This window comes from Dyadobacter sandarakinus (genome assembly GCF_016894445.1).
Taxonomy (GTDB): domain Bacteria; phylum Bacteroidota; class Bacteroidia; order Cytophagales; family Spirosomataceae; genus Dyadobacter; species Dyadobacter sandarakinus.
This window is the reverse complement of sequence record NZ_CP056775.1, coordinates 5,553,358-5,611,028: the sequence shown is the minus strand read 5'-3', so window position 1 is coordinate 5,611,028 and position 57,671 is coordinate 5,553,358. Positions and strand designations below refer to the sequence as shown.

Here is a 57,671-nt window from a genome sequence, read left to right as displayed (position 1 = left end):
TCATACGGTACAGTCTGGCGATACGTACTTTGGCATTGCCGCCAAGTACAATCTTTCACTGAAAGAGCTGCTTGCATTGAATGACCGCGATAGCCGCAGCCGCCTGGCTCCGGGGCAAAAACTTATTGTCAGCAAGGATGCTGCCGCAGATCCTGTAAATGAGACCTCAGCGTCGACCAGTGCAGCGCCTGAGCGTGTGGTGGTAAACCGGCCGGTACCGGCTTCTACATTTAAGACACCTCAGGAAGAACGGGAAGAAAGCCGCAGTACGGCAGCAGGCGAAGGCACGGGATACCACGTGGTACAAGGTGGACAGACTTATTACAGTGTCGCCAGAATGTACGGCATCTCGGTACGCGAGCTGATGAGCCTGAACAATCTGACCGACAGTGACAGGCTTAAAAGCGGCCAAAAACTGCGTGTACGGAAAGGATCAGACGATCAGGCGGGTACATCGGAAGTAGCATCAGGCAGTCAGACGCATACGGTGGCTCCCGGCGAAACATTGTTCCGCATTGCGCAGACTTACAATACCAATGTGGCGGACATAAAAAAATTAAACAATATGTCGGGAAACAGTGTTATGGTAGGACAAAAACTTAAAATCCCGCAACAATAGTCTGTCAGACCCATGATACTGATTGAGAATACCTGCATTAGTGACGATATTGAAGACCAGCTCTTTGTTTGCAATCTTGAAAAATGCAAAGGTGCCTGCTGTGTGGAAGGAGATTCAGGTGCGCCGCTCGATGAGTCGGAACTGGCCATACTGGACGAAATTTACCCGCAGGTAGCCCCTTACCTTACAGAAGCCGGAAAACAGGTAATAGCCAGAGAAGGTACCTACACGAAAGACCTGGACGGTGATTATGTGACGCCGATCATTGACGGAAAAGAATGCGTTTACGCGATTTACGATGAGCGCGGCATTCTGAAATGTGCGATTGAGGAAGCGTATAATGACGGCAAGATCAGCTACAAAAAACCGATTTCCTGCCATCTGTACCCGATCCGGGTTACCAAATACGAAGAATTTCATGCATTGAATTACGACCGGTGGGAAATATGCAGCCCGGCCTGCTCGCTCGGCAGTGAACTTGGCGTGCCTGTTTATAAATTCCTGAAGGCACCGCTGATCCGGGCGTATGGCGAACATTGGTATGAGCAGCTGACGCATGAAATCGACGAACGCCAGCAAGCCAGGATCAATGCATAAGCCGGCTTCTGAAAACAACTTTTTCAATGACGTATACGACGTGGTCAGGCAGATACCCGCGGGCCGCGCTACATCTTATGGTGCGATTGCCGCGTACCTTGGCTCTAAAAGAGGTGCCCGCATGGTAGGCTGGGCCATGAGCAGCAGCTACAATTATCACGATATCCCTGCGCATAGGGTGGTGAACAAGGCGGGTGTTCTGAGTGCAAAAAATCTGTTTGAAACACCTACTATCATGCAGGAACGGCTGGAAAGCGAAGGCATAGTAGTCAGGGACGATCAGATTCAAGACTGGGAAACATGTTTCTGGGATCCCGAAAAAGAACTTGGCTGAAACAAAAAGGACTTCTCACGTGAAATGAGAAGTCCTTTTTTTGTTTCAGTTCAATCCTTATTGCAGGGAGATCAAACGCTCCATGTTGCTCTCAATTTTTACTTCTTTTACCAGCTTTTGCTGTTTGTTATAAAGCTCAAAGTAGTACTTGCCGTCTTTCATATCTTCCAGGTCGAAAACGCGGCGGTACTTGTCGGCTTTTTGCGAGAACATCTCCGAGTAGTAGACTTTTCCAGTGCGGTCTTTCAGCAAAATTCTCAGTTTGGTATCCGGATTTTTATCGACAGACAATTTCACTTTACTGGTGTTGGCAACTTTGTAAATGGCTGCATCCAGCTTGTAAGTGACCGCATCGGCCTCGTTGTTTTTCTTTTTGTCAGCGGCTAATGCATTGAGCGACAAGGAAAGCGCAGCAGCGCAGAGCAGGTTTGAAATGATTGAAGTTTTCATGGCTAATATATTTTCTGGTTGACACTACACAATTGCATAGATGACCTTAAACCAGAAAAGGATATGCCAAATGCTTTGGTCTGTATTCTAAATCAGAAAAATAGACACTATAAACTGCTCATAATCAACTGTTCATGAAAAATACAGGACTGATTCAGATGTAACCGGATAAGCTGAGAAGTTGTTCGGAACCGAACAGAGTAAGCCTGAAACCGAACGCCGGATCAGGACCGGGCGGCATAGCGGGAGGCATGATCCGGCGCTTTCAGGAGGTACAATCCGATGAAGGTAATCAGACCATTGATAATAAGACGCTCGAAACCAAAACGGTAACCATTGAACCACTCGGCAGAGTGAGCATTGATAACGTACGTAAGAATGGGCGCAATAATGCAGACAAGCGGCACCCAGCGATCGTTCACCGGCCTTTTCAGAAAAGCTCCGAAAGAAAAAAGCCCAAGCAGGGGACCGTACGTGTAACCGGCCAGGTCGAACACGGCTGTGATTACTTCCTTGTTATTGAGCTTATTGAAAACGAGGATCACCAGGTAAAAAAGCACAGAAAAACCCACATGAACCCAGAACTTAATGGTAGCACGTTTGTCTTCGGGCTGCTTTTCAATGTTCATAAAATCAATGCAGAACGCAGTTGTAAGCGCGGTAAGCGCGGAGTCGGAACTGGCGTAGGTAGCCGCGGTTATCCCGAGAAGGAATGTAACCCCCACCAGCAGGCCCAGATGGTTTAGTGCCAGCATCGGATAAAAATCATCGGTACGCTCGGTAAACGGAATGCCTTCCGCCTGGGCATATACATACAGCAGCGCGCCCAGCGAAAGAAACAGAAAATTAACGATCACCAGCACGATCGTAAACCAGAACATGTTCTTCTGTGCTTCACCTATATTCTTGCAGGTCAGGTTTTTCTGCATTAGATCCTGATCGAGGCCGGTCATAACAATGGCAATGAAAACACCCGCAAAAAATTGCTTGAAGAAGTTTTTGGGATCATTGGTATCCCAAAAGAAAACCTGAGCATATCCGCTTCCTTTTACGGTACTCCATATTTCGCCTATACCATCCAGGCGCAGTTCCTTTGAAACCAGGATTATTGTCAGGATGACTGCCGTAATCAGGAAAAAGGTTTGAAGGGTATCGGTAACAATAATGGTTTTGACGCCTCCTTTGAAGGTATAGATCCAGATCAGGAAAATTGTAATGGCCACGGCCACCTCAAATGGAACACCCAGCGGCTTGAACAATGCAAGCTGTAATACCTGTGCCGCCACATACAGCCTGACGGCCGAGCCCACGGTACGCGAAAGCAGGAAAAAGCCGGAACCGGTTTTGTAAGACCAAAAGCCAAAACGCTGTTCGAGGTACGAGTAAATGGAGATAAGATTGAGCCGGTAGTAAAGTGGCATCAAAATTGTACCTATCACGAGGTAACCCAATATATACCCGATCACTACCTGAAAGTAGGAAAACTGGATATTGGCCACTGCACCCGGTACTGACACAAACGTGACTCCCGATAGGGAAGTACCGATCATGCCGAAAGCAACGAGGTACCAGGGAGACTGCCTGTTGGCCGTAAAAAACGTGTTCGTGTCGGCTCCCCGTGATGTGTAAATGGATATGGTAATCAGTGTTCCAAAGTAAACAACCAGGATCAGTAACGAAACGTATGGATTCATCAAAAAGTGGGTTTGAACGATACCAGGGAGAGATTAGATGCCTCCTGAGCACTAAAATGTGCGTTTTTAATTAGATTTGCTAATCAAAGAGAAATTTGGCTGTTATGCAAGCGCTTACGGAAACGGAAGAGGAGGTACTGGAGGAAACGATTGAGGTCGATGTCAGGCGGCTTATTGTGTACAACGATGATGTCAATACATTTGACTGGGTTATTGATACACTGATGGAGGTTTGCGGACATTCCAGTGAGCAGGCTGAACAATGCACATTAATCATTCACTACAAAGGCAAATGCTCCGTTAAGGAAGGATCTTTTGAGGAACTGGCAGGAATGCGCAACGAGATCTGCAGAAGAGGCATTTCCGCAGAAATCCATTAATCCATGAATTATCCTTCACGCCTTATTGAGGATGCCGTCACCGAGATTTCCCGGTTGCCGGGTATCGGTAAGAAAACCGCATTGCGGCTGGCATTGCATTTGCTGAAAAGAGACGAGGAGCAAACCCTGATGCTCTCCGAAGCACTCCTGAAAATGCGTACCCAGACCACCTACTGCAGAAAATGCCATAATATTGCCGATAACGAACTGTGCAACATCTGCAGCAATTCCAAACGGGATACCAGCATTATATGCGTTGTGGTGGATACCCGGGATGTACTTGCCATTGAATCAACCAATCAATACCGGGGACTGTACCATGTACTGGGCGGGATTATTTCGCCCCTGGAAGGTGTAGGACCTGCCGATCTTCAGATCGATTCCCTGCTGACCAGGGTGGAGCAAAGCGGTGAAGATCCTGTGAAGGAAATTATACTTGCGCTTAGTCCTACCATGGAAGGAGACACCACTGCATTTTATCTTCAAAAGAAACTAAAAGCGACAGGAGTTAAAATCAGTACCATTGCCCGGGGCATCCCCATCGGGGGCGACCTCGAATATGCGGATGAAATCACCCTCGGCAGAAGCATTGTAAGCCGGGTGGCTTACGATTGATCACTAACCATTTTTCTATTCCTGAGTTATGAACAGAACAGATTTCTTGCGGACTTTGGCAGGCGGAACTTTCGCTGCCAGCAGCCTGACAAACTATTCATTTGCTTCTTCATCAATAACCGAAGCTGCGGCTGAAATGGCACCATTCAAACAGGCTCCGCTGCCTTACGACTTTGCTGCACTTGAACCCAGCATTGATAAGATGACCATGGAAATCCACTATACCAAGCATCATGCTACTTACGTCAAAAACCTGAACGATGCGGTAAAAGGGACTGATCTGGAAAAGAAAACACTGGAAGAAATTATCAAGAACATCGGCAAAGCGCCTGTGGCTATACGCAACAACGGAGGCGGTCACTGGAACCATACGTTTTTCTGGGAGGTACTTGGTCCCAAGAAGACCGCAGCTCCTACCGGCGCAGTAGCCGATGCAATCAATGGTCAGTTCGGATCAATGGACAAGTTCAAAGAAGAGTTCGGCAAAGCTGCAACCACACGCTTTGGCTCCGGCTGGGCATGGCTGGTGGCTCAAAACGGCAAACTGGCAATCGGATCCACACCCAATCAGGACAACCCGCTGATGGATGTTTCCGATTTTAAAGGTACGCCCATCCTGGGCCTTGATGTCTGGGAACATGCCTATTACCTCAAATACCAAAACAAACGTCCTGACTACATCAAAGCATTCTGGGAAGTTGTGAACTGGGATAAGGTAGCAGAAAACCTGAAGAAGGCTTAGAAGGAGCCCTTCGACTGCGCTCAGGGTGACAAAATTGGGAGGAAGGAGGATGGAGGACGGAGCTAAATTAAAGTTTACTCTCCTCCTTCCTCCCTTTTCTCCTTTCTTTCCTTCCTCCTTTCTTCCTAATTACAATAACTCGAAATCACCTTATAAGCCTGCTGATAGCCCAGTTCTCCGGCTTTACTCAGGTCGAGGCAGCCGTCATTGACTTCTCCCAGGCTGTTTTTCAGGATTCCCCGCAGGTAGTACGCCTCCGGATAGTCGGAGCGGAGTTTGATGGCACTTGTAAAATCAAGTACAGCACCCATCTGGTCGCCGCTGGCGGAGCGGATCATTGCGCGTGAAAAGTATGCATTGGAATAGGTCGGATTAAGCTCTACGGCAGTGGTCAGGTCCTGAATGGCCGCTTTTACCTCTCCTACCTTGGACTTGCTGATACCCCGTATGTAGTAGGCCTCGGCACGTTCACCGGTCAAATTGTCCATCCGTATGTTTTCCTTGACCTGATCACGTAAACCGTCCAAGGTTTCCTTGTTGAGCTTTCCGCTGTAGGTAATCTTTTTAGGATCGCCTACGTAGCTGTTTTTCAATTCGATGGACCGGTTAAGGTCTTCAATCGCACCACGCTGGTCATTAAGCTTGTTTTTAGCGAACCCTCTTCCATAATATGCCTGAAAATGCTCCGGATTTAGCTGAATGGTTTTATCAAAATCAATCACTGCTCCTGTAAAGTCCCCGACTTTGCTTTTAGCGAAACCCCGGCTTGCATAAAACTCGGCATCATTAGGGCTCAGTTCGATGGCTTTGGTAAAATCGGCAGCAGCCCCCTGGTAGTCGCCCAGTTCTAGCTTGGCCATGCCGCGCCCTGCATACGCACCTGTACGCTTGGGACTAAGTTCGATTACTCTTGTAAAATCCGCAAGGCTGCCGGCGTACTCCTGTAAATCCTGCTTGCAGTTGCCGCGTGCATACAATGCTGCCAGCTCGTCGGGATTAATGGATAATGCTTTATCCAGATCGGTGAGGGCACTCCGGTGACTTTTCAGTTTGGCATAACTTACGCCCCGGTTGTAGTAAGCTTTGGGATCTTCGGGATTGAGCTCGATGGCTTTGGTATAATCTTCAATGGCAGCCCTGAAATCGTCCTGCATGCTCTTGCTCACGCCCCGGCTTTGATAGTAGAGCGGTTCACGCGCATTCAGCTCAATGGCTTTGTCGTAATCCAGCACCGCCCCGCGGTAATCTTTGAGGTTGGCTTTGGCAAGTCCCCGGTTGAAATAGCTGGGGGCATGCTCCGGATTCATGGAAATGACGGTGGTATATGCCTGCAATGCACCGGTAAAGTCGCCGGTACCTGCTTTGGTATTACCTTCTTCAAAATATTCAGCTGCTGAACGCTGGGCAAAGGTGACTGATGGGGAAGAGAGAAGAACAAGGCCCAAAATGCCTGACAATAAAACCTTCATGAAAGTAAACCTTTTCCTCAAATCAAATGATCGTTGAATTATTTCATAAAAGTATTCAAATTCCTACTTGGTTTCAATACGCATCGGGGCGGGAATTTCAGGCAAAATGCAAGTTAAGGCAGCCGACAGGCAAGGCAGGCTGCGGATTATGCGCGGCTCAGGATTGGCATAAACAAAAAAACCGGCATAAAGCCGGTTTTCAGTATTCGCAAGCGTCTTGATTATTCAACGATAAAGCTGCCTTTCATCAGAGCGTAGTGGCCCGGGAAGCTGCAGATGTAAGTGTAAGTTCCTTTTGCAGGAGCTGTAAACTCAACGGTATCACTTTCACCACCGCCTACCAGCTTGGTATGTGCGATAATGTTTCCTTCTTCTGATTTAGGGATGTATTCGCTTTCACGGGCAGCTGCTGCCTTGGAACCAAATGCAGCAATGTCAACACCCGGTTTCAGTAACACCCAGTTATGGCCCATAGCCGCTTTTGCGAGTTTACCTGCATGCGTCAGGGTAAGCTTTACTTTTTGTCCGGCTTTTACCTTGATCTCTTTCAGGTCAAACTGCATCGCATCCGTACCTTTGATAACGATGGTTTTAGTTTGCTTTACATCGTTCACAACTCCGGTTGCAGGGGAGATTTTTGCATCAACAGCATTCATTGTAAGCGCTCCGAAAGCAATCACCGAGGCGAGAAGAAACTTGGTTCTTTTCATATTAAGAGTATTAGTAAACTTTTGATTTTAAATTAACCCCTGCAAGTTACTACACGGGTTTATAAAAATATAATCCATTAACAATTGTTTGAAAACTAATACCTAGAAGAGGATTTTGTACTGATCACGGACTGCCCTGCCCACACAGATGACCGAAAGTACCATCATATAATGGTTGATATCCACAGGGTCCATAGGGATCGGCAGCTTGCCCGATTTGGTGGACAGTGCCAGCAGCATCATCGAAAAAACAACCCATAATGCGCTTTTCTGACGGCTTGCCAGGCCTACGCAGGAGATCAGCAGCGCGATGAGAATACAGAGAGACTTGATGATGAGTCCGACATACTCTACCCGGAACCATATAATGCAGTAAAAGAGCAGCAAGCCGACACATACCGTGGAAACAAACAGGAAATCGCCGCCTTTGTACCGCATGATCAGGCACCACGAGGCAGAGACCAGGCACAGCGAGCCCAGTGTCATCTCGCCTGCCATCAGGATTTCACTGGCGCTTTCCAGGCTCTGCAGCCCGGCGTATACCAGCAGATCTGCCAGCGCAACCAGTGCGATGTTGAACAAAAACACGCCCCAGAGCCACTTTGCGATCTTTGGCTGACCCTTGAAGTGCCGGAAAAAAATGAACAAACTGGTGAAGCTTAAAACGATGTTCGAAAATATATGCGGATTGGTCAGCAGGTGCATAAAAAGGCGTAGGAATGTCAGAAAAAGCAATTTACAAATTCCGGCTACATTTTGCTACTTCGTGCTTTTCGTTCTACTTTTACCGAAAAAACTGATTTACCAACATGAGCGTTTTAGTAAATAAGGATTCCAAAATTATAGTTCAGGGATTTACCGGATCGGAAGGGTCGTTCCATGCCCAGCAGATGATTGAATACGCTACTAAAGTGGTAGGTGGTGTAACTCCTGGAAAAGGCGGTCTGTCTCATCTTGAAAGGCCCGTTTTCAACACTGTTGACCAGGCTGTAAGAGCAACCGGCGCTGATGTTTCGATCATTTTTGTTCCGCCGGCATTTGCTGCTGATGCTATTATGGAATCTGCTGACGCTGGTATCGGTGTGATTGTTTGTATCACGGAAGGTATTCCTACCAAAGATATGATGCAGGCAAAAGAATATATCAAATCTAAAAACTGCCGCCTGATCGGCCCCAACTGTCCGGGTGTTATCACCGCGGAAGAATGTAAGGTGGGGATCATGCCGGGATTCATATTCAAGAAAGGTACGATCGGCCTGGTTTCAAAATCGGGTACGCTTACCTACGAAGCTGTAGATCAGCTGACACGCGCCGGATTGGGACAAACTACTGCAATCGGTATCGGCGGTGACCCTATCATCGGCACCACAACCAAACAGGCGGTTGAACTTCTGATGGAAGATCCTGAAACTGAAGCTATCGTAATGATCGGGGAAATCGGCGGAAGCATGGAAGCTGAGGCTGCGGAATATGTTAAATCGACCGGAAACAAGAAACCTGTCGTCGGCTTTATTGCCGGTCAGACTGCACCAAAAGGACGTCGTATGGGCCATGCGGGCGCAATCATCGGCGGCGCTGATGATACAGCAGAAGCCAAAATCAGAATCATGAAAGAATCAGGTATTTATGTGGCAGAGTCGCCGGCACTCATCGGAGAGACCATGCTGGTTGCACTTGGCAAAAAATAATACGGCATACCTTCTAAATACAAAAGGGCTGGGGAAACCCCGCCCTTTTTCATACCGGATGAAATCTGTTTTCCGATCTATTTCCTGGGCTTTCCTTTCCCTGATGCTCAGCCTGGGAGCATTGGCGCAAAACGTTTCGAAGGTATCCCCTCCTGCCCGGTTCTTCCCGGTTTACGACTTCAAAAATGATTGGCTGGTATATAATAGTCAGTACAAAAACTATGTCCCCTTTTCACAGGAAATCAATGAGGCGGCTCCTTACATAAGCCTTCATATTGATCTGCTGAAAAACCGCCGCTACGCACTGCTGCTGAAAACCGAGAGCGAGTGCTACCTGTTTCTCGAAGGTGCATTACAGAACAAGATTGAAGCCGGCAAATGGCAGGAAATGAGTATAGACAGTCTTTTCCGGATTTATAAGAAAGACGAGCTCCTGTTTACCTTTTACGGCAGGCCGGGCATTGCTGACAAAACGGTATTGCTGTGCAATAAAAAAGCGCGGGGTGATGTGGGCCTGGCAGAAAATTCGCGATCAGGTTTTATTAATATGAAACCTGTTTCATTCTCCCCATTCGGGAATTTTGCCGCGGTCGTGTTGCTGATTGTACTCGTTCTGAATGCATGGCTTTACAACACCAATACACCTTCTTTTGTCCGCTTGATCAGTCCTATTGACTTTTTCAACAACGATCCGCGTGATCAGCTTTCCAAAAATCACAAACCTTTAAGCAATACCGTTATCACCTTTGTGGTAGCGCTGGCGATGCTGATGGCATTTGCTGCGACATTCCTGCTTGTGAACAGATTTAACCTGTTTTCATTCAGTACGTTATTTTCCGGGAAGTCGGGTACGGCCGAGTTGCTGGGCGACTTCTCCGTCCTGACCATTGTATTCTTTTTGCTGATTTATGCCAAATACATTTGCATGGTGATGGCAGGAAATATGCTCAACCTGGACAAGCAGGTCGACCTTATTTTTATCAAAATTATACAGTCATCTTACCTGTTTTACGCATTTTGCTTTCTGATGGTTTTCTTCCTGAACTTCAATCATGTGAACCTTACAGCCGAAATGCGACCCTACCTTGCACTGCCATTTGTATTGTTTTACTTCTCACGTTTTATCTCCCTGTACATTGTCACGCGGCCTTCGGGTTCGTTGATTAATCTGTATTTATTTTCTTACCTTTGCGTCATAGAAATTATCCCGCTCATTATAGGTATAAAGTTTGCCTTGTAGCCGGTAACAAATGAATCGGGAATAAAACCACTGCGCATTATACATGAGTGATACCATCAATTTTGATCAGGAGCGGCTTAAAAAAGTGACAAGCCTTTTGGTAAGCCAGTCCAGACCAGCAGACGAGAATTCACCTTATTACGAACTGGCCAAGAAGTATAATATCAAAGTTGATTTTCGGCCGTTTATTCATATTGAAGGGGTTTCCTACAAAGATTTCCGCAAACAAAAAGTCAACATCCTGGATCATACGGCAGTAATCTTCACGAGTCGTAATGCCATTGACCACTTTTTCCGGATTTGCAATGAAGGTCGCCTTGAGGTACCTGCTACAATGAAATACTTTTGTATTTCGGAACAAACAGCCAATTATCTCCAGAAATACATTGTTATCCGCAAGCGCAAAATCTTTACAGGGACCAAAACTGCTGCCGAGCTGATCGAGCTCATGCGCAAGCACAAAAAGGAGAAGTTCCTTTATCCTTGTTCTGACGTCAGAAGGAATGATATTCCCGAGTTTGCGGATACTGAGGAATTTCACCTGACGGAGGCTACCATGTACCAGACGGTATCCTCTGACCTCTCGGATCTCGGGGAAGTGTACTACGATATCATTGCATTCTTCAGTCCTTCCGGTATCAAGTCACTGTTCGAGAATTTTCCGGATTTCAAACAAAACAATACGCGTATTGCCGCATTTGGCCCCACAACAGCCAAAGCTGTGGAAGATGCGGGCTTAATACTTGATATTCAGGCGCCTCTCCCCAATGCACCGTCTATGACAGGTGCGCTTGAAGTTTACATTAAAAAAGCCAATAACGCCTGATATTCAGACAGCCATTCAGCCCCGGAATTTTTCGGGGCTTTTTTGTGGTCATATCAATTTTTTTGAGCAATATGCGTTTATAAAATGTCCGTCAAATGACCCTTGGTGCTATTTCATTAAACTTGCAGGCATGACCTTGACTTTTATTTTTCGTAATGGCAGATACCGAAAGTTACTGGCTATTTTCCTGCTGGCATCGCCTGGCGTGTTCGCTCAGAAGGATGCCCAGTTCAGCCTGTTTTCTCTTAACCAGCTTTACCTGAACCCAGCCGCAGCAGGCGCTGACGGCCTTACCAAATTCCATGTCATTCACAGGACTCAATATGCAGGATATCAGGGTACTAATGTAGATGATGCGGGTGGAGCGTTATCCACGCAGCTGTTCTCATTCAGTATGCCCCTGAAGAATTTTGGTATCGGGTTTTATGCATTAAATGATAAAAGCGGTCCCCGCAACGACCAGGACTTCAAGATATCTGCTGCCTACAAGATTCCTATGGCAGGCGGGAACCTGCAGGTAGGTGCGAGCGGAGGATTATTTCGCCAATCGATTGACTATGGAAAACTCCGCGCCCGTGATCCGGACGATCCTTTGATTCAGACGGGTGTTATTTCCCAGATCAATCCTGACTTTGCAGTAGGGGCCCGGTATGAAAATGACGCATTCTATGCCGGCGTCTCACTTAACCACTTATTGAAGCCCAAGTACCAGTTGGGCTCAGAAACTGCTACAAATCCATTACCAAGAACATTATATTTCAATGCCGGTGTGAACATTGAGCTCGGCTACCTTCTCGACGTTCAGCCGATTGTACTGGTAAAATCGGATATCAGCACCATTTCAGCGGAAGGCGGCGCGACGATTACGTACAACAAGCGCTACTGGATCGGAGGAACATACAGGCAACAAGATACCTACTTCATCATCATGGGTGGTGTTTACCTGCTTCCTGACCAATCGCTGAGATTGTCGGGCGCCTATGATCTCGTACTGGGTGGCAATCGTACCAAGGCACCCTCTTCATTTGAGGTGCTTCTGTCATATGCCCTTCCTTCGCCTCAATTTGGAAAGAAAGCGATCATCAGAACACCACGCTTCCGATTCTGACAGGAAATTTGTTAAAAGGTTTTATCCTGAGGCTCAGCAAAAAATAGTAAAATATATAGATTTTACAACATTTACCTGGCTCTTTTCAGATCAGGCAAAAACAGTTGTGAGTCAGTTTGAGAAACTTTAATTTATATTTGTAAAATAGTGGCGTGCAATAACATTTATGATTTTCCTGCGTTAGAACGATGGTCGAGAAAGCCCGCTGTAAACGTGGAAAGCACGCCTTCAAATCCTTTGCAAAAGCCTGCATTGGATTTGGCTTATGTTTGTAATACCAGTATACTATAGATTATCAACTGACGTTTTTAGGCTAACATTTTATAATTCAAATTTTACAAACCACTATGGATGTGAACGTGTTCTATCGGGATGGGGTCAAAAGCCTGCTTTTGGTTGCCGCTCTAATGCTGATGCAGAGCTGCGGTTTTATCAAAAGCAAGTTTGGCAAGGGAGGAAAAGAAGAAAGCGGTATATCAAACGGAGAGATCACAGCTACCGCCCGCAAAGGATACAAGCAGACCACTCCTGCAGGAATGGTGGTAATTCCTTCCGGATCATTTGTGATGGGACAAGCCGATGAGGATATTGCATCTTCCATGAATAACATGAACCGGCGTGTAACAATCAGTTCATTCTTTATGGATGATACTGAAATTACAAATAATGAGTACCGCCAGTTTGTGAATGCTTTGATGGTTGACTCTGTTTCAGTGCTGGGCGAGGAAGAAATTATGTCCAAGTACTACCCGGATACCACTGTTTGGAAAAAAGATTTTGCATACTCCAATGGTGATCCTTTTGTGGAATATTACTATCAGCACCCGGGCTTTGATACTTATCCGGTGGTAGGTGTGAGCTGGACTGCGGCGGAGTACTTCTCAAAATGGCGTACCAATCTGCTACATGATTATCAAAACAAGGAAGGCCAGTTTAACTCAACCGGTTTCCGCTTGCCGACAGAGGCAGAATGGGAATGGGCAGCAAGAGGTGGTCGTGCCGTAGCGAAATACCCCTGGGGTAATCCATATACCATGAATGCAAAAGGTTGCTTCCTGGCTAACTTCAAACCGCAGCGCGGAAACTACGATGCTGATGGTTATCCATACACTGCCCCAGCCAATGCATACAACCCGAATGACTTTGGCTTGTACAATATGGCCGGAAACGTTGCGGAATGGACTTCCGATGCTTACACAGACAATGCGACTGCCATTGTATGGGATATGAACCCGGAGTACAACAACCCGGATGAACCCCGGAAGGTTATCAAAGGCGGCTCCTGGAAAGACATTGCATACTACCTGCAAACAGGTACAAGATCCTACGAATATGAGACTGAGCGCCGTGCATTTATCGGTTTCCGGTGTGTCATGGACAATGTAAATGACCGTGGCGGTGCCCGAGCCCGTCGTCGCTAAAAAATCTTACTTATCTGAAAGAAGCAGCGTTCACAACCCTGCTTCTTTTTTACAATCACGTTGAACCAACGATCATTTCTAACAACCTTTTATTTTTCACTGTAACCGATTTTAATTTGTATGGCTAAGAATAGCGGACCTAGTTTTTTTTGGGATAAACTGGTACCAACCATATACAGCGCTGGTGCTGCCGTTGTTATTTTGGGAGCTTTATTTAAAATTCAGCACTGGGATGGAGGAGGCCCGATGCTTACTGCAGGGCTAGGTACTGAGGTAATTATCTTTATTTTGTACGCACTACAAACTTTGACCCAATCATCAGACAGAGATCCGGACTGGACACGTGTTTACCCTGAATTGGCTGACGACTATAACGGACCTGCGATTAGCCGGATGTCTACAAGTGCAAGCGGCACAACTGCGAAGCTTGACAACATGCTGGACAATGCGAAGATCTCACCTGAAATCTTTGATAATCTGGGTAAAGGATTCAGAAACCTTTCTGATACTGTGAGCAAGATCAGCGATCTTACAGATGCCACTGTTGCTACCAACGATTATGCGCGTAATGTAAAATCCGCATCAACGGCCATCAACGATATGAATAAATCCTACGGTGTGGCGATCAACGCAATGTCTTCCATGGCGGATGCTACCAAGGATGCACAATCCTATCGCGAGCAGTTTCAGCAGATTACCAAGAATATGGGTGCACTTAATGCAGTGTACGAGCTTGAATTGCAGGATACAACCAAGCACTTGAAAGCAATGAATGCATTCTATGGCAATTTGACAGCTGCGATGGAAAACATGGCTGATGCTACCAAGGAGTCACAGGTGTTTAAAGGTGAGATGACCAAGCTTACTACCAACATTTCATCGCTGAACAACATCTACGGTAACATGCTTACCGCGATGAGAGGAAATGCCTGATTATCGGATTGAAACGATCGTCATTCCTGGGATTTTGCATGAACAGGCTTGACGATTGTTGTTTTTAAACTATTCATTCACAGAAAAACCGATTACAGAATAATATGGCAGGTGGAAAAGAAACACCCCGTCAAAAGATGATTGGCATGATGTATCTGGTACTTACCGCGATGCTTGCATTGCAGGTGAGTTCAGCCATTATTGAAAAATTCATTCTTCTGAATAATTCTTTGGAACTATCCTCCGGAGCAGCAAATAAGCTTAATCAGGAAATTGCACTCAAGATTAAGGCAGCTGTTGAAAAGTCCGGAAACCGTTCTGCTGATGTAGCTGTCATGAAGGACGCTGATCAGGTTCGCAAAGTTACCTCTGACATTACCAACGAACTGAATGCACTGAAACAGGAAATCATCACCAAAGCAGGTGGAGGATTGAATGAAGAAGGTGGTATCAAAAATCCGCAGGAAGAAACTAAAGTCGGCGAGATGATGATTGGCGTAGGCAAAAATGGAAAAGCTTACAAATTGCAGCAAACCTTGAACTCGTACGTAGCTGAACTAAACAGGGTATCTCCTAACAAATTCCAAATGCTTGCATTGGATGGAAAGGAAGATCCTGTGGCGAAAAGCAACAAAGAACAGCGTAACAAGGATTTTGCTGAGCTAAATTTTGAATCGACTCCCGTTGCTGCTGCACTTGCTGTACTAAGCCAGAAACAAACTGATATCCGCCGGATGGAAGGTGAAGTACTAACGTATCTGGCCAGCAAGGTAGGAGCCGCTGACATTAAGTTTGACCGCGTGCTTGCAATGGTAAGTGCTGATGCAAAAACTGTTGTTGCCGGTACTAAATTTAAAGGACAGATGTTTATCGCAGCATCGGCCTCGGGTATTACACCCCGCATGAGTCTGAACGGAGCGCCGGTCAAAGTTGAAAATGGTGTAGGTCTCATTGAATTTACGGCTCAGGGTGGCGGCTATAATGCAGAAGGTCTTGCGCGTCGTGAGTTGCAGGGACGGATTACAATTCCTACTCCGTCGGGCAGGGATACCACTTACACGATGAACCAGGAGTACTTTGTTGTGAAACCCTCGTATCAGATTGAAACAGGAACACTTCCTCCGTTATACCTGGGTTGTGCCAACAAGCTGAGCATTCAGAGCCCGGCACTCGGCCCGCTGTGGGCCCCTAACTTTACTACGGACGGCGGTGAGATTATTCCAAGTGGCCAGAAAGGTAAGTTTACCATTGTGCCTAATAAAGCTCAATTGAACATCAACGTGTTCAATGCAGGTAACCAGCTTGGAAGTGAGCCTTTCCGGGTAAACCGCGTTCCGAAACCATCGCTGGAAGTACGTGTAAATGGTGCCGTTTTCGACGAGCGCCGTGGTGCACCTGCTGCCGGAGCAAGAAGTATCCAGATTGTTGCAGTACCTGACGAAAGCTTTAAGAACTTCTCTCCCGAAGATGCGAAATTCAGGGTATCACAGGTGGAGATATCACTGGCGAGAGGTTCAAGAAGGATCAATGGTGTTACGCTGAATGGCGGAGGAGGATCTATCTCTTCCCTTGCACAGCAGGCACAGCCCGGCGACCGCTACGTAATTTCAATTCTGAAAGTTGAACGTCAGAACTTCAAAGGTGCTGTTAGCGACGTAGAAATGGGAAATCAGACCCGTTCCGTTACACTATACTAATTTCCTAAGCCGCTCGTTTGATAGACAATAGAACACTTGCATGATATGAGAAGACTGACCGGAAAAACGATTGCATGCTCACTCCTGACACTTTCCCTGGCATCCGGCACTGCCTTTGCTCAGGAAAAGGAAGACTCTACAGCCAACTTGTTTTCAGCCCGCCCAATCGGTGACGAGGATGTGATGATGAAGCGGACTTTGTGGAGAAGAGTAGACCTGAAAGAGAAGCAAAATATCTCGATGTTTTCCAAAAACAATGAGATAACACGATACCTGCTGGATGCTGCAAAAGCGGGATTAATCGATGCATATACGAATGATTCCTGCGCAACCAAGATCAGCGCAGGTGATATCCACAAACGTATCCTGATCCCGAATCAGACTGCCGGCTTGTCCGCAGATGAAATTGCGGCAGGGTTTGGTACACCTGCCAGCACAGATGAAGGCTGGGGAGCTGCCAAAAAGCCAGATGCTGCTAAGGCTGAACCTGCTGCGGCTGATGATGGATGGGGTGCCAAAAAACCAGCAAAAGAAGCCGTAGTAGAAGATGACGGTTGGGGTCCTCCTAAAAAGAAAGCAAAGAAAAGTACCAAGAACACGGAAGTTGCCAAGCAAGAGCCTGCAGTAGAAGAAAAGCCAAAGGTGGATTCTACTTTCTCGACTCAGGTGGCAGTAACCGAAGAGGAATACTTTCCTGACCAGCTTAGCATTATCGAGCTGAAAGAGGATTGGGTTTTTGATAAGAAAAGATCACGTCAGTATAACGACATCCAGACGATCACGATCGTGTTGCCGGCAGAGCAAACAGCGACAGGTTTGGAACTTCCGGTAGCATCTTTCCGCTACAAGGATGTGGAGCGGTTGTTTAGAAGTGATCCTAAAAAATACATCTGGTATAATACCCATAATACTGCGCAAAACAAGAACCTTGCGGATGCAATGGACTTGCGCTTGTTCTATGGTCGGATTACCAAGTATTCCAATGCAAATGACCGGGCCTTTCTTGACATTTACAATGGAGAAAAAGAAGCTTTGATCAAGTCGCTGAACTACGAGCAGGAGCTTATGGAGCTTGAACACGGCTTGTGGGAATACTAATCAGAATATAAGAGCATAAAAAAAGAGGTCGCCAAAACGACCTCTTTTTTTATGCATTGATACTACTTCTTCAAAGCTTTTAGATTCAGCTTTTTGCTGGATATAATATCTTTATCAGTAATGCCGAGTGCAGCAATTGTCTTCTCATAACTTTTAAGAACTTCTGCATTCATCCTGAGCAAGTTACCTGGCACAATCACTACCTTCACATCCTCGAACTTGCGTACAGGCGCAGTGTCCTGATCCTCGGACCAGTTGGTCTGAAGAAGCTGTATGAAGAAGTTAGTTCCATCCATTCCATTTACGAAGGTAAAATTGCTGACAGTAGAGCCATCATCAAACAGAACAACACCCGGCAAAGGCCAGTATACACCGCCTGATTTGATATAAACCAAAACTGCCGAAGCTTGTAACACGCTATCCTGCGCCGGGGTAATACCCGTAAGACCCGTTACATAGCCTCCTTCTTCATTTGTTGAATCTGCACCAGAAGAAATAACGATTGCACCGGAACCTGTATTCTCACCAGCTGGTCCCTGAGGACCGGCGGCTCCTGTATCACCTTTTGGCCCGGCTGGTCCCACATCACCCTCAGGCCCCTTGCAACTAACAGCAAAAACTACCAGGCTTACCCAGGCAAGAAGCAATAATTTTTTGAACATAACTGTAATGTTTAAATTGATTGGAAAAATAGGAATACAAGTAGCAAGTACGCACAAAAGCATTAAACTGATGAAAATGCCTGTCTTAGCGCTATAAATTATAGAAAAAAAGTCAGAATCCTTCTACTGGCACAGATTCGCCTGATCCGAAATCAGCAAAGACCAACCGGATTTAAGGAGCAGAAACAACAGGGATAGTTACTTTTGCGCCAGTTTAAAATCTAAGATGCAATTTTCGACCCCTAAATACCTGATTATCCTGGCCGGCCCTACTGCTGTGGGCAAGACAAGTTTGTCTGTTCAGCTTGCGAGGGAGCTTGGTACAGAGATCATATCCGCCGACTCACGCCAGATTTTCAGAGAACTTAATATCGGTACTGCAAAACCGGACGCAGTGGAACTGGCAGCTGTGCCGCACCATTTTATTAACTCCCACACTATTTCTGAATCTTACAGTGCCGGTGATTTCGAGCGGGATGTACTCAGGTTACTTGAGAAATTGTTTCTCAAATACGATTATGTAGTGCTTACAGGCGGATCTGGCTTCTACATCAAGGCTGTTTCGGAAGGTCTGGATGATCTCCCCTCCCCGCTCCCAAGGTTGCGGCAACAACTGACGGGCAGGCTGCATCACGAAGGTCTAAGTGTGCTGCAAAACGAAATCAGCCAATTTGATCCTGTTTTTGCAGCCTCAACAGAATTCCTGAATGCTCAGCGTGTGATTCGTGCATTGGAAGTATATCACACCACCGGCATGCCGATCAGCAGTTTTCAGCGACAGAAACAATCAGCACGTCCATTTCACCAGATTCAGATCGCGCTGGACAGAGACCGTGCCGAGCTTTACCGCAGAATTGATGACAGGATGGACACCATGCTCAAAGCCGGGCTTGTGCAGGAAGCGCGCGACCTCATCAGCTTCCGGTCACATCACGCGCTGCAAACAGTTGGGTACAAAGAAGTATATGGATACCTCGACGGTGAGTATGATGAGGCCGAGATGGAGAAGCTGTTAAAACAAAACTCACGCAGGTATGCAAAGCGGCAGCTGACGTGGTTCCGGCACCAGGGAAACTTCCATTGGTTTCATGCAGACAACCTTGACGGGGTACTCCGGTACATTCAGGATGAAATTAATAGCCATAAAAAAAAGTAACTACCGTCACGATAGTTACCTCCTGTATGCTGTCTAATGCTCTTCTACGCTTCTTCTTCCAGCTGGCGGTAAGCCAGTATTCCTCCCAGTACATTGCGTACGTTGGTATAACCTTGTGATTCCAGAAACTTAGCAGCTTTTCCGCTTCTCGCACCGGACCGGCAGTGAATGATGATTTCCTCATCTTTAAGGGGCGCAAGTTCGTCGAGATGATCCGGCAATTCACCCAGAGGGATCAGCTTGGCCCCCAGGTTATCCTCTTCATACTCATATTCTTCCCGGACGTCATAAAAGTGCAGGTCCTCACCCTTGTCAAGGCGTTCTTTGAGTTCTTCAACAGTAATGTCCATATCTCTGAATTTTATATTACTTGTAAATTAAAATCTGCTGTGACATAGTCCGCTTGCCTGAGCTTCCGCGAAAATAATAAAGCCCTGTCGGCAAATCCGGAATTGCGGCCGAGCGGTCATGCTTTTCAGGGGTAATAGTATGCATATGTTTACCATCTGCACCATAAACATCAATGCGGGAAAAATCATTTTTATCCCAATGAATACTTCCCTTTGCAGGATTGGGATAAAAGACACTTTCTACTGAAGGCTCCACGCCGGTCACAAGACCATCTGCCTGAGACCCCAGATACGGGTGAACCATAATGCTTCCCTTAAACCGGTCTTCCTTCACCCACTCGGTGCCGAGATTGTAAAAAATATGACCAGCTCCCAGCTGCGAATTACGGTCAAATCCCACAATCACGGGATCATCATTGAACTGCATCCAGCCTATATAAAACGTGTCTTTCACCGCCACCGGCACTGCAAAGGAATAGTCAACAAAACCATTCCGCTCGGCGGAGTAGCGGACGGCTACGGATCGCTGGGTGATCACCTGGTCGGGCTTTCCGTTTTTGTTGCTCAGCAGCTGTACCACAAATCCCTGCCCCGCAATGTTCTTGTTAAAGGAAACCATCGACATCCGTACGCCGCCCAATGTATCAGGCTTTGTCAGAACAAACCTTACTGCCGCCCTGGCCAGTTTCTGGTTTACCTGCATACCATACTCGGCGGTACCGTCATCATAGGCATAATAGTCGCTCAGGTTCGTGACCGATGTGATCGTGTCATTGTATTTGAGGTTCACACCGGGGATCGTGTCCGTAGTAGTAATGTAAAAACGGTTGATCAGCCGAATGCTGTCACGGGTACTTGCCGGCACAATGCCAGCAGCCAGCTTAATGCCCAGTGACTTCGATTTCAGCGATTCAATGTATAATGATCGCTGCACATTCCGGGCAAGTTCTTTGCCGCTTCTGGCATCGGAAATGGTTACGGTACCTGTCAGTACATTGAAGTTGTTGAAATTATTGGCAATATCCGTCGTCATCGAGTCCGCTATGACGGCAGCCGGACCGTACAGGTACTGTCGCAAAGGCATGGCGGTAAACCGTTTCAAAAAAGGTGTAACCTGCCTGCGCATAGCCACATCGAAAATATAGGGCTGCCGGGAGCTGCGTTTGGTATTAAGATAAACATAGTCCAGGTGCCAGGTATCGTACGGACCCGAACTCCGGCCGTAAGTCCGGAAGCGGAACTGAAATGCGCCGTGATAGAAAGCCGCATCGCTTACACCGACAAATTGCTGGTGAAAACCAGCCGGAACATTATATCCGATCTTTTTCCAGGCTACTACCCATTCATTGCTGCTGTTCAGGAATTCCAGCTGCATAAAATCACTTGAATCCGGCAACTCACCCAGACCTTTCGCCGACCAGTAAAAACTGATATACAAAGAATCCGCCCGTGTACGGTTAGCAAGGTTAATAGGTTGTGAGGTGAGCGTATCGGTAAAGCCCTGGGTTAATGGATTAACAATATTATACGGCAGGCCGCCGGCATTTAAACCGTCGAAGGTTGCGACATTTACAGACGGGTGATCGGTTGTGAGTGAATTGTTGATGTAAACCCCGCTGCCTGCAACCCAGCGGGCTGTGGCAGGCCGGGTATCTTTAGTGGAAGAAAAATCATCAAAAAACGGGAGCGCCAGCGAAGCCGCTGTGCGCATATTTTCATCAGGCTGGCTTTGCTGCTCCGGATCGCTGCCCAGCGGCACCAGGCTGAGCTGCCCGAAAGTAATGTGGCCTGTCATTACAAAGAGCAGGCACGCAAGTGCGGCAAACTTTTGTTTTACAAAAAAATTATTGTGGAATATCTTCATTCTCAGCAGGTTCACCTGTGTGCGGGGTTATCCAAAGATCAATTACATCGCCAATCCTGACATTACTGCCTGCATCGGGGTTTTGCCGTACGACGGAGCCGGGTGCCTGATCTTCCTGGGCTGCTACTTCCATTTGCTGCCCTACTTTCAGGCCGGCACCAATAATGGCGATTTTGGCTTCATCCAGCGGCATTCCGATGACAGAGGGAGCCGCAAACTGCGCAGTACCCAAACCTTCACCCAGTTCAAGGTCTATCTTTGATCCTTTCGCAATCGGCTGTCCCGGTAGTATTTCCTTGCCATTATACATCTGACGAAGTACCGCATTTTGTGCCATATCAGGCACATAGGAGATATTTCCCTCCGCCAGACCCACACTTTTCAGCAGCATTTGCGCACTCCGGTGTGTCATATCGGTCAGTTTAGGCATTTTGATGAGCGGCGCAGTACGGGAAACCACCGTCACGTATATTTTCCGGCCCTCTTTCACCTTCGCACCCGGAAGCGGGTATTGTGAAATAATGGTTAGCGGAGGCACATTGGCGACAAAAGTACAATCCACTTCATAGTTCAGGTCTTTGGTGTCCAGAAAATCTTCCAGCGCCTCTACATTCATCTTTTTCAGGTCAGGAACTGTAATCGCCTCCCCGTGATTGGTTGTAAATGGGAGGTAAACAAAGAAAAATCCTAAAAAAAGAACCAGCAGGAGTGAAACGATAATGCCAATATGGATAAGAAGGTCCGTTCTGGATTGCGTACTTATTTTCGCCATGAATGAACTTGGTGCAATGATGATGTTCGGGTAAAAATAAAAGTTATATTCCAAGAAGCCAATATACTACACCCCTGCCTGCCCCAGAATTCTCCGGATGTATTTACCCAGAATATCAAATTCGAGGTTTACCGAATGACCGGACTGCAATGCGTGAAAGTTGGTAAAGGAATAAGTATAAGGAATTATAGCCACCCGGAATGAATTTTCAGCCGAGTTAAAAACGGTGAGACTTACTCCGTTTATACAGATCGAACCTTTTTCGACCGTAATATTGCCGGTACCTGCATCATACTCAAAATCAAAAAGCCAGCTTCCATCCCGCTCCTCCCGGCGAATACAGGTTGCAGTCTGATCCACATGCCCCTGCACAATGTGTCCGTCAAAGCGGCCGTTTGCAGGCATGCAACGTTCCAGATTTACTTTGTCGCCCTGTGCCAATTGACCGAGATTGGTTTTCAGCAGGGTTTCCTCAATGGCCGTCACCTGGTAGGTATCATGCTCCACGGCTACCACTGTGAGGCAAACTCCATTGTGGCTGACACTCTGGTCGATCTTGAATTCCTTTGCAATGTCAGACTTAAACGTGAAGGTCTTGTTGGTGCCTTCGGAGGTGATGCCCAGGATTTCACCCGTAGCTTCGACAATTCCCGTAAACATGGTGTAAATATCTGTTTTTGTACCAAAGGTACGTGTTCTCACTGCGGATAGTAACAATTTGTAAACGCATATCATCACTATTCTCACGCATAACTTTTCAAATCCATATACTTTACGAACTTTGCAGCCAACCAGAGGCTGGTACATTTCCGGTCCTATCTACCCATTTGCTGAATGAAAAAAGTCCTGTTCATTGATCGCGACGGAACGATCATTGTTGAACCTCCTACCGATTTCCAGGTTGACTCGCTGGAAAAGCTTGAATTTCTTCCGAAAGCCATCTCTGCATTACGGAAGATTGCAGAAGAAACCGACTATGAGCTGGTGATGGTTACCAACCAGGACGGGCTGGGTACCGGCTCTTTCCTGGAAGATACTTTCTGGCCCGCTCATGAAAAGATGCTGAAAACGCTGGAAGGTGAGAATGTCCGGTTTAAAGCAATTTACATCGACAGGAGTTTTCCCGAAGATAACCTTCCAACCCGCAAGCCCGGAGTAGGAATGCTTTCAGACTATTTTTCCGACCAATATGACCTGGCCGGCAGCTATGTGATCGGCGACCGTATGACCGATGTGCAGCTGGCTGTCAACCTGGGCGCAAAGGCTGTATTGTTTAGGGAACAACTCACGGAGAATGATATTTCGCAGGAATTATCATCGGCCGTAAGCCTGATAAGCACAGACTGGGACCAGATTTATGAATTTCTGAAAATGCCTGCGCGCAAAGCTTCTGTTGTGCGCAATACCAAAGAAACGCAGATCAGCGTGGCGCTGAACCTGGATGGCACTGGTCACTCGGACATCCATACCGGGTTGGGCTTTTTTGACCATATGCTCGATCAGCTCGCGCGGCATTCCGGCGCCGACCTGAGCATTCAGGTAGCAGGCGATCTGCATATAGACGAACACCATACCATTGAAGATACAGCCCTGGCCCTCGGCGAAGCTTACCGGCAGGCATTGGGCGACAAGCGGGGAATCAGCCGCTACGGATTTCTGCTACCGATGGACGAAGCCCTGGCCCAGGTTGCCATTGATTTTTCAGGCAGGCCGTGGCTGATCTGGGAAGCTGAGTTCAGGAGGGAAAAAATTGGTGAAATGCCGACAGAGATGTTTTACCACTTTTTCAAGTCCTTCTCCGACACTTCATTATCCAACCTGAACATCAAAGTAGAAGGCCAGAATGAGCATCACAAGATCGAGTCGATCTTCAAGGCATTTGCCAAGGCTATTAAAATGGCGGTAAAAAGAGATGTTAAAGCATTGGATTTCATGCCATCTACAAAAGGTGTGCTGTAATTTTTTGCATGCCGGGCGTCGACCAAGCCATATTTTGCATATTTTTGTTTAAGTCAAATTAAAAACTAGCATCAGAGATTATTATGCAAATGACCATTATTATGATCATTTTTTATGTGCTTCTCCTGGGGTCTGCCTTCGTAGTAGGCCGCTGGCTGGAAAATCATGAAAAAGGATGGAAGTCTAAATAAGGGTTGTTTTTAACAGCCTTTTTTTATGTCCGGGAACCTACGGGTTCCTTCGAATTCGCTTTAAGCCGCAATAAAACCTGGCGTGCCGAACGTTTAAGGCAGGTACCATGTTCCGAAAAGGTCTTAATAACTTTTAAAGTGTTCAGAAAACTTTGTCTTATACTGCTTACGACCTTTCTCATCTGTAAGGCCACAGATGTGATCAGTCTTTTCCAATTCAGGGAAAAGGCTTCTGTGGTCTGTGAAAGCGGTACATGCGACAATGAAGAATCTGCAGAAGCTGAAAAAATGGGCGACGACCAGATGATCACTTCTGTATCTGTGCACTTCGGCAGGTCATGCCTCACCATCCTGCTGAGAAATACCTTCTCACACCCGGTAACGTTTCACAGCGAGATTTACCGGAACCTCTACTCCCCCCCGCCCGAACGGGCCTGATTCCAGTTTGTAAGTAATTTTTTTTCCAGGAATGGTATGTCACGACCCGCTATGGGCTTACGTCGTTATATGCCACTCTCTTATTACTATTTATCATAACTTATCTGAAATCATGATCCGCTCGTATAACGAACTTTTTGAGAATAATAAAAAATGGGTTGACAGTGTAAATCAGGAAGACCCCGAATTTTTTAACAAACTGGCTGCCGGCCAAAGTCCTGAATACCTCTGGATCGGCTGCTCCGACAGCCGGGTACCTGCCAACGAAATTACCGGCACCATGCCGGGCGACATCTTTGTTCACCGCAATATTGCCAATATGGTCATACACACGGACATGAGCATGCTCAGCGTGCTCGACTACTCCGTGAATGTACTGGGTGTGAAACACATAATCGTTTGCGGGCATTATGGCTGCGGAGGCGTGCTTACAGCCATGAGCAACAAGCAGGTAGGACTGATTGACAACTGGCTCCGCCACATCAAAGACGTATACCGTCTTTACCAAAACGAACTGAATGCCATTGCGGACCCGCATGAGCGCGCCAACCGGTTTGTGGAGCTCAATGTGAAGGAGCAGGTGCGGGATCTTGCAAAAACCTCGATTGTACAGAATGCGTGGTCTAACGGAAAGGAAGTGCACGTGCATGGACTGGTGTACGACGTCAAAAATGGCAGGCTTGTCGACCTGAATGTGTCGATCGACGACATGAGCGAGGTGGAAGACGTGTATCGTCTGCAGGCACCGGAACTGGTGTAAAACCTGAATGTATAGCCGGTAATTGGTCCATCCCAGATTCTCATCCGAACCTCATTTATGTCAGTCGATAAAAACAAATTGTTTTCAAACCTGAAATACGACTTGCCGTCCGGCCTGGTCGTATACCTGGTGGCATTGCCGCTATGCCTCGGTATAGCACTTGCCTCAACCGGAAGGTCGGACCTGCTTTTTTCCGGCATCATCGCCGGCATTGTCGGCGGGATCGTGGTTGGAGCACTCAGCGGCTCGGCCCTGGGTGTGGCCGGGCCTGCTGCCGGACTGGTAGTCATCGTGCTCAATGCACTGGATACTCTGGGCAGCTTTGAGGCTTTCCTGCTAGCGGTTGTTATGGCAGGAATCCTGCAGGTACTGGCGGGCCTGCTCAAAGCCGGGGTCATCGGGTACTATTTTCCTTCAGCTGTGATTAAAGGAATGCTCGCTGCCATCGGCATTACGTTGATCCTCAAAGAAATACCACATGCATTCGGGTACGATGCCGACTTTATGGGCGACGAGGCATTTAATCAGAAAGATGGGCAAAATACCATTACCGAGCTTTACAATGCCGTAAGATACAGCAGCACCGGCGCTATCATCATTTCGGCGATTTCGCTGGTACTGCTCATTCTTTTTGATAAACCATTTATGAAAAGAATGCAGCTGTTCAGGTTCATTCCCGGCGCCTTGTTTGTGGTGCTGCTCGGTGTGCTGCTCAACCTGTTTTTCGGTGCGTTTATGCCTGAATGGACACTGAAAAACGACCACCTCGTACAGTTGCCCGTTGCGGGTAGTGTGAACGAGTTTTTCGGTTTCTTCAAGTCGCCGGATTTCTCTGCCATCACCAATACCAACGTGTACACGGTTGCGGTAACACTGGCCATCGTAGCCAGCCTGGAAACTCTGCTCTCCGTGGAAGCGACCGATAAGCTGGATCCATTTAAAAGAAGCACTCCCACCAACCGGGAACTGGTTGCGCAGGGAATCGGAAATATTACGTCGGGCTTGCTGGGAGGTTTGCCGGTTACGCAGGTAATCGTCCGGAGCTCGGCCAATATTGACTCCGGCGGACGAACAAGGATGAGTACGATATTTCATGGTACCATACTGCTGCTTTCGGCGATGTTTATTCCATGGTACCTCAACTTCATCCCGCTGGCGTCACTCGCGGCGATCTTGTTGATGGTAGGATACAAGCTGTCCAAAGTGTCTCTGTACACCGGAATGTACAAGCTTGGTAAAGAGCAATTTATACCATTCATTATTACCATTGTCGCGATCCTCAGCACAGATCTGCTCAAAGGGATAGGGATCGGAATGGTGGTGGCTATTTATTTTATCCTGAGCAAAAACTCACGGCACTCCTACCATTATGTAAAAGAGACGCACCGGGATGGCGATGTGATCAGGCTGATTTTATCAGAAGAAGTTACATTTCTGAACAAAGGCAGCATCAGTGCAACGCTGGATAACCTGCCCGATGGATGTACCGTGATCATCGATGGCAGCAGGTCCATTGACATCGACTACGATGTGCTTGAAATCATCCAGGAATTCAGACGACATGCTGCCCCGCTCCGGAATATTGCTGTTGAAACACGGGGCATTGGCGAAACGGAGGCCGTAGCAATGCATTAGAATAGTTTTTCCATTTGAGTATAAATAATAAATCCCACGTTTGAATCAGACGTGGGATTATCATTTTCTAATCAATGCAGCCGGTCAGCGATCAGTTTTTCTGTTTCAACCTTTGCAGGAGCATATCGTTGAAAGTTCGCTCGGCTTTATATAGCTCAATGACCTGGGCTGCGGTAATTACTTTGAGAAATTTGTTTTGGTATTCTTTTTCAAGATCCAGCTCCTCCTGCCGCAATGCCTGCACTTCTTTCAGGTTGCCTAGTACCTGATCATCCGTCTTGCCATCAGCCTTGCGGTCACTCATAATCTTGCGCTGCTCCCGGTGAATTTCACGTCTCTTCTGGGCATATTCGTTATACACCGGCCAAAAACCCGCGGATTGCTCCTGCGTCAGATTCAGGCGGTTGGTAATAATAGCCACCTTGGCATCCTGAATTCTCTTGATCTCTTCCTCGGAGCGCCGCTGTGCAAAAGTACAGGTAACTGAAAGCAGGAGTGCGACGATCAACAGTACTGCAGTCCGGTGCCGGTAAATGGTATTCGATTTCATTTCGGTTAAATGTTAGGGTCAGATGGTCTCTGATAATGGGATTGTTTCCTGTAATTGCTGGCGAAGCACTTCGTCGTCCAGGTCATCCAGGTAATAAAGCATGGTTGAGTCCGTATCAAATGCTTTCTGTACTACTTTATGCTCACTCAGATCATAGTAGCTGATGTTCTGATCTTCCAGATAGTCCACAATTGATGCATCGCTGATGCCGCTCAGGGGCTCCTGCCCCAGCGAACCCTGGCGCTCCGGTACCGTTACCCAAATCAGCACAAGGATCAATGCCATGGCTGATACAAGCCCCAATGACCGCTGCCACGACCAGCCCATAACGGGTTTACGGGCAGGCTCCGCGGGAATTCTTGATTGAATGAGCTGAGGCAGGGATTCAAAATATCCCTCAGGAACCGAAAACGGCACCTCTTTTTTCAGATCATCCAACCTTATACGTTTCTTATCCATTGATATGTGTATCCTTAACTTTCAGGTATTTGACTTTGCTGCGTACAAATAGTTTAATCCGTTTCATTTAAAAAGTCCTCTATTTTTTTGGTCGCCCAGTGGTAGGAAGCTTTGAGCGCACCCACAGAAGTCCCGGTAATTTCGGATATTTCCTCATACGGCAGTTCTTCAAAATATTTGAGGTTAAAAACAAGCCGCTGTTTTTCGGGAAGTTTGAGCAGGGCTTTCTGTAATTTGAGCTGTACGGTATCTCCGCTCAGTACCGGGTCAGCTTCCAGCTTTTCGCTCAGGTCATTTTCAACATCAAAAATCGGCACAAAAAAACGCTTCCGCTTTTTGTTGAGAAAGTTGATGGCCTCATTGCTCGCGATCCTGTACAGCCAGGTATAAAGCTTGGAATCTCCCCTAAAATTGTCGAGCGCGGTCCAGGCTTTAATGAATACGTCCTGGGTAATATCATTGGCATCATCATGGTCAACCACCATCTTCCTCACCAGCCAATACACCTTCTGCTGATACTTACGCACCAGCTGATTGAAAGCGTTCCTGCGCGTTTCGGGATTCTCAAAAAGGGATAGTAACTCTTCGTCGGACATTTAAAACAAGAAACCTGATAACGGATTTCAGGCGACGGCTGGTAGCGCCGCAGCTTCCTAATCCGGAATCAACGCAAACCAATAATAATTCATTTTCCAGTCCACGCCAAATAAATTAAGTCCTGCACGGTGCAAAAAACGCTTGCTCGTGCAGGACTCAGGTATTTCTTTTTTCTGCTATCCTGGCAATCAGGACTTGCGGGCAATGGCGCGTTTGGCTGCTTCAACAATATGTTTGGCAGTAAGTCCGTACTTTTCCATCAGCTGGGCCGGGGTACCGCTTTCGCCGAAACTATCGTTAACGGCTACATACTCCTGAGGTGCCAGCTGGCTTTTCACCAGTGCCTGTGCAACGCTGTCGCCTAGTCCGCCAATGCGGTTGTGCTCCTCGGCAGTAACTACGCAGCCTGTTTTGGTAACCGACTTCAGAACTGCCTCTTCATCAAATGGCTTGATCGTGTGGATATTAATGATTTCTGCATCAATGCCTTCCGCTTCAAGTTGCTCTCCGGCCTGGATAGCTTCCCAAACCATGTGGCCTGTTGCGATGATCGTTACATCCGCACCTTCGTTTACCATCCATGCTTTACCAATTTCGAACTTCTGGTCAGCGGGGGTAAAAATAGGAATTACCGGCCGTCCGAAGCGCAGGTAAACCGGGCCGTCATAATCTGCAATCGCGATGGTAGCAGCTTTGGTCTGGTTGTAGTCACAAGGGTTGATCACGGTCATACCCGGCAGCATTTTCATCATGCCCAGGTCTTCCAGAATCTGGTGGGTAGCACCATCCTCACCCAGCGTAAGGCCGGCGTGGGAAGCGCATATTTTTACATTTTTATTCGAGTATGCAACGCTCTGGCGGATCTGGTCATATACACGGCCGGTTGCAAAGTTCGCAAATGTACTTGCAAACGGAATTTTACCGCCGATCGTCAGACCAGCCGAAACGCCGATCATGTTTGCTTCCGAAATACCGCACTGAATGAAGCGATCAGGATTTTCCTTGATAAATGCTTCCAGTTTGAGCGAGCCCACGAGGTCGGCACAAAGTGCCACCACATCAGGGTTTTTCTGACCGAGCTCGTGCATGCCGGCACCAAAGCCTGAGCGGGTATCTTTCTTTTCGGTGAAAGTGTATTTTTTCATTGTAGGATGTTCAATATTTTGATAAAACCGTGAGCCTTGGGCCGCTTAATAGTCACCCAGTGATTCTTCCAGCTGACCCAGCGCGGCAGCAAGCTGCTCATCATTAGGTGCTACGCCGTGCCACTTATGGCTTCCCATCATGAAGTCCACGCCAAAGCCCATGCCGGTATGCAGCAGGATAAGAATAGGACGACCGTGACCAAGGCGGCTTTGTGCCTCGTAAAGGCCTTTCAGTACCGCGGCCATATCATTGCCCTCTTCAATGGAAATCACTTCCCACCCGAATGCCTCATACTTGGCACCCAAATCACGGTTGTTCATTACTTTAACGGTCGGTCCGTCGATCTGCTGGCCGTTCAGGTCAATGATCGCAACCAGGTTGTCGATCTGGTGATGCGGTGCAAAACCGGCTGCTTCCCAAACCTGTCCCTCCTGCTGCTCGCCGTCGCCCATCAGTACAAAGATGTGTCCTTTGTCGTTGTTGAGCTTTTTGGCGGTGGCTGCACCCAGTGCTACCGAAAGTCCCTGACCCAGTGAGCCCGATGCGATACGGATACCTTCAAGATGCTCATGCGTGGTAGGGTGTCCCTGCAGCCTCGAATCAAGCTTGCGGAAAGTAGCCAGTTCAGAAACCGGGAAGTACCCGCGCCGTGCAAGCGTACTGTACCAAACCGGCGAAATGTGACCGTTGGAGAGGAAAAAAATATCCTCATCCTTTCCGTTCATATCAAATACAGGCTTACCGTCCTGCTCTTTCAGTTTCAGACGTTCGAAATAGAGTGCTACGAATAACTCGGTACAGCCCAGCGAACCACCAGGGTGCCCTGACTGGCAGCCATGCACCATCCGGACGATGTCCCGGCGAACCTGGGATGCAATTTTCTCTAATTGTTCAATTTCCATTTGTTTCTGTTTTCTATTGGATATGCTAAACAGGCGATGCGCCAACCAACCTGTGAATCTGCAAATAAACAGCCCGTCAACATGACTGTTTATTATTCACTTTTACTTACAATTTGATCGGTGTGATGCTCGGTATCTACTTTCTGGATGATCTCCTCGATCATGCCTTCCCCGCTGATCACAAATGTAGTGCGTATGATGCCCATATATTTATGGCCAAACGTCGTTTTTTCAGTCCATACACCATATGCTTCCACGATCTGGTGATCGGTATCAATCAGCAGCGGAAATGGCAGGTTATACTTTTTCCTGAACTTGATGTGCGACTTATGATCGTCCGCACTCACACCCAGCACTTTGTATCCTTTGCTGAGCAGCAGGTCATAATTGTCTCTCAGGTTACATGCCTGGGCAGTACAGCCCGGGGTATCGTCTTTGGGATAAAAGTACAAAATCACTTTTTCTCCTTTGAACGCGGAAAGTTTTACCTCATTCCCATCCTGATCGGTGGTTGTAAAATCGGGTGCTATATCACCAACATTGAGACTCATGCTATTTTCTTTTACGTTTCACATTGCTTTTTTTAACAACAACAGGATCCGTCAGTTCTGTTCGCAAGATAGTACTATTTCCCGCCCTGTCGGTCACTTCCAGTACCAGCTCACCTTCAAACGGACGGGCCTCATCCAGCTTTTCCGACCATATTAAGCCTTTCTTGAAATCATAATTCAGCAATACCCACTCACCATTTACCAATGCTTTGAAATGATCAATGCCGGACATGGCATCGCTGATGAAGCCGCGGATGTACCTGGTACTGTGCTCAGTCAGCCTGACTTTGGGCGCGACTGTATCAGCCTGTACAACAAACGTGCCCAGTTCGCGCGTCTCAAAGCGGATCACGTCCTCGTCCCATTGTCCGCCCACAAACCGGTAGTACCCGTCGAGGTACCGGTATACAAATGCATGGTCCTTATTATCAGGAATTTTTTCGGGCTGGTAAGTAACGGTGATGAAATCCTTTAATGCCGTACCGCGGTTGTTGATAGTGATGGCATTGAATGTTTGCTGTCCTGCAAGGAACAAAGTATCAAACAAACTCTCATTGCCGAAATCAGCCGACCATTTTTCGGCCTTGTACGTAACCGGTACGCCGGGTAAAACCTGGCTTCGCAGGTAAGTCCGGATGGTAGTATTTCCCACACGCACGGAGTCCGGGATATATTCGCGAAGGTCGGTCAGGAACACCGCCGACTCATTTCCGAAGTAGTCAGGTTTTTGCTTTACTTCTTTTCCGCCCGTGTAGAAGGTCGCTACCGGCAGGGAGCTGCGGTAATATCTGGCTTTCACCACCAGATTATTTTCCCGCACTTCCGACTGCACATATTCAGGATTAACCTCGGTGTCAAAAACCGGCAGCTCTGCTCCTTTTTTCTCTCCCTTCACCCAGAATTTCAGCTCAGAAGCATTTTCGTATGAATCCGAAATACGGATACGCACTTCGTGGACAAGCGTATCCGTGATATTGAGCTTGCCTTTGTAAAGGTCTGTTTTATATAAATTAAAGTTATTACCGTCAGGAACGTAGCACTTCAGATACCGCTGTCCGGTCCTTTGCTCGGTTTCGTAGTCGATCAGGTTATTGTAGTCGCGCGTGGCCGCATTGGGGAAGATCTCCATACTGTAAGAAAACAGCTCGTTTCCATCCATCCTGATTTCAATGCATTGCAGCCCGTACCGGAAGCCCGTGCCGGTCATTTGGTCATGAGCGACCAGATCGAGGCCGGTTATGCCAGTGGCAGTAATGGTATCGGCCAGGCGGTAAGCATCTTCTTTCACTTTAATCGCCGGATATACCACGCGGTCAAACTGCCCGTTCACACGCCCATTGATGTCCAGCGGCCGTATTGCCAGGTTCACAAACTTCGGCGGCGTCACGTCGGTAATTTCTTTGAAACCGAAATACAATGGATTCAGAAAGTTGTCTTTGGAATCACGTACTTCAAAATGCAGGTGCGGCCCGGCCGAACCGCCGGTGTTACCCGACAATGCAATCACCTCCCCTTTCCTGTATGCAAACTTTCCCGCATCCGGCAAAAGCTCGATTTCGGAAGTATGCTTTTTATATTGCTCCTGCCGCACGTAATCACCCAGTGGTCCGCTGAATTTCAGCAAATGCCCGTACACGGTGGTTTGCCCATTGGGGTGCCGCAGGTAAATCACATTTCCATAACCCGAGCGCTGCACGGCTACTTTGTACACGTAACCTTCGGCGGCGGCATACACAGGCAGGCCTTCACGCTGCTGGGTACGGATATCCAAACCGGCATGAAAATGATTGGAACGCAAATCCCCCAGTCCGCCCGCCAGCGAGTTGGGCAGTCCCGGCCGGATCGGAAACTGGTAATAACCCTTGGGATAGGTCTGTGTCTGGGCAAAAAGTCGGCTGCCGGTCAGGAAAAGAAGGATCAGAAGAACGAAGCGAATGCGGGTCCAGCGCTGTTGACTCATGTAAAACAAAAACAATGATAAAATGGCGACTGCCGGGAAAGAGGATTATTTAACGTGAAATTCAAGCATTTTTTTGCCCTCGATAAATGCGGTGAGGTGATCGCCCGGCTGCACCGGAGCCACACCTTTGGGCGTACCTGTAAAAATCAGGTCACCGGTTTTCAGGGTAAAGTACCGGGAAACGAAAGCGATCAGGTAGTTGATCCTGTAAAGCATCATGGAAGCATTGCCGCTCTGCCGGGTTTCACCATTTACATCCAGGCTGAAACTAATGTTCTGGATATCGTCATAATCAGTTACCGGTACAAAGCCCGATACGGGCGCCGAACCGTTGAATCCCTTGGCTAGCTCCCAGGGAAGGCCTTTTCCTTTGAGCTCTGATTGCAGGTCGCGGGCGGTAAAGTCGATACCAATGCCGATTTCACTGTAATATTTATGCGCAAACTTTTCTTCAATGTTCTTCCCTACCTTATTGATCCTGACGACAAGCTCTACTTCGTGGTGCACATCCTTAGAAAAGTCGGGATAGTAAAATGCATCGCCCAGAGGCAGCAGCGCGGTATCAGGCTTCATGAAAATGACCGGCGCATCAGGTTTTGCATTGTTCAGCTCGGCGATATGATCCGCGTAATTGCGGCCTACACAAATAATTTTCATCTGTAAAAACGTGTAATGGAGAAATGCTGAGGCCGGCATTCTGATGTTTACCAACCCCATGACAGCCAGCACAAAGCTACTGACAATGCCAGTGAGACGCATAATTCAGCTGCCGGTTTTTACTATTTTTATTGGAATGCGCGTTATTTGTCAGGAGATAAGTTGAACAGGATTTTTCCAGTATCATAGTTTGTGCGCATGAAGAAGCAGATTTTACCCCGCCATTTTGCCGTTTTATTCCTTCTCACCTGCTCCCTGCTCATGATCTCCTGTGACACACTCCGCAAAACACCTGACAGCCGGCCAACAACCGCCCGCAGGCGTCCGAGTACGACCACCCGCCGCCCGCCTGCCAGGCCACCTGCCCGGAAACCGGCTGTTGCCTCCCGGCCTGCGTATACACGTCCTGGTACCACCCCGGCCAGAAATATTCCGAAAGTGGTGGAAGTTGCGCGCACGTACGCCGGCACGCCGTACCGCTCCGGCGGAAACGACAAGGACGGGATCGACTGCTCAGGCCTGATCTGTTCCGTTTACTCCGAGATCGGCGTCAAAGTACCCCGCATCTCATGGCAGCAATCGGAATACGGACAGGAAATCAATCGCATTGAGGATCTCCGGGCCGGCGACTGGGTTTTCTTTGTACCGGAGGCGGGTAAGGAAGGGTATGTTAACCATGCAGGCATTGTCACAGACGTGGTCAGCAGGCAGGAAATCATGTTTATCCATGCTTCCACCTCCAAAGGGGTGCGGGAGGACAACCTTTTTTCCAGTTATTTCAAAGGCCGGTTTGTTAAGGCCATGCGCCCTTTTTAATTTTATATAAAATAAAAAAAAGCGTCCCGGTCAGCTGACCGGGACGCTTTTTGCTGATGCTCCTGATTATTTCTTCTTTTTCGATTTTGCTTTCGAAGCCGTAGCGGTTACCGGAACTTTGGAAAGATCCAGTATTCGTATGTTCCTGAATTTCAATGGTGAGCCGTGTCCCAGAAAACCCAGGTACCCGCTGGTACGGCTAAGGCCCGGATGCTCTTTATGATCTGCCGTGCCATTTTTGCTGGCTTCGGCCAGGTCGCCGTCGAGGATCACGGTACCATTGAGCGTAACCCTGATTTTGGAACCCTGCACGCGTACTTCCTCATAGTTCCACTCGCCCATGGGCTTTAAGAACCCCCTTTTGGCCGGGATGATGCCGTAAGCCGAACCGTGATACTGGTAAGGCTGCAAATCCTTGTAAATGTCCGCATCATTGTCCAGAATCTGGATCTCTGCGCCGCCTACGTAAGCCGCGTCACCCTCCATGGGCGTGCGGATGCCCAATCCATTGTTTGCACCGGGCGTGAGCTGGAATTCGAAGCGGTACTCGAAGTCACTGTACTCGTCTTTAGTGTACAGGTTGCCCTTGCCGCCTTTTTTAGGATCGACGGTGAGTACACCATTGTCAATAAAGTAATCGGTTTTGTTACCAACCCATTCAAACATGTTGGTACCATCGAAAAGGACTTTATAACCCTCCTTTTTCTCGGTATCAGACAATGTGAAAAGATTGGGTCGCTCAATTTCACGAACATAGATATCGCGGTAGTTGATCACGTTGCCGTGCGCCTGCAGTTCGAGTTGTTCCATTGCAAAAATGGGCAGCTTGCGGTCCCAGTAATTTTCCAGCACCACATTATCTACAACATTCTCTCCATTCAGGTCCACCGACACCCGGTCCCCGATCATGGTGATATGGAAAGTATTCCAGTCGCCTATCGCATTATCAGCCAGCTTGCTCGGTTTGCTCGGGTTTGTCTGGTTGTTATATAAACCGCCGGACCCTACCTGCGCTCCCACATCCACCCGCGAAGTATCCCAGATTTGTACCTGGGGAGTACCGCGAAGGTAAATGCCCGCGTCCCCATCCTTCTGGATTTTCCAGTCGACGTACATTTCAAAGTCGCCATATTGCTTTACAGTACAAAGGTTGTCACCATGTCCTGAAAATACGAGCTCACCATCTTTGGCCAGCCAGCCTTTCTGTGCCAGCTCGTCGGCTTTCTTCTGCCGCGCTGCGAGCGTATCCGCACTCATTTTGCTGCGCGCGATTGGATTTTCTACCAGCCCCTTCCAGCCGGAAAGGTCTTTTCCATTGAAGAGATTGACAAAACCTTCCCCTGCCGGCATTTCGGCCAGGTGCTTGCGGACAGCTTCCTGCTGGTAGCCGCTGCCTTCACCCTGTAATGCAGCACTGCTTTTGCTGATCAGGTCACGTACTTCGGTACCATAAAAATCCTTGTTGGCCAATGCAATGCTGAGAATGGTCTGCGCGGCAGTTTTCTTCAGTGCAGGCTGATCCAGGTATTTACCCGCAAACAAAAGGGCATTAAAGGTCCGGTAGCGGGCCAGTTCTTTCAATATCGCTTCCTTTTGAGCATCTGTTTTAGCCAGCTTCATTGCATCCCTCAGCATGATCACTTTCACGACAGGCGTCCTGGCCGACTTGCCGGCCGCAGCCAGGTAGCCGGTTAACGCAGCGTCAAGCTCGGCGGCATCGCCGGTTTGCTTTGCGACGTTCATCAGTTCGGGAGCAGCCGCCGCGTCGTTCCACGCAGACAGCGCCATGATGGCCTCTTTCTTCATCTGGGCATCATTGCCTTTATAGGCGCCGGCCACTGCGGCCAATGCCTGGCTGCCGCCAATGCCCGCAAGTACCGGCAGGTAGCGTCCCTGCTTGTCCGCAGGAGCACTTTTGATCTGGGTAATGATAGCTTCCGATTGTGCCCTTGTGTCGCCTGTTCCCTTTACCGCTTCCCCGATTGCCTGCTGCACAGCAGTTACCTCCCCGGGAGCCGAAGCTGTGCCAAGCAGCATGTACAATTGGGGAAGGTCCTGTGCTCCCACCAGCGATCTGAGTGCAGTATAAGCCGACTTTTTCACTTCCGGGCTAGCACTTTGCAGCAAGCCGGACACCACGCTCAGCTTGGATGCAGCTCCCCGGGCGGCAAGGATTTCCACCGCAGCAGCTTGTGCCGGTGCAGGCAACGACGGCAATGCAGCCGTTAGCTGGTCTACCATCTCGGCACCCTTGATGGTCAGCAATGTTCCTTTCACAGCAGCTACCTCTTCGGGCGTGGCGGTTTTGAGCAGGGGAATGAGGCTGGAAGTGCTCTTTTCTCCCCCGATTTTACCGGCCGCCCAAATGGCTGCAGTTTTGATTCTGGTATCTTTTGATTTGAGTGCTTTGAGAACAGCAGGCAATGCATCGTTGGATGCGGCCCGCCCAAGCATGGTAATTATTTCACTCTGTACCTCGGGACTTGCCTTTTTCATGGTATTGAGCCAGGGGGTAGTACCATCGGCCATGAGGTAGTTTTGCGCAAGCTTCAATGCCGCAGCACGGTACTGCGCATCATTGCTCGACATTGCCTGCACCAGTACGGGCACGCTCTCACGTTTTTTGATGTCCGCATAAACTTTTAGGGCCGACGAGCGTGTCGGGCCTTGCTTAGCATCAGGTGTATTTTTCAGCAAAGCCAATGCTGCTTTCTCAGCTTCGGCAGCCTGTCCGTTTTCTGCAAGTCTGGCCAGGTACTTAAGGTATACAGCCGTAGCGTCTGCCTCATCGTAGCCATAACTTACCTTCCTGGCGGCTTCGTCCAGGATTGCTGCGGAGGAGAGCGATCCGATTTCCGACAATGCAAACAGGCTTACTTTACGAAGCAGCAGATCTGTACTTGCTGCTGATTTCTCAATCACCGGCGCTGCCTCTTTATACCTGGCACCGCCCAGGGCTTCTGTGAGGGCGATCTGGGTTGCGCCGGAGGCTCCGCCGAGTGCCTGCAACAAAGCTGTACCCGCAGCAGGCGACCCAATCCGGGCCAGCGCACGAGCAGCAGGACCCGACAGTCGTTCGTCTTTCAGGTATGTCTGCAATGCAGCTACCGACTCATCTTTACCAACGGTTTGCAGCTGGTAGATCAGGAAATTCCTGCTATCGGGATCATTCACCTTTGATAATGCCTGCCCATACGCGTCGGCAGCCATTTTACGCTGATTTTCCTTGCCTGCCTGGGATGCATAGTAGGTGAACCCGCCCAGTGCATACTGGATTTTAGAATTATCACCTTTCCCCCAGGGTGTCATCATGGTGGCGATCTGAACCAGTCCGGGCGTACCAAGCGCTTCCAGTGCGGCCATACTTTTTTTCAGATCCGCCTCATTTTCAGCAGGAAATCTGTTCAGTACGAGTCTGATCCGGTTGGTCAGCGACTCTTCTGTTTGTGCCCAAACCTGCATAGTCAGCAGGCAGAGCGTCAGTATTGTATAAAGTTTTTGTTTCATTGCAGTTTTATCCCCGCAGCACGCTGGCCTGAGGGAGGTTTGATTTCAGGATAAAAATGAATGCATTAAATGGTCCAGGGTCCGCGCATGGGCTGGTTGATCAGCCGGTTGGCACCGTCGTCATCGACAAACTCCTGCTTTTCAGGATCAAACTTCAAAGATCTTCCAAGCCTTAATGCGGCAAGCCCCATGTTGACAATGGTGCAGGAACGATGCCCATTCTCTTCATTCAATGCAAACTTCTTCCTGTTTTTGACTGCATCGACGAAATCCGTCACCTGTGGTTCCGGGTCCGGAAATGCGGCCAGCTTTTTTTCAAGATCCGGAATATCGGACCGGAAGTTGGGATAAAGCTTCCCTTTGGGTCCTTCTATATATGCGACATTCTCATCCCTAGCCTCGCCATCGAGCACGATCTGGCATCCGTCTGCGTAGGTATAGGTAATTCTTCGCCAAGTACCCACAGCTTCGGGATGCTGCTGGGGCGCATCTACTTCCACTGAAACCGGGCTTGTATCATCTTTTCCTAAAAAATATTGAATGGGATCCAGGTAATGCTGGCCCATATCACCCAATCCGCCGCCATCATAATCCCAGTAGCCGCGAAAAGTTTCGTGGACGCGGTGCGGGTTGTAAGGCTTGTAAGGTGCCGGGCCGAGCCACATTTCATAGTCGAGCTCCGCAGGTACCGTCTGGGGTTCATTGGTTGTTTTTCCAACCCAGTAAAACTTCCAGTCAAAGCCGGTATGCTTGCTCACGGTCACTTTCAGCGGCCAGCCGAGCAGTCCGCTTTGCACCAGTTTTTTAATCGGCTTAACCGGCGTGCGCATGCCGTAAAAGTTGTCCTGAAAACGGAACCAGGTATTGAGGCGGAAAATCCGGCCATGCTGCTGCACTGCCTCTACCAGCCGCTTACCTTCTCCTATGGTGCGTGTCATGGGCTTTTCACACCATACATCTTTACCCGCGCGGGCTGCATCGGCTGCAATGATGCCGTGCCAGTGCGGAGGTGTAGCTACGTGCACAATGTCGACCTCGGGGAGCTGGATGAGCTGGCGGTAGTCTGAAAAAGTCTTTACCCCTTTCTCAACCATCCCTGCGGCCCTTTCCAGATGCTGCTTATCGACGTCACAAAGCGCAACCACCCGGGTACCGGCATACGGTATATGTCCTCTGCCCATGGAGCCTACGCCCACGATCGCTTTGGTGAGCTGGTCGCTGGGTGCCAGAAATCCCTTCCCCAGTACATGCCGCGGTACAATGGAGAATGTAGCCAGTGTGGCCAGGGAACCTTTAATAAAATTCCGCCTGGTTGCAGAAGTACTGCTGGTTTCTTTCATGAATTAAGGAAATTTAGGAATAATAATTTTTTGACTCGTGCTTGTGAAATTATGACAATATTCAGAATGTAGCAAAGTAAGGCCGTGACACCCCTGTGATTCTTGCCGATTACTTTATAATGAAACATCAAATCCCCTAACATTACTATTGCAAGTGACAGGCCGGGCTATTTCATTATTTTTGCAGGCTGCGTTTTATTGAGCGCTGTATTTTTTATGCAAAAGAAAGCTTGTAAATACCTGTTTATTACCATTCTGGCCGCTGTCAGCCACTGCCTGCAGGCACAGCCGGCAGGTGGAAAAAGCAGGCTGGACTTTCTTCAGCTCCCCTCACAAGCCACCAGTACAGCACTAGGAGCCAATCACTTTACGCTTCCCGGCAATGATCCTGCACTTTTTCTGCAAAGCCCTGCCCTGCTCGACTCTTCCAAGGCACACAATGCATCCATCAACCTGATGCCCTACTTGGCCGATACGCGCTTTGTAAATGTGGCGTATGCAGACAGATTGAAAAAGTCGGGAGGTACCTGGGCGGTAGGCGTGCAATACCTTAATTACGGCACCCTCACCGAGACCGACGACCTCGGCAACGTGATCGGCGAGTTCAGAGCGGCGGATTATGGGCTGGCTGCCGGGTATGGTCATTCGCTCGGACCATTTTCGGTGGGTGCCTCGGTGAAGCTGGTGGGCGCCATGATCGAGGCATACCATATCCGGGGGCTTGCATTGGACTGGGGAGCCAGTTTCAGACATCCGCGGCAGGATCTGGTGATTGGGTTTGTTGTAAAAAATATAGGGTTCTTAAAACAAAACTACTCCGGTGCGCAGGACCCTGTATTGCCGCTGGATGTACGGGCCGGCATTACCTTCAAACCCGAGTATATGCCCGTGCGCGTATCAGCGACGGCACATCACCTCAACCGTTTTGATATGGTATATAATGATCCGGCACTTTTCTACACGTATGATATTAACGGAAACCGCCTTCCTCGGAAGGTGGGTGTGGCCGAGAAGCTGGGCAGGCACATTGCACTCGGCACCGAACTGCTCTTACATCCGAACTTCAGAGTGCTGCTGGGCTATGACCACCTTCGCCGGCAGGAGCTGCGACTGGCCAACCGAGGCGCACTTGCCGGATTTTCACTGGGGGCCTGGATGCGGATCAAAAGGTTTGAAATAAGCTACGCGCGCGCGCAGTATGTGCCGGGCTTTGGCAGCAGCTCTTTATCCATTGCCATGAACTTCAAAAACGGATTTGTGCGCGCGCCTTTGGTTACAAAACCGCAGTAACCTTGCCTTTTTCAAGCCGGATCGTGCGTGTAACGCAGGACGGGATTTCATTGGGATAATGTGAAACGTAAATCAGCGTCCGGTCCGCAGTATCGCATATGGCATCCACCACTGCTTTAAAATAGTCGATCGCAGCCTGGTCCAGTCCCTGGCAGGGCTCGTCAAGGATCAGCAGCGGAGGATTTTTTACGAGGGCACGCGCCAGCAGTACCATTCTTTGCTGCCCTTTGGACAGTTGTGAAAAATCCTTTTCTATCAGCCCTTGCACGTGCAGCAGGGCAGCAACTTCATGCACACGCTCAACCTGCATGTCTGAAAGTTTCTTAAAAAAAACGCCCGTAGCATCAAAGAAGCCGGATGCAATGGTTTTGAAAACGCTGGTATTACGCGGAAAATACAAATGCAGTTCGGGAGATACGTGACCGATCTTTTGCTTGATATCCCAGATTGATGCACCCAATCCTCCCCTCTTTTTATCAAATAAATCAAAATCATTGGCAAACCGCTGTGGATTGTCGGCCGTGACGATGCTCAGCAGCGTCGACTTACCTGATCCGTTAGCACCGGACAGCGCCCACTTTTCACCTTTGGCCACTTTCCAGCTTACATGGTCAAGCACCAGCTGGTCGTGGTACCTGACACTTACATTTCTCAGGTCGAGTGCATACTCAAAATCCGTGAAAGACGGCTGGCCGAAGTTCGCCATCATGGCCAGGTCTGGTATGGGCTGTGCGTGGGTTTCGGTGGCGGCGGCTCCAAAGTCTGTTACGCTGAGCTGATTTTTGACCGCACCATTTTCCAGTTCGAGTACATGGGTAATGCAGGGCGGGATCTCGGTAGCAGTAGTTGCCATCAAAATCGTTACCCCATTTGCTGCCAGTTCCGTCAATGCATTGCGCAACACTTCCCTGGAATGCACATCAAGGCCGCTGAATGCATTGTCGAGCATTAGTACCTTTGGGTTTCTCAGCAGGGATCTGGCCAGCAGCATACGGCGCGTTTCTCCATTGGATAAAGTTACAAAAGGATGGTCGAGCAGGTGGGTAATGGAGAGCAGTGTACTTACCCGTGTGAGTTCATCATCTCCGACCAATGAAGGCGCGAGCGTTACCGATCTTTCATTCACGGTACCTACGGGTTTGAGCTGATCGGTCAGGATGGCGCGGACGGTAGGTGCGCGCTCGGCTTCATACGCATGAAAGCGCTGCTGGTAATATTCGGCCCCGGCACTGACGATCCTGTTGAAAGAATAATCATTGGAAGCAAGCTCAATGGATTCACGGAGAGGTCCGGACCATTCGTAGCGGATTTTTCCTTTTAGCACAGGCCATTTTCCCGCAATAACATCCAGCAAAGCTGTCTTTCCCGATCCGTTAGGACCGATAATAGCCCAATGTTCACCGGGATTGATGGTCCAGTTGATGTCGGAAAGAACTACGGTGTCGTATTTACGGACGGAGACTTGGGAAAGCGAAATCAGGGACATTACAATTGATCTTGGTCAGGCAAAGATTACAACTTTGCCCGGAAACAAAAAAGCATCCTGCTTGTGTAGGATGCTTGCGTCACTTTCGGTTAATGTTGATAAAAGTACCTACTGGTGTAATTCGAGACTGAATTCCCTGATCATTGTGCTAGTAAATGCAGATATGTCGTCGGTCGTTCTGCTGGTAATCAGACCATTGTTGGTGACTACTTCCTGGTCTATCCATATTGCGCCGGAATTTTCCAGGTCGCGGCGTATGGCTGCATTGGAGGTAAGTGTACGTCCGATCACCACATCGGCATCAACCAGTATCTGCGGGCCATGACAAATGGCCGCTACGGGTTTACCAAAAAGAAAAAAGCTGCGGACAAATTCGACCGCCTTCTGGTTGGTTCTTAGGTTATCCAGTCCCAGCACGCCGCCTGGCAGCAGCAGCGCATCGTAATACTCAGCCCGGGCTACTTCCAGCGGAACATCCACTTTGTGCTTGTCGCCCCAGTCCATATGATTCCATCCTCTTACAGCATCTTTATTCGGAGAGATCAAATGCGTTGTCGCCCCCGTATTATTTAGTACTTTCCGGGGACATGTCATTTCCACCTGCTCAAATCCATCAGCGACCAGAACAGCGACTTTCAGTGAATTTAGGGATAGCTCCATGGATTTCTTGCTAGCATTATGGTTAGATTATTTGTGTAAATAATTGTACAAAAATCATGCCAATACTAATTAATCCTGTAAACTTAAAGATCGGTAAAGTAGCTTGTTGCTTTGAAACCCCATCTGAAAGCCCATCGAATCCCACATTTGTACACCAACAAAAAAGGAGCAGCACTGGCGGCCGCTCCTTAAATTTAGAACTATTCCGGGATGCTATATTTCCACATTCCCGACGTTTTCAAAAACTAGTGCTCCCTGCGAATCGAGCTCCATCATGATCACAGCATCCTTGGCAACCTTTCCGCTCAGGATACCTTTGGACAATTCATTGAGAATACGACGCTGTAATACCCTTTTCAGCGGACGTGCTCCGAATGCAGGATCAAAGCCCTCTTCACCCAGCTTGTTCAGGGCCTCATCCGTCGCATCGAGTGTGATGCCCTGCTCGGCGAGCATTGCCTGAATTCCTTTGAACTGGATATCGACAATCTTATGGATGTTTTTCTGGGTCAATGGTTCAAAAAGGACAATCTCGTCGATCCGGTTGAGGAACTCCGGCCTTACCGAAGCTTTCAGAAGATCGAGTACTGCCTGTTTGGCTTCCTCAATGATCAGCGTATGGTTCCAGCCCTCATCCTCGGCAAACTTCTCCTGAATGATATGGCTGCCGATATTGGAAGTCATGATGATGATCGTGTTCTTAAAGTTGGCAACCCGTCCTTTATTGTCGGTAAGGCGGCCTTCGTCAAGCACCTGCAAGAGAATGTTCCAAACATCGGGATGCGCTTTTTCGATTTCGTCCAGCAAAATCACGCTGTAAGGCTTCCGGCGTACAGCTTCGGTCAGCTGTCCTCCTTCATCGTACCCGACATATCCCGGAGGCGCTCCCACCAGCCGGCTTACGGCATGGCGTTCCTGGTACTCACTCATATCAATGCGCACCATAGAATTCTCATCGTTAAAGAGATACTCAGCCAGGGTTTTGGCCAGCTCGGTTTTACCTACACCGGTCGGTCCCAGGAAAAGAAAACTGCCCAGCGGCCGTTTGGCATCCTGCAAACCAGCCCGGCTGCGGCGCACAGCGTCGGAAACCACTTCAATGGCCTCGTCCTGTCCGGCTACGCGCTGGTGCAGGTGACCTTCGAGCTGCAATAATTTTTCACGATCGCTTTGCAGCATTTTGCTTACGGGGATACCTGTCCATTTGGCAACCACTTCGGCGATGTCTTCGGGTGTAATCTCCTCCTGCATGAGGCTTTGCCCGGTTTCAGCACTTTGCAGCTCTGCCAGTTTATTGTTTACCTCCGGAATGCGTCCGTAGCGGATCTCGGCTACTTTACCGAAGTCGCCTGCGCGCTCTGCCTGCTCGGCTTCCAGCCGCAGCTGCTCGCTTTGTTCTTTAAGCGCGCGCACCTCATTGACCTTGCCTTTTTCATTTTCCCACTGGGCTTTCAGCGTATTGCGGTCTTCGCTCAGGTCGGCAATTTCACGATTCAATGCGGCTTCCTTATCCTTGTTATTTTCACGGCGGATCGCCTCGCGCTCAATTTCAAGCTGCATGATGCGGCGGTTCAATTCGTCCAGCTCTTCGGGTACGCTGTCCATTTCAAGACGAAGTTTGGATGCCGCCTCGTCCATCAGGTCAATGGCTTTGTCAGGAAGAAAACGGTCGCTGATGTAGCGGTTCGAAAGCTCCACGGCTGCAATAACTGCGTCGTCCTGAATCCTCACACCATGGTGCAGCTCGTATTTTTCCTTAATCCCCCGCAGGATGCTGATGGCATCAGGAATGGTCGGCTCATCCACCATTACGGACTGGAAACGCCTTTCGAGTGCCTTGTCTTTTTCGACATACTTCTGGTATTCTTTCAGCGTAGTCGCTCCGATGGCATGCAGCTCGCCACGCGCCAGCGCGGGTTTGAGCAGGTTAGCGGCATCCATGGCACCTTCGCCACCGCCGCCCGCACCAATGAGCGTGTGTATTTCATCAATAAAAAGCACAATCTCCCCCTCGGAGTCGGTCACTTCCTTGATCACGGCTTTCAGACGTTCCTCAAACTCTCCCTTGTACTTGGCACCGGCAATGAGCAAGCCCATATCCAGGGATACAATGGTTTTGGATTTCAGGTTTTCAGGAACATCGCCCTGCACGATTCTTTGCGCCAGACCTTCTACAATCGCGGTTTTACCTACACCCGGCTCACCCAGGAGGATCGGGTTATTTTTTGTACGACGGCTCAGTATCTGCAATACACGCCTGATCTCATCATCACGACCGATTACGGGGTCGATTTTACCGGCTTTGGCCAGCTCGTTCAAGTTTTTGCTATATCGTTCCAGAGAGCGATATTTAGCCTCTGCATTCTGATCTTTCACGGGGTTGTTTTTTCCTCTAAGTTCCTTAATAGCATTTACCAATTCCTTTTCCTTGAACCCAACTTCTTTCATCAGGGTGGCTGTGGAGTCTTTTCCGCTGAGAATACCCAGTAAAAGCAGCTCAATGCTGACAAATTCATCGTCAAATTCTTTCAGGTAATTCTGTGCCTTGGCCGTAGCCGCAGCCATATCATTGCCCAGGTAGGGCTGCCCGCCGCTCACCCGCGGATAGCCGTCGAGGATTTTCTGCAGGCGGCTGTTCAGTACATCGGGGCTGATATTCAGCTTGGATAACAAAAACAGGGAGGTGTTCGGGTCCTCCTCCAATATCGATTTCAGTACATGGCCTGTCTCAATGGCTTGCTGCTGATTGCCCTGGGCCATTTGCGCAGCATGTTGTATAACTTCCTGCGCCTTAATGGTATATTGGTTGAAATTCATGGCGGTAATTACTTTATGTTGTTGCCTGATGATATTTCAAAAACTGCGTACCTGATCTGCAATCCTGCTATTTTGTCCTGATTTTTCACAGAAATCCATATTTATGCGCCATTTAGTCAGGCTTCATACACGACATAAAACCAAAAAAAGCGGCCCACTTGGGCCGCTTTTTACTATGCTGACTTTAACTAGGAATTACACATTGAAGCGGAAGTGCATGATATCCCCATCGGCGACCACGTATTCCTTACCTTCAACGGCCATTTTACCGACTTCCTTCACGCCGGCTTCGGTTTTATACTGCTCATAATCCGCCAGCTTGATCACCTCGGCACGGATAAAGCCTTTTTCAAAATCACTGTGAATTACACCAGCTGCCTGCGGCGCTTTCCAACCTTTCTCGATGGTCCAGGCACGCACTTCCTTCACACCGGCAGTAAAGTAGGTAATCAGGTTAAGCAGCTTGTAAGATGCTTTGATCAGCTTGCTCAATCCCGACTCTTCCAGGCCGTATTCGGACAAGAACAGCTCATGCTCCTCGGGATCTTCAATTTCAGAAATCTGCGATTCAATAGCAGCACAAAGAACAATCACGTCGGCACCTTCATGTTTTACAGCTTCCCGCAATTTTTCGGAGTATTCATTTCCGTTAATCATGGAGCTTTCGTCCACATTGGCCACATACAGTACCGGCTTGGCCGTCAGCAGCTGCAAGTCGCCGATCACGGCTTGTTTTGTTTCCTCATCAATCTGAACGCTCCGGGCATTTTTGCCGGCTTCCAGCGTTTCCTTGTATTTTTTCAGCCATTCCAGCTCGGACTTGGCTTTCGCATCACCGGCCCTGGCACCTTTTTCAACCCGCTGAATTTTCTTGTCAACAGATTCGAGATCTTTCAGCTGTAACTCGGCATCGATGATTTCTTTGTCAAAAACCGGGTCTACACGACCTTCCACGTGTACTACATTCTCATCCTGGAAGCAGCGTACCACGTGCACGATCGCATCGACCTCGCGAATGTTGGCCAGGAATTTATTACCTAAACCAGCTCCCTGGCTCGCACCTTTTACGAGGCCTGCGATGTCCACAAACTCGATGATGGTAGGGATCACCTTCTGCGGCTTCACAAGGGTGGTCAGGACATCCAGCCGCTCGTCGGGCACGGTTACCACGCCAACATTGGGCTCGATGGTGCAGAAAGGATAGTTGGCGGCTTCGGCTTTACCGGTTGAAATTGCATTGAAGAGGGTGGATTTACCAACGTTTGGCAGTCCTACGATCCCGCATTGAAGACTCATATATAAATGGTATGCAGTTGACAGCGCGCAACGGATGGCGTTGACCGCTATAGATTATTTTTTTGCAAAATTACCATTTTACCGGGTACAAAAAACAAAAGCCTTCGTAACTGATTGCGAAGGCTTTTTCCCGAAAAAACTCGAATTTCTTAATCCCACTTAAGATCTGACTCCCCAACGACATCTACTTCGTCGTTTTTGGACTCAAACTGAGAGAAATCCACCTCTGGCATCAGCTCAGTTTTAACGTGGTCCACAGCGTCCTTCAATGCTTCCACAAACTTGTCAAAGTCCTCCTTGTATAAAAACATCTTGTGTTTTTCATACGTGAATCCTTCTCCTTGAGGGTGGCGCCGGCTCTCAGTGATGGTCAGATAGTAATCGTTGGATCGCGTGGAGCGAACATCGAAGAAGTAAGTCCGTTTTCCCGCCCTGACCCTTTTAGAGTAGATTTGCTCTCTGTCTTCCACTATGTTAGATTTTTAAATAGGTTTTCAAACGCTAAAGTATAAAGTTTATTGCTGCTAACAAAAAAAGAGAAACTTATTACAGGCCTGCTTGCTGCAAATTCAGAATTTTTTAAAAGGTTTTGACTTTTAACCGCAATAATGATTTGTTTCTTGGGATTTTGCATTACTTTTGAAATTCATGGCTTTCCAAAACTGTGGAAAGTTGTGGGCTGATGATATAAAATAAGGCACTAAAGTCTTATGATGTTTCACCTAAATCCACAGATATGACCCATCGTATTCTGATTTTCAGCATACTGGCGCTTGCAACAATTTCGACTGCATTCGCACAGGTAAAGCTGGGCAAGACGGAAACCGGCAGCGCATCTTACTACGCAAGCAGGTTCCACGGCAAGAAAACCTCTTTCGGGGAAGTACATAAAAGTACGGAGCTCCTGGCCGCACACAAAAGCTATCCGCTGAATACCATGCTGGAAGTAACGAATCTCGATAATGATGAAAAGGTAATCGTCCGGGTGAATGACCGGGGACCTTTCTCCCGCCACCGGGTCATAGATGTAAGCAAAGAAGCAGCCAGGCTGCTGGGCATCATTGCCAAAGGTGTGGCCCATGTTTCGGTGAGGGTTGTAGGAATGGAAGGAATGGTACTCCTGGCTACCGACGAAGAAATTGATCAAAAATCCGGCAAAGTAATTTCCATGCGCAGCCGCCGCTAACTTTCAAGATGGCCTATGAGCAACCGGCAACTGGATCTGGCAAAAGTAAGGGAGTTCGGCAACCTCGAATTTCTGGCCAAACAACTGGTTGAAGGTTTTATAACAGGCTTACATAAATCCCCTTTTCACGGATTTTCCGTGGAGTTTGCCGAGCACCAGCTCTACAATACAGGCGAATCTACCCGCAACATCGACTGGAAGGTTTTCGCCAAGACCGACCGCCTTTTTGTTAAAAGATACGAGGAGGAAACCAACCTCCGCTGTCACATTCTCCTGGATACCTCCTCCTCCATGTATTACCCGGAGGAAAGCAATGGAAAAATTGTTTTCAGTGTTATGGCGGCTGCAGCGCTGACCTACCTGCTGCAAAGGCAAAAAGATGCAGTGAGTCTGTGCACTTTTTCCAGTGATATAGAGGTACAAACCGCTGTAAAATCCACTCCATCGCATGTGCACAAGATCATGCTGGAACTGGAAAATATTTCGCAGTCCAAACGCCCGCTGCTCAAAACCTCCGTTGCGCACGTACTGCATCAGATTGCCGAAAAGATTCATAAAAGATCGCTCGTCGTAATCTTCAGCGACATGTTCGACAACCTGGAAGATGCCGACCGCATATTTTCAGCTTTGCAGCATTTACGGCACAACCTGCATGAAGTGCTCCTTTTTCATGTGACCGACCGGCGTACCGAGGAAGAATTTGCATTTGAAAACCGGCCCTACGAATTTGTGGACCTTGAAACCGGCGAGAAGGTTAAGGTACAGCCTGACCAGGTACGCGATGCTTACCGCACTTTTGTGGGAGAGTTTTACCAAAAGCTTAAACTAAAATGCGGCCAGTACAAGATCGACTTCATTGAAGCGGACATTGCCAAAGGTTTTGATCCTATCCTGATGGCGTATTTAGTAAAACACTCAAAAATGAGGTAATTTTTTTGGAAATTTGTTGACATACCTCTCTGTCAATCTTGCGTTCCAAATCATGAAAAAGTACTTCCTGATAATTCTATCAGCTAGTTATCTCCTCCTGCTCTTTGTAGGCTGCCAGTCTGCCAAGAAATCCTTTAAAAAGGGGGATTTCGATGAGTCGGTGCTTTTTTCCGTGGAAAAATTAAAGTCAAATCCCGGGCATACCACTTCCATAGAAATCCTTAAACAAGCCTATCCCATCGCCCTGAGCCAGCACACGGTGGCAATCCGCAAAGCAAAAGAATCCCTGGATGCATTCAAATGGGAGCCCGTCTGGGATTCGTACAAAAAGCTGAACGAGCTGTACGACGCCATCGACAGCTGTCCCGAGTGCCGCGACCTGGTACATCCGCGCCAGTTTACGACCGAAGAAAAAGCCGCCCGCCAGAATGCCGTTGCTGCCCGCTACAAAGAAGCTGAAAAATTAATTGCCGACGGCTCCCGTATCAGTGCGCGGAAAGCTTATGATCATTATGAAAGAGCACAGTACATTCTGCCGGGCTACAATGATGTTGTCAAAAAACTTGACCTGGCTTATGAACTTGCTGCTTTTAACGTGGTGGTGGAGCAGGTCATGGTTACTTCGAAGACGTACCAGCTCAGCAATGAGTATTTCCAGGAACGTGTGAATGAGTACCTGCAGATGAACCGCAAGCTGAACAAGTTCGTACGCTTTTACACGCCCGAAGAAGCTACCGAGATCAGGCTGCGCCCGGACCATGTGATTACCCTTCAATTTGATGATTTTGTGGTCGGGCAAATGGTACTTGAAAAAAATACAGAGACTTTCACCAGCAAAGACAGCGTGGTAGTGGAAGAAAAAGTGGTAGGCAGAACCAAAGTCCCGGTTTATGCCCGAGTAAAAGCCATTTTTACCCAAAATCGAAAAGTAGTACATTCCGCAGGGCTGCTGGATATGCAGATCAAAGAGTTTTCCACACAAAAGATTGTAAATCAGGAGAAGTTTAATGGAGAGTATAACTGGATTTGCGAGTGGGCGCACTTCAATGGAGATGAGCGCGCCCTTACGCCTGCCCAGCTCCGCAAATGCAAGAGCCAGGAACTTCACCCGCCTGTGGCGCAGGATCTGTTTATAGAATTCAGTAAACCCATTTACGAGCGCCTCACGAGCACCCTGAAAAACTTTTACGCCAAATACTAGCCTACTGATTGAGGAACAGCAACATAAAAAGCTGATCCAGGTGAGCGACGGGCACCACCTCGATCTTGTAACTTTTAAGATCCAGGCCCTTACTGTTGTATTTGGATATATATATCCGCTTGAAACCAAGCTTTTCTGCTTCCGAAATGCGGCTGTCGATCCTGTTAACCGCCCGCACCTCTCCACCCAGTCCTACCTCAGCAGCAAAACAGACCGTAGCAGGAATAAACTTGTCTTCGTAGGAAGATACAATCGACGAAACCACGGCCAGGTCTATGGCGGGATCCTCTACTTTGAGCCCGCCCGCTACATTAAGAAATACATCCTGCACACCCAGACGGAACCCGCCCCGCTTTTCGAGTACGGCAAGGAGCATTTGCAGACGTTTTCCGTCAAACCCTGTACTGCTGCGCTGCGGAGTACCATAGTTGGCTACACTTACCAGGGACTGTATTTCAATCAATAAAGGACGGTTTCCTTCCATCATAGATCCGATAGAAATTCCGCTTACCGGCTCGTCGCGCTGCGAAATCAGGATTTCGGAAGGATTGCTTACCTGGCGGAGCCCGGTGCCGTGCATTTCATAAATACCCAGCTCGGAAGTACTTCCGAAACGGTTTTTGGTCGTTCGCAAGATCCGGTAGGTATTGTGGCGGTCGCCCTCGAATTGCAGGACTGTGTCCACCATGTGCTCCAGTACCTTCGGACCAGCCAGGGAACCATCCTTGGTAATATGGCCGATCAAGAACACCGGCACGCCCGTTTCTTTCGCATACTTCATAAACTCGGCCGTACATTCCCGAACCTGCGACACGCTTCCCGCACCGGACTCAATGTAGGTCGACTGCATGGTTTGAATGGAATCCACGACCAGGATCTCGGGCTGAAAGTCTTCGATCTGCCGGAAAATATTCTGGGTATGGGTTTCGGTGAGAATGTAGCAGCGCTCACTCTTGGTGGTCATGCGCTCTGCCCGCATCTTAATCTGACTTTCAGACTCCTCACCCGAAACGTAAAGTACCTTTTTGTTGGAGAGCGTCAATGCGATCTGCAGCATCAGGGTTGACTTTCCGATACCAGGCTCCCCGCCTATCAGCACGAGCGATCCTTTGACGATCCCCCCGCCAAGTACGCGGTTAAGTTCGTGATCGGCAGTTGCAATCCTGGGTTCGTTCTCAAAATTGATTTCGTCCAGCGCGCGCGGCCGGCTGGCCAGGTTCACCGACTTCCATGATACATTAACCTTCTTATCTTCCTTTTCAATCACTTCCTGAACCATGGTGTTCCATTCACCGCAGGACGGACATTTGCCCACCCATTTTGGTGAATTATACCCGCATTCCTGACAAAAATAGGCTGTCTTGGCTTTTGCCATTTTAATGTGTATTTGAGCTTAATTAATAATGTACAATGAAAAACCGCTACCAACCCGAAACTTGAACATTTCCCTGACGAAATCAAATAAAAGAAAGTCCGGGTATACTTTTTTGCATTCCGGCGTTATCAAACGGTTTTACTATAACGAATATTTATCCATGAATGTCCCGGTAAAAGTAGCGTGTATTTGTCTGCTGTGCGTCATGTCACTATCATCCGTACAGGCACAGAAGAAGGGTTTTGCAATTGGAATCAAAGGGGGGCTTAACCTGTCGCGGCTGACGATGGGCGATGTTTTTACGACTAGGTATGATGCGGCCGGCAACCCTTACCTGGGCTATGACGGCAAAGAGGTGAAAGACAACCTGAAAGAAAGCCTGGATACACGTACAGGCGCGGTAGGCGGGATTTATATGCGTTTTGGAAGAACGCTTTTTGTTCAGCCTGAGGTACTTGTCTCTACCAAGGGAGGCTCATTTGAAGTCGTTAAAATGGACCAGCAGCAACCGGTAAGCCAGACGATTAAAATTAAATACAGCAATATCGACGTTCCGCTGCTAATCGGATTGAAAGGCGGGCCGATCCGTATCCTGGCAGGACCTGTTGCATCCTTTCGCATAGGCGATAACCAGAATCTTAAGGAAGCATTCAAGGAATATACGTCGGATCTGGGAAATGCATTTTCCGAAGCCACCTTCGGGTACCAGCTCGGAGCAGGTCTGGATTTGGGAAGTTTCAGTCTTGATGTCCGCAAGGAAGGCTCATTCACAAACATTGCCTCATTCCAGGTCAACGGACAACCCGTAGCCAACAGTGGGTCAAGCCTCAAACAAAAAGTCAGCAGCTGGCAGGTGACGCTGGGGTTGAGGTTGTTCTAGGTTTTAGTTTTGAATGCCCTTCGACTGCGCTCAGGATGACAAGATAAGAGTTTACATGATCCCCAACTTTGTCACCCTAAGCGGAGTCGAAGGGCAATCACAGTTCTTCCAAAAACAAAACAAGCAGCCTTCGATCAAGCGATGGCTGCTGTTCTTATGAATAACCCACTAATTTAATTCACCAAATTCTTCTTGCGCTGATATTATGCGCTGATTCTCAGATTCGAATGATCGAGAAGAAAAGTTACTTCCTTAATTTTTCTGCGAGAAACCATTACTTCCTTACCGCATGAAAGTTTCAAAAGCCTGTCTTCGTCAAGGCGTTCCACTACGTAGTCTGAATTGACCAGGTAGGATTTGTGAACCCGCACAAAGTTGGAGCTCAGTTGCTCCGACAATGATTTCAGGGTTTTGGATACCAGGTATTTCTTGCCGGTATTCGTGTATATAAACGTGTAGTTTCCTTCACCTTCCAGGAAAGTGATTACGTCGGGAGTCAAAAAAATCGTCCTGCCCATTGACTGAACAGAGATCAGAGAAGTGTTGCCAGGAAATGATTTTCCGGTGAGGTTGTTGTTCTTAAAGCTTGCAAAGTTTTTCATGGTAATAGCGACTAATATGTTCTGATTGCTTGTTTCAAAATTAGCATATTAGGTAGTATCCTGAAAGTACGTAATTCTACGCTTTACGTTTTAATAGATTGATAATCAAATATTTACACTATGACATATTTACAAAATGACGTAACCAAACTTAGTGAAACACGTAGTTTTACGTACCATCCGGAGACACTGTTTTCGAGCCGAATCTGGGCCGTGTACGCAAACGTAAGCAAGCACATTCAGGTTGGTGGGCAAGTTTGATTATCTTTACTCTACGGACGGCTACAAGTCATTGCCGATATACATTATAAATCCCAAGCATTATGATTTTTGACCGGGTCAAAGAGCTGGTTGCAGAAATTGAGAACAGCACCGTTGAGAACAAGGATCAACTCGAAGCGTTCCGACTTAAATACATCAGTAAAAAGGGCGTCGTCACGGAGTTATTTGACAACCTGAAAAACATTGCCCAGGAAGATCGCCGGGCAGTAGGACAGGAACTGAACACTCTTAAAAATCTGGCGCAGAACCGTTTTCAGGAGTTTTCAGCAGGTATTGAAGCTGCCGGAGGTCAGAACCAGGCTTTACAGATAGACCTTACGCTGCCCGTACCTCCTAACCTGCAGGGCAGTCTGCACCCGCTTACCATTGTCCGCCGCAGGATCATTGAAATATTTGAGCGTATGGGCTTTAATATTTCATACGGTCCCGAGATCGAGAAGGACTGGTACAATTTCAGCGCGCTCAACTTTGCAGATAATCACCCTGCCCGCGAGATGCAGGACACGTTTTTTATATCCAAAAGTGAAGGTGATGTAAAAGACGATGTACTGCTGCGCACGCATACTTCCAATGTGCAGGTAAGATTGATGGAGCGTCAGAAACCGCCTATCCGCTCGATCATGCCTGGGCGCGTGTTCAGAAACGAGGCGATCTCGGCCCGGGCGCACTGCGTGTTCCACCAGGTAGAAGGGTTGTACGTAGATAAAAACGTTAGCTTCAAAGACCTGAAAGACACATTATACCATTTTGCAAAGGAAATGTTCGGCAAGGATTCAAAAATCAGGCTGCGTCCTTCCTATTTTCCTTTTACGGAACCCAGCGCAGAAATCGACGTGTCGTGCTTCATATGCAAGGGCAAAGGTTGCAATGTATGTAAATATACAGGCTGGGTGGAAATTGCAGGCTCAGGCATGGTAGACCCGAATGTACTGCAGAATTGCGGCATTGATCACGAAGCGTATACAGGATTTGCGTTCGGGATGGGTATTGAACGTATTACAATGCTACGATACGGAATCAACGACCTGCGGCTCTTTACCGAAAACGACGTCAGGTTCCTGCGGCAGTTTGAAGGAGCTTAAATAGAAATGGCAGCGATCACCCGCTGCCATTTTTTTGTTTTAAAATCTCGTTTCCAGATAATAAGGAAGCATCCTTTTCCAGGTCCACCACTCGTGTGGAATGTCATGACCCCAGATATCCAGCTCGTGAACAACATTCTTGGAGTTCAGAATGGCCGAAATATGTCTTGAATAATCCGGCACCTCATACGCGCCCGAGCCCGTCACAAAATGAATATGCCTGCTGTCGCGGAGCATGGAAAGGTGCCACTCGGCTTTCAGCTGCGGCAGGTAATGCACCGGAGAGTTGAAGTACACATTATCGTCGTAATATCCGTTGGTATAAACGCTCAGATCATAACACCCGCTCATGGCGATTACGCCGTTAATAAAGTCGGGATGCCTGAAAAAGAGGTTGGCCGCATGCAGCGCCCCGAACGATGCCCCGCCCGTAATAATTTCATTGGAAGGGCTGCTGTCATTACGGATAAATGGGATTACTTCCTTGATCACATAATCATTGAAAAGCTGGTGCCGCACGCCCTTCTCATAGCCGTGCATGTAGGGATTAAGCCAACTTTCGGAATTAATGCTGTTAATGGTATAAACCTTTACTTTGCCGGCATTGATAAAGGATGCAATGCTGTCTATCAGGCCACTCTGCTCATATTCCAGGTAATTGGAGGCGGCAGTGGGGATGAGCAGAAGCGCAAATCCGTAGTGACCGTATACTGCTATGTCCATGTGTTCATTCAGAGCCGGGCTGTACCAGCCGGTTACTTCACGTCGCATTTCGTCATCGTCATTTTAGTTGCTATTAAACAAAACTATCAGGCAGCCAACATTGATCATGATATCCATGTGGTCATCGACAGCCTGCCAGCAACCGCCAATGACTTAATACAACACCCAGGTATCTTTGCCGCCGCCTCCCTGAGAGGAATTCACGACCAGTGAACCTTTGCGCAATGCTACTCTGGTCAGTCCGCCTGGAATTACATTGATATCATCACCATACAATATATATGGCCTGAGATCAACGTGCCGGCCTTCGGCATGTCCCTGGACCATACAGGGGACCCTTGATAAGGAAATGGTAGGCTGGGCGATATAGTTCCTGGGATTTTTCCTGATTTTCTCCCTGAACAGCTCATGCTCCTCCTCCGTAGCCTTCGGACCGATGAGCATCCCATAGCCGCCCGCTTCATTGGCTTCCTTCACCACCAGCTGCGCAATGTTCTCGATCACGTAGTTAAAGTCCTCTTCTTCACCGCATATATATGTTTTCACATTCGGGATGATCGCCTCTTCTCCGAGATAGTATTTGATGATGCGGGGTACATAGGCATATACGACCTTGTCATCGGCCACGCCCGTCCCCGGTGCATTGGCCAGGGCTACCCTTCCTTTTTTATAGACTTCAAAAATACCCGGCACACCTATCAGTGAATCAGGATTAAATGATTCGGGGTCCATAAAAGTATCATCGATGCGGCGGTAAATGACATCTACGATCTTTAAACCATTGGTCGTACGCATTTTCACATAACCATCCGAAACAACCAGGTCGCGGGTATCAACGAGCTCTACGCCCATTTGCTGCGCCAGGTAGGAATGCTCAAAATATGCCGAGTTGTAAATACCGGGCGTAAGTACAGCCACCGTAGGATTGGGCCGGTCGGCCAGGTGCTGCAGCATTTGGAGCAGGCGTGTCGGATAATCGGATACGGGCCTTACGCCGGTCCGGGCCAGCACGTCAGGGAAAATCTGCTTGGAGAGCTCCCGGTTTTCGAGCATATACGATACTCCCGAAGGACAGCGCAGGTTATCTTCCAGAACCATGAAACTGCCATCTTCGCCTTTGATAAGATCAGTACCCGTAATGTGACACCAGATGCCTTTGGGCGGTTTCAGGCCCAGGCACGGTTTAAGAAAACACTTGCTCGATTCGATCAGCTCGCGCGGCACAATGCCATCATTGAGTATATTCTGATCGTTGTACACATCGTCAATAAACATATTAAGTGCCTTGATGCGTTGCTTGAGACCTTTTTCAAGCCACTCCCATTCGGCATTGGTGAGCACCCGCGGGATAATGTCAATCGGCATGATACGCTCGGTACCCTCACCTTCGGAATACACATTGAATGTGATACCCATGGAAAGCAGTGCGCGCTCAGTGGCAAGCTGGCGGTTGGTAAGGTCTTCATGTGTGAGTTTTTCAAATTTCTCTTTCAGGTGCTCATAACCTGCCCGGATCTGCCCGTCATGCGTGAACATTTCATCAAAAAAGTTCTCGCTCTGGTAATTAGAAAATGAGAAATTCATATAAAACAGAATTTGAATAAGTACATACCTACAACTTACAAAACAAAATATGGCATACCGGCTAATATACAAAACGAACCCATATAAGTGGCAAGTTACTGCCTGTATCGCTATTTATGTGAGATATGACCTATAATTTCCCGTGAACTTTCAACCTGAACTCCGATAAAATCCATGCCGCCTGACGCCGGGCATGTTTATTATTTTCAAAGCATCCGGCTATGCATTGCATGTACATCCGCTTACCCTTTTCTTTGTACCAACATATATACTTGACGTTGACTTCGTTCTTTTTTCGTTATGCGTAAATTCGGGTTTCTATTGTGGGGCATGATCGTTGTGCCAGGCTGGCAGGTATGGGCCCAGCATCTGCCCGGGATTGCG

56 protein-coding genes (2 of these 56 only partly in view) are annotated in these 57,671 nt (G+C 48.3%); 27 read left to right on the top strand and 29 right to left on the bottom strand.

Annotated features, from left to right (window positions below):
* The 3 genes in view from HWI92_RS23255 to HWI92_RS23245 are tightly spaced (at most 12 nt apart) and all read left to right on the top strand, a layout consistent with a single transcriptional unit that may run on beyond the window.
* Positions 1-619: the 3' portion of a LysM peptidoglycan-binding domain-containing protein gene (locus HWI92_RS23255; RefSeq protein WP_204659782.1), read on the top strand. 1,862 nt of this gene lie to the left of the window's left edge; only the last 619 of its 2,481 coding nucleotides appear in the window; its start codon lies beyond the left edge, outside the window; its stop codon occupies positions 617-619.
* A gap of 12 nt (positions 620-631) precedes the next feature.
* Positions 632-1,216 carry a DUF3109 family protein gene (locus HWI92_RS23250; protein ID WP_204659780.1) on the top strand — a complete coding sequence of 195 codons (585 nt, stop codon included), beginning with the start codon at positions 632-634 and terminating at the stop codon, positions 1,214-1,216.
* Positions 1,176-1,550 (top strand): MGMT family protein, encoded by a 375-nt coding sequence (locus HWI92_RS23245; RefSeq protein WP_229248519.1) that lies wholly within the window; start codon positions 1,176-1,178, stop codon positions 1,548-1,550. The genes HWI92_RS23250 and HWI92_RS23245 overlap by 41 nt, the downstream gene beginning before the upstream one ends.
* Positions 1,551-1,607: 57 nt before the next feature.
* Here HWI92_RS23245 and HWI92_RS23240 read toward each other — a convergent pair whose 3' ends face one another.
* A complete protein-coding gene (locus HWI92_RS23240) occupies positions 1,608-2,000 on the bottom strand; it encodes a DUF3244 domain-containing protein (RefSeq protein ID WP_204659778.1) in 393 nt (130 codons plus the stop codon).
* Between the two features lie 224 nt (positions 2,001-2,224).
* On the bottom strand, positions 2,225-3,694 hold the full coding sequence (locus HWI92_RS23235; protein ID WP_204659776.1) for a sodium:solute symporter: 1,470 nt from the start codon (positions 3,692-3,694) through the stop codon (positions 2,225-2,227).
* 104 nt (positions 3,695-3,798) lie between these two features.
* Here HWI92_RS23235 and HWI92_RS23230 point away from each other — a divergent pair, with 104 nt between their 5' ends.
* Genes HWI92_RS23230 through HWI92_RS23220 form a run of 3 tightly spaced genes read left to right on the top strand, consistent with a single transcriptional unit; the run spans position 3,799 to position 5,431 of the window.
* On the top strand, positions 3,799-4,074 hold the full coding sequence (locus HWI92_RS23230; protein ID WP_204659774.1) for an ATP-dependent Clp protease adaptor ClpS: 276 nt from the start codon (positions 3,799-3,801) through the stop codon (positions 4,072-4,074).
* Positions 4,075-4,077: 3 nt separating this feature from the next.
* The gene (gene recR / locus HWI92_RS23225) at positions 4,078-4,689 is read left to right on the top strand and encodes a recombination mediator RecR (protein ID WP_204659772.1); all 612 of its coding nucleotides are present in this window, start codon (positions 4,078-4,080) and stop codon (positions 4,687-4,689) included.
* 28 nt (positions 4,690-4,717) lie between these two features.
* Positions 4,718-5,431: a superoxide dismutase gene (locus HWI92_RS23220; RefSeq protein WP_310589496.1), complete on the top strand. Its 714-nt coding sequence runs from the start codon at positions 4,718-4,720 to the stop codon at positions 5,429-5,431.
* 125 nt (positions 5,432-5,556) lie between these two features.
* On the opposite strand, the gene HWI92_RS23215 is transcribed toward HWI92_RS23220, so the two are convergent.
* From HWI92_RS23215 to HWI92_RS23205, 3 genes are all read right to left on the bottom strand, one after another.
* Positions 5,557-6,900 (bottom strand): tetratricopeptide repeat protein, encoded by a 1,344-nt coding sequence (locus HWI92_RS23215; RefSeq protein WP_204659769.1) that lies wholly within the window; start codon positions 6,898-6,900, stop codon positions 5,557-5,559.
* Between the two features lie 221 nt (positions 6,901-7,121).
* Positions 7,122-7,610, bottom strand: a complete 489-nt coding sequence (azu, locus tag HWI92_RS23210) for an azurin (protein ID WP_204659767.1) — start codon at positions 7,608-7,610, stop codon at positions 7,122-7,124.
* Positions 7,611-7,712: 102 nt separating this feature from the next.
* Positions 7,713-8,258, bottom strand: coding sequence for a hypothetical protein (locus HWI92_RS23205; protein ID WP_229248518.1), 546 nt, complete (start codon positions 8,256-8,258; stop codon positions 7,713-7,715).
* A 161-nt stretch (positions 8,259-8,419) separates the two neighbouring features.
* Between HWI92_RS23205 and sucD the strand changes: the two genes are divergently transcribed.
* From sucD to porN, 8 genes are all read left to right on the top strand, one after another.
* Positions 8,420-9,298 carry a succinate--CoA ligase subunit alpha gene (gene sucD / locus HWI92_RS23200; protein ID WP_204659764.1) on the top strand — a complete coding sequence of 293 codons (879 nt, stop codon included), beginning with the start codon at positions 8,420-8,422 and terminating at the stop codon, positions 9,296-9,298.
* 58 nt (positions 9,299-9,356) lie between these two features.
* Positions 9,357-10,538 (top strand): DUF4271 domain-containing protein, encoded by a 1,182-nt coding sequence (locus HWI92_RS23195; RefSeq protein WP_204659762.1) that lies wholly within the window; start codon positions 9,357-9,359, stop codon positions 10,536-10,538.
* Positions 10,539-10,581: 43 nt separating this feature from the next.
* Positions 10,582-11,364 (top strand): uroporphyrinogen-III synthase, encoded by a 783-nt coding sequence (locus tag HWI92_RS23190; protein ID WP_204659760.1) that lies wholly within the window; start codon positions 10,582-10,584, stop codon positions 11,362-11,364.
* A 130-nt stretch (positions 11,365-11,494) separates the two neighbouring features.
* Entirely contained in the window at positions 11,495-12,472 is a 978-nt protein-coding gene (locus HWI92_RS23185) for a PorP/SprF family type IX secretion system membrane protein (RefSeq protein ID WP_204659757.1), read from the top strand.
* A 347-nt stretch (positions 12,473-12,819) separates the two neighbouring features.
* Positions 12,820-13,893 carry a T9SS ring complex lipoprotein PorK/GldK gene (gene porK, locus HWI92_RS23180; protein ID WP_204659754.1) on the top strand — a complete coding sequence of 358 codons (1,074 nt, stop codon included), beginning with the start codon at positions 12,820-12,822 and terminating at the stop codon, positions 13,891-13,893.
* A 120-nt stretch (positions 13,894-14,013) separates the two neighbouring features.
* On the top strand, positions 14,014-14,826 hold the full coding sequence (gene porL / locus HWI92_RS23175) for a type IX secretion system motor protein PorL/GldL (protein ID WP_204659745.1): 813 nt from the start codon (positions 14,014-14,016) through the stop codon (positions 14,824-14,826).
* A gap of 104 nt (positions 14,827-14,930) precedes the next feature.
* Positions 14,931-16,523 (top strand): type IX secretion system motor protein PorM/GldM, encoded by a 1,593-nt coding sequence (gene porM, locus HWI92_RS23170; RefSeq protein WP_204659743.1) that lies wholly within the window; start codon positions 14,931-14,933, stop codon positions 16,521-16,523.
* Between the two features lie 45 nt (positions 16,524-16,568).
* Positions 16,569-17,621: a type IX secretion system ring subunit PorN/GldN gene (gene porN, locus HWI92_RS23165; protein ID WP_204659741.1), complete on the top strand. Its 1,053-nt coding sequence runs from the start codon at positions 16,569-16,571 to the stop codon at positions 17,619-17,621.
* A 62-nt stretch (positions 17,622-17,683) separates the two neighbouring features.
* Here the strand turns inward: porN and HWI92_RS23160 are convergent, their stop codons facing one another.
* A complete protein-coding gene (locus HWI92_RS23160; protein ID WP_229248516.1) occupies positions 17,684-18,346 on the bottom strand; it encodes a collagen-like triple helix repeat-containing protein in 663 nt (220 codons plus the stop codon).
* Between the two features lie 163 nt (positions 18,347-18,509).
* Between HWI92_RS23160 and miaA the strand changes: the two genes are divergently transcribed.
* Positions 18,510-19,439, top strand: coding sequence for a tRNA (adenosine(37)-N6)-dimethylallyltransferase MiaA (gene miaA, locus HWI92_RS23155; RefSeq protein ID WP_204659739.1), 930 nt, complete (start codon positions 18,510-18,512; stop codon positions 19,437-19,439).
* A 44-nt stretch (positions 19,440-19,483) separates the two neighbouring features.
* Here miaA and HWI92_RS23150 read toward each other — a convergent pair whose 3' ends face one another.
* The 4 genes from HWI92_RS23150 to HWI92_RS23135 all read right to left on the bottom strand — a co-directional run bounded on the left by HWI92_RS23150 (position 19,484) and on the right by HWI92_RS23135 (position 23,085).
* Positions 19,484-19,789 carry a rhodanese-like domain-containing protein gene (locus HWI92_RS23150; RefSeq protein ID WP_204659737.1) on the bottom strand — a complete coding sequence of 102 codons (306 nt, stop codon included), beginning with the start codon at positions 19,787-19,789 and terminating at the stop codon, positions 19,484-19,486.
* Between the two features lie 16 nt (positions 19,790-19,805).
* Positions 19,806-21,653 (bottom strand): T9SS type A sorting domain-containing protein, encoded by a 1,848-nt coding sequence (locus HWI92_RS23145; protein WP_204659736.1) that lies wholly within the window; start codon positions 21,651-21,653, stop codon positions 19,806-19,808.
* Positions 21,634-22,425: a PASTA domain-containing protein gene (locus HWI92_RS23140; RefSeq protein ID WP_204659734.1), complete on the bottom strand. Its 792-nt coding sequence runs from the start codon at positions 22,423-22,425 to the stop codon at positions 21,634-21,636. Before HWI92_RS23140 ends, HWI92_RS23145 begins: the two co-directional genes overlap by 20 nt.
* Positions 22,426-22,491: 66 nt before the next feature.
* Positions 22,492-23,085 (bottom strand): riboflavin synthase, encoded by a 594-nt coding sequence (locus HWI92_RS23135; RefSeq protein ID WP_204664795.1) that lies wholly within the window; start codon positions 23,083-23,085, stop codon positions 22,492-22,494.
* A 174-nt stretch (positions 23,086-23,259) separates the two neighbouring features.
* Between HWI92_RS23135 and hisB the strand changes: the two genes are divergently transcribed.
* From hisB to HWI92_RS23115, 4 genes are all read left to right on the top strand, one after another.
* A complete protein-coding gene (hisB, locus tag HWI92_RS23130; RefSeq protein ID WP_204659732.1) occupies positions 23,260-24,384 on the top strand; it encodes a bifunctional histidinol-phosphatase/imidazoleglycerol-phosphate dehydratase HisB in 1,125 nt (374 codons plus the stop codon).
* Positions 24,385-24,713: 329 nt separating this feature from the next.
* Positions 24,714-25,013: a hypothetical protein gene (locus tag HWI92_RS23125; protein WP_204659730.1), complete on the top strand. Its 300-nt coding sequence runs from the start codon at positions 24,714-24,716 to the stop codon at positions 25,011-25,013.
* A 112-nt stretch (positions 25,014-25,125) separates the two neighbouring features.
* Entirely contained in the window at positions 25,126-25,773 is a 648-nt protein-coding gene (gene can / locus HWI92_RS23120) for a carbonate dehydratase (protein ID WP_204659728.1), read from the top strand.
* Positions 25,774-25,830: 57 nt separating this feature from the next.
* Entirely contained in the window at positions 25,831-27,408 is a 1,578-nt protein-coding gene (locus HWI92_RS23115) for a SulP family inorganic anion transporter (protein ID WP_204659726.1), read from the top strand.
* 91 nt (positions 27,409-27,499) lie between these two features.
* Here the strand turns inward: HWI92_RS23115 and HWI92_RS23110 are convergent, their stop codons facing one another.
* The 8 genes from HWI92_RS23110 to HWI92_RS23075 form a co-directional block, all read right to left on the bottom strand.
* On the bottom strand, positions 27,500-27,958 hold the full coding sequence (locus tag HWI92_RS23110) for a Spy/CpxP family protein refolding chaperone (protein WP_229248514.1): 459 nt from the start codon (positions 27,956-27,958) through the stop codon (positions 27,500-27,502).
* Positions 27,959-27,976: 18 nt separating this feature from the next.
* On the bottom strand, positions 27,977-28,417 hold the full coding sequence (locus tag HWI92_RS23105) for a hypothetical protein (protein ID WP_204659724.1): 441 nt from the start codon (positions 28,415-28,417) through the stop codon (positions 27,977-27,979).
* Between the two features lie 53 nt (positions 28,418-28,470).
* Positions 28,471-29,013: an RNA polymerase sigma factor gene (locus HWI92_RS23100; RefSeq protein ID WP_204659722.1), complete on the bottom strand. Its 543-nt coding sequence runs from the start codon at positions 29,011-29,013 to the stop codon at positions 28,471-28,473.
* A gap of 189 nt (positions 29,014-29,202) precedes the next feature.
* A complete protein-coding gene (locus HWI92_RS23095; protein WP_204659720.1) occupies positions 29,203-30,159 on the bottom strand; it encodes a transketolase family protein in 957 nt (318 codons plus the stop codon).
* Positions 30,160-30,204: 45 nt separating this feature from the next.
* Positions 30,205-31,086 (bottom strand): transketolase, encoded by an 882-nt coding sequence (locus HWI92_RS23090; RefSeq protein ID WP_262897706.1) that lies wholly within the window; start codon positions 31,084-31,086, stop codon positions 30,205-30,207.
* Between the two features lie 68 nt (positions 31,087-31,154).
* Entirely contained in the window at positions 31,155-31,613 is a 459-nt protein-coding gene (gene bcp, locus HWI92_RS23085; protein ID WP_204659716.1) for a thioredoxin-dependent thiol peroxidase, read from the bottom strand.
* A 1-nt stretch (position 31,614) separates the two neighbouring features.
* A complete protein-coding gene (locus HWI92_RS23080) occupies positions 31,615-33,573 on the bottom strand; it encodes a M23 family metallopeptidase (RefSeq protein WP_204659714.1) in 1,959 nt (652 codons plus the stop codon).
* Positions 33,574-33,618: 45 nt separating this feature from the next.
* A complete protein-coding gene (locus HWI92_RS23075) occupies positions 33,619-34,230 on the bottom strand; it encodes a fumarylacetoacetate hydrolase family protein (protein ID WP_204664791.1) in 612 nt (203 codons plus the stop codon).
* Positions 34,231-34,428: 198 nt separating this feature from the next.
* On the opposite strand from HWI92_RS23075, the gene HWI92_RS23070 reads away from it, so the two are divergent.
* Entirely contained in the window at positions 34,429-35,046 is a 618-nt protein-coding gene (locus HWI92_RS23070; RefSeq protein WP_204659712.1) for a C40 family peptidase, read from the top strand.
* A gap of 66 nt (positions 35,047-35,112) precedes the next feature.
* On the opposite strand, the gene HWI92_RS23065 is transcribed toward HWI92_RS23070, so the two are convergent.
* Both HWI92_RS23065 and HWI92_RS23060 read right to left on the bottom strand, forming a co-directional pair.
* Positions 35,113-38,553, bottom strand: a complete 3,441-nt coding sequence (locus HWI92_RS23065) for a 3-keto-alpha-glucoside-1,2-lyase-like domain-containing protein (protein ID WP_204659710.1) — start codon at positions 38,551-38,553, stop codon at positions 35,113-35,115.
* 65 nt (positions 38,554-38,618) lie between these two features.
* Entirely contained in the window at positions 38,619-39,893 is a 1,275-nt protein-coding gene (locus tag HWI92_RS23060; protein WP_204659708.1) for a Gfo/Idh/MocA family oxidoreductase, read from the bottom strand.
* A 216-nt stretch (positions 39,894-40,109) separates the two neighbouring features.
* On the opposite strand from HWI92_RS23060, the gene porQ reads away from it, so the two are divergent.
* Positions 40,110-41,183: a type IX secretion system protein PorQ gene (gene porQ / locus HWI92_RS23055; protein ID WP_204659706.1), complete on the top strand. Its 1,074-nt coding sequence runs from the start codon at positions 40,110-40,112 to the stop codon at positions 41,181-41,183.
* On the opposite strand, the gene HWI92_RS23050 is transcribed toward porQ, so the two are convergent.
* The 5 genes from HWI92_RS23050 to HWI92_RS23030 all read right to left on the bottom strand — a co-directional run bounded on the left by HWI92_RS23050 (position 41,167) and on the right by HWI92_RS23030 (position 47,915).
* Positions 41,167-42,669, bottom strand: a complete 1,503-nt coding sequence (locus tag HWI92_RS23050) for an ATP-binding cassette domain-containing protein (protein ID WP_204659704.1) — start codon at positions 42,667-42,669, stop codon at positions 41,167-41,169. The two genes, porQ and HWI92_RS23050, sit on opposite strands and share 17 nt — an antisense overlap.
* Before the next feature lie 108 nt (positions 42,670-42,777).
* Positions 42,778-43,329 (bottom strand): DJ-1/PfpI/YhbO family deglycase/protease, encoded by a 552-nt coding sequence (locus HWI92_RS23045; RefSeq protein WP_204659702.1) that lies wholly within the window; start codon positions 43,327-43,329, stop codon positions 42,778-42,780.
* A gap of 213 nt (positions 43,330-43,542) precedes the next feature.
* Positions 43,543-46,146: an ATP-dependent chaperone ClpB gene (clpB, locus tag HWI92_RS23040; protein WP_204659700.1), complete on the bottom strand. Its 2,604-nt coding sequence runs from the start codon at positions 46,144-46,146 to the stop codon at positions 43,543-43,545.
* 195 nt (positions 46,147-46,341) lie between these two features.
* The gene (ychF, locus tag HWI92_RS23035) at positions 46,342-47,442 is read right to left on the bottom strand and encodes a redox-regulated ATPase YchF (protein ID WP_204659698.1); all 1,101 of its coding nucleotides are present in this window, start codon (positions 47,440-47,442) and stop codon (positions 46,342-46,344) included.
* A gap of 149 nt (positions 47,443-47,591) precedes the next feature.
* Positions 47,592-47,915, bottom strand: coding sequence for a DUF3276 family protein (locus tag HWI92_RS23030; RefSeq protein WP_374757909.1), 324 nt, complete (start codon positions 47,913-47,915; stop codon positions 47,592-47,594).
* 263 nt (positions 47,916-48,178) lie between these two features.
* Between HWI92_RS23030 and HWI92_RS23025 the strand changes: the two genes are divergently transcribed.
* The 3 genes from HWI92_RS23025 to HWI92_RS23015 are packed head-to-tail and all read left to right on the top strand — an operon-like array spanning position 48,179 to position 50,759.
* On the top strand, positions 48,179-48,628 hold the full coding sequence (locus HWI92_RS23025) for a septal ring lytic transglycosylase RlpA family protein (protein WP_204659694.1): 450 nt from the start codon (positions 48,179-48,181) through the stop codon (positions 48,626-48,628).
* Between the two features lie 15 nt (positions 48,629-48,643).
* On the top strand, positions 48,644-49,558 hold the full coding sequence (locus HWI92_RS23020; protein ID WP_204659692.1) for a DUF58 domain-containing protein: 915 nt from the start codon (positions 48,644-48,646) through the stop codon (positions 49,556-49,558).
* Positions 49,559-49,610: 52 nt separating this feature from the next.
* The gene (locus HWI92_RS23015; RefSeq protein WP_204659690.1) at positions 49,611-50,759 is read left to right on the top strand and encodes a hypothetical protein; all 1,149 of its coding nucleotides are present in this window, start codon (positions 49,611-49,613) and stop codon (positions 50,757-50,759) included.
* A gap of 1 nt (position 50,760) precedes the next feature.
* Here the strand turns inward: HWI92_RS23015 and radA are convergent, their stop codons facing one another.
* Positions 50,761-52,134 carry a DNA repair protein RadA gene (gene radA / locus HWI92_RS23010; RefSeq protein WP_204659688.1) on the bottom strand — a complete coding sequence of 458 codons (1,374 nt, stop codon included), beginning with the start codon at positions 52,132-52,134 and terminating at the stop codon, positions 50,761-50,763.
* A 160-nt stretch (positions 52,135-52,294) separates the two neighbouring features.
* On the opposite strand from radA, the gene HWI92_RS23005 reads away from it, so the two are divergent.
* Positions 52,295-53,014 carry a porin family protein gene (locus HWI92_RS23005; protein WP_204659686.1) on the top strand — a complete coding sequence of 240 codons (720 nt, stop codon included), beginning with the start codon at positions 52,295-52,297 and terminating at the stop codon, positions 53,012-53,014.
* A gap of 203 nt (positions 53,015-53,217) precedes the next feature.
* Here HWI92_RS23005 and HWI92_RS23000 read toward each other — a convergent pair whose 3' ends face one another.
* The gene (locus HWI92_RS23000) at positions 53,218-53,616 is read right to left on the bottom strand and encodes a LytR/AlgR family response regulator transcription factor (protein WP_229248510.1); all 399 of its coding nucleotides are present in this window, start codon (positions 53,614-53,616) and stop codon (positions 53,218-53,220) included.
* A 323-nt stretch (positions 53,617-53,939) separates the two neighbouring features.
* Here HWI92_RS23000 and pheS point away from each other — a divergent pair, with 323 nt between their 5' ends.
* The gene (gene pheS, locus HWI92_RS22995; RefSeq protein ID WP_204659684.1) at positions 53,940-54,980 is read left to right on the top strand and encodes a phenylalanine--tRNA ligase subunit alpha; all 1,041 of its coding nucleotides are present in this window, start codon (positions 53,940-53,942) and stop codon (positions 54,978-54,980) included.
* 39 nt (positions 54,981-55,019) lie between these two features.
* Here the strand turns inward: pheS and HWI92_RS22990 are convergent, their stop codons facing one another.
* The gene (locus HWI92_RS22990; RefSeq protein WP_204659682.1) at positions 55,020-55,751 is read right to left on the bottom strand and encodes an esterase family protein; all 732 of its coding nucleotides are present in this window, start codon (positions 55,749-55,751) and stop codon (positions 55,020-55,022) included.
* A 105-nt stretch (positions 55,752-55,856) separates the two neighbouring features.
* Entirely contained in the window at positions 55,857-57,287 is a 1,431-nt protein-coding gene (locus HWI92_RS22985; protein ID WP_204659680.1) for a circularly permuted type 2 ATP-grasp protein, read from the bottom strand.
* Between the two features lie 330 nt (positions 57,288-57,617).
* Here HWI92_RS22985 and HWI92_RS22980 point away from each other — a divergent pair, with 330 nt between their 5' ends.
* Positions 57,618-57,671, top strand: partial view of a DUF5723 family protein gene (locus HWI92_RS22980; protein WP_229248508.1) — the 5' end (the start) only. It continues 1,458 nt past the right edge of the window; only the first 54 of its 1,512 coding nucleotides appear in the window; it begins with the start codon at positions 57,618-57,620; its stop codon lies off the right edge, out of view.

Excerpts from the sequence above, each read along its gene's own strand:
- HWI92_RS23250 (WP_204659780.1), top strand. The coding sequence starts at position 632 with ATGATACTGATTGAGAATACCTGCATTAGTGACGATATTGAAGACCAG.
- HWI92_RS23245 (WP_229248519.1), top strand. The coding sequence starts at position 1,176 with ATGAAATCGACGAACGCCAGCAAGCCAGGATCAATGCATAAGCCGGCT.
- HWI92_RS23240 (WP_204659778.1), bottom strand. The coding sequence starts at position 2,000 with ATGAAAACTTCAATCATTTCAAACCTGCTCTGCGCTGCTGCGCTTTCC.
- HWI92_RS23235 (WP_204659776.1), bottom strand. The coding sequence starts at position 3,694 with ATGAATCCATACGTTTCGTTACTGATCCTGGTTGTTTACTTTGGAACA.
- HWI92_RS23230 (WP_204659774.1), top strand. The coding sequence starts at position 3,799 with ATGCAAGCGCTTACGGAAACGGAAGAGGAGGTACTGGAGGAAACGATT.
- recR (WP_204659772.1), top strand. The coding sequence starts at position 4,078 with ATGAATTATCCTTCACGCCTTATTGAGGATGCCGTCACCGAGATTTCC.
- HWI92_RS23220 (WP_310589496.1), top strand. The coding sequence starts at position 4,718 with ATGAACAGAACAGATTTCTTGCGGACTTTGGCAGGCGGAACTTTCGCT.
- HWI92_RS23215 (WP_204659769.1), bottom strand. The coding sequence starts at position 6,900 with ATGAAGGTTTTATTGTCAGGCATTTTGGGCCTTGTTCTTCTCTCTTCC.
- azu (WP_204659767.1), bottom strand. The coding sequence starts at position 7,610 with ATGAAAAGAACCAAGTTTCTTCTCGCCTCGGTGATTGCTTTCGGAGCG.
- sucD (WP_204659764.1), top strand. The coding sequence starts at position 8,420 with ATGAGCGTTTTAGTAAATAAGGATTCCAAAATTATAGTTCAGGGATTT.
- HWI92_RS23195 (WP_204659762.1), top strand. The coding sequence starts at position 9,357 with ATGAAATCTGTTTTCCGATCTATTTCCTGGGCTTTCCTTTCCCTGATG.
- HWI92_RS23190 (WP_204659760.1), top strand. The coding sequence starts at position 10,582 with ATGAGTGATACCATCAATTTTGATCAGGAGCGGCTTAAAAAAGTGACA.
- HWI92_RS23185 (WP_204659757.1), top strand. The coding sequence starts at position 11,495 with ATGACCTTGACTTTTATTTTTCGTAATGGCAGATACCGAAAGTTACTG.
- porK (WP_204659754.1), top strand. The coding sequence starts at position 12,820 with ATGGATGTGAACGTGTTCTATCGGGATGGGGTCAAAAGCCTGCTTTTG.
- porL (WP_204659745.1), top strand. The coding sequence starts at position 14,014 with ATGGCTAAGAATAGCGGACCTAGTTTTTTTTGGGATAAACTGGTACCA.
- porM (WP_204659743.1), top strand. The coding sequence starts at position 14,931 with ATGGCAGGTGGAAAAGAAACACCCCGTCAAAAGATGATTGGCATGATG.
- porN (WP_204659741.1), top strand. The coding sequence starts at position 16,569 with ATGAGAAGACTGACCGGAAAAACGATTGCATGCTCACTCCTGACACTT.
- HWI92_RS23160 (WP_229248516.1), bottom strand. The coding sequence starts at position 18,346 with ATGCTTTTGTGCGTACTTGCTACTTGTATTCCTATTTTTCCAATCAAT.
- miaA (WP_204659739.1), top strand. The coding sequence starts at position 18,510 with ATGCAATTTTCGACCCCTAAATACCTGATTATCCTGGCCGGCCCTACT.
- HWI92_RS23150 (WP_204659737.1), bottom strand. The coding sequence starts at position 19,789 with ATGGACATTACTGTTGAAGAACTCAAAGAACGCCTTGACAAGGGTGAG.
- HWI92_RS23145 (WP_204659736.1), bottom strand. The coding sequence starts at position 21,653 with ATGAAGATATTCCACAATAATTTTTTTGTAAAACAAAAGTTTGCCGCA.
- HWI92_RS23140 (WP_204659734.1), bottom strand. The coding sequence starts at position 22,425 with ATGGCGAAAATAAGTACGCAATCCAGAACGGACCTTCTTATCCATATT.
- HWI92_RS23135 (WP_204664795.1), bottom strand. The coding sequence starts at position 23,085 with ATGTTTACGGGAATTGTCGAAGCTACGGGTGAAATCCTGGGCATCACC.
- hisB (WP_204659732.1), top strand. The coding sequence starts at position 23,260 with ATGAAAAAAGTCCTGTTCATTGATCGCGACGGAACGATCATTGTTGAA.
- can (WP_204659728.1), top strand. The coding sequence starts at position 25,126 with ATGATCCGCTCGTATAACGAACTTTTTGAGAATAATAAAAAATGGGTT.
- HWI92_RS23115 (WP_204659726.1), top strand. The coding sequence starts at position 25,831 with ATGTCAGTCGATAAAAACAAATTGTTTTCAAACCTGAAATACGACTTG.
- HWI92_RS23110 (WP_229248514.1), bottom strand. The coding sequence starts at position 27,958 with ATGAAATCGAATACCATTTACCGGCACCGGACTGCAGTACTGTTGATC.
- HWI92_RS23105 (WP_204659724.1), bottom strand. The coding sequence starts at position 28,417 with ATGGATAAGAAACGTATAAGGTTGGATGATCTGAAAAAAGAGGTGCCG.
- HWI92_RS23100 (WP_204659722.1), bottom strand. The coding sequence starts at position 29,013 with ATGTCCGACGAAGAGTTACTATCCCTTTTTGAGAATCCCGAAACGCGC.
- HWI92_RS23095 (WP_204659720.1), bottom strand. The coding sequence starts at position 30,159 with ATGAAAAAATACACTTTCACCGAAAAGAAAGATACCCGCTCAGGCTTT.
- bcp (WP_204659716.1), bottom strand. The coding sequence starts at position 31,613 with ATGAGTCTCAATGTTGGTGATATAGCACCCGATTTTACAACCACCGAT.
- HWI92_RS23080 (WP_204659714.1), bottom strand. The coding sequence starts at position 33,573 with ATGAGTCAACAGCGCTGGACCCGCATTCGCTTCGTTCTTCTGATCCTT.
- HWI92_RS23075 (WP_204664791.1), bottom strand. The coding sequence starts at position 34,230 with ATGAAAATTATTTGTGTAGGCCGCAATTACGCGGATCATATCGCCGAG.
- HWI92_RS23070 (WP_204659712.1), top strand. The coding sequence starts at position 34,429 with ATGAAGAAGCAGATTTTACCCCGCCATTTTGCCGTTTTATTCCTTCTC.
- HWI92_RS23065 (WP_204659710.1), bottom strand. The coding sequence starts at position 38,553 with ATGAAACAAAAACTTTATACAATACTGACGCTCTGCCTGCTGACTATG.
- HWI92_RS23060 (WP_204659708.1), bottom strand. The coding sequence starts at position 39,893 with ATGAAAGAAACCAGCAGTACTTCTGCAACCAGGCGGAATTTTATTAAA.
- porQ (WP_204659706.1), top strand. The coding sequence starts at position 40,110 with ATGCAAAAGAAAGCTTGTAAATACCTGTTTATTACCATTCTGGCCGCT.
- HWI92_RS23050 (WP_204659704.1), bottom strand. The coding sequence starts at position 42,669 with ATGTCCCTGATTTCGCTTTCCCAAGTCTCCGTCCGTAAATACGACACC.
- HWI92_RS23045 (WP_204659702.1), bottom strand. The coding sequence starts at position 43,329 with ATGGAGCTATCCCTAAATTCACTGAAAGTCGCTGTTCTGGTCGCTGAT.
- clpB (WP_204659700.1), bottom strand. The coding sequence starts at position 46,146 with ATGAATTTCAACCAATATACCATTAAGGCGCAGGAAGTTATACAACAT.
- ychF (WP_204659698.1), bottom strand. The coding sequence starts at position 47,442 with ATGAGTCTTCAATGCGGGATCGTAGGACTGCCAAACGTTGGTAAATCC.
- HWI92_RS23025 (WP_204659694.1), top strand. The coding sequence starts at position 48,179 with ATGACCCATCGTATTCTGATTTTCAGCATACTGGCGCTTGCAACAATT.
- HWI92_RS23020 (WP_204659692.1), top strand. The coding sequence starts at position 48,644 with ATGAGCAACCGGCAACTGGATCTGGCAAAAGTAAGGGAGTTCGGCAAC.
- HWI92_RS23015 (WP_204659690.1), top strand. The coding sequence starts at position 49,611 with ATGAAAAAGTACTTCCTGATAATTCTATCAGCTAGTTATCTCCTCCTG.
- radA (WP_204659688.1), bottom strand. The coding sequence starts at position 52,134 with ATGGCAAAAGCCAAGACAGCCTATTTTTGTCAGGAATGCGGGTATAAT.
- HWI92_RS23005 (WP_204659686.1), top strand. The coding sequence starts at position 52,295 with ATGAATGTCCCGGTAAAAGTAGCGTGTATTTGTCTGCTGTGCGTCATG.
- HWI92_RS23000 (WP_229248510.1), bottom strand. The coding sequence starts at position 53,616 with ATGAAAAACTTTGCAAGCTTTAAGAACAACAACCTCACCGGAAAATCA.
- pheS (WP_204659684.1), top strand. The coding sequence starts at position 53,940 with ATGATTTTTGACCGGGTCAAAGAGCTGGTTGCAGAAATTGAGAACAGC.
- HWI92_RS22990 (WP_204659682.1), bottom strand. The coding sequence starts at position 55,751 with ATGCGACGTGAAGTAACCGGCTGGTACAGCCCGGCTCTGAATGAACAC.
- HWI92_RS22985 (WP_204659680.1), bottom strand. The coding sequence starts at position 57,287 with ATGAATTTCTCATTTTCTAATTACCAGAGCGAGAACTTTTTTGATGAA.